A 57,671-nucleotide genomic window follows, 5' to 3' on the forward strand; every position below is an offset into this window, starting at 1 on the left:
AACGGTGGGAAGGATCACTATCGAGCCAGCCGCGCTGACCACCAGGCCTGGGATCGCGCGCGACGCCCCAAGGCATGCAAGTTAGTCCGTCATCGCGTCCTGGCGCGCCTGGTAGCCGCTAAGCTGCGGCAACAATGAGCGCCGGAACAGATTGCCGGCTGGCTCAAACATCGATATCCGGGCAATGAGGCGCGTCAGGTGTCGCACGAAACGATCGATCGGAGTCTCTTCATCCAGGCACGCGGAGCGCTGAAAAAAGAGCTTTTGGCGCACTTGCGGCGCACCCGAGCCATGCGCCGCTCGCGACACCATACGCAGAAAACGGCAGACCACGCGCAGATTACCGATGCGATCTCGATCCGCGAGCGTCCTGCCGAGGTCGAGGACCGGGCCGTGCCGGGCCATCGGGAAGGCGATCTGTTGTTTGGTGGCCGGAACAGCCAGATCGCCACACTGGTCGAGAGGTACTCACGCTTCGTCATGCTGGTGCAGGTGGATAGCCGGGATAGCCAAACGGTGACCGACCAGCTGATCAAGCACGCACGCAAACTTCCTCAGGAGCTGTTTCGATCGCTGACTTGGGATAGAGGGTCGGAGATGGCCCAACACCAGCGCTTCACGTTGGCCACCGACATCACGGTTTATTTCTGCGATCCCTACAACCCATGGCAGCGTGGGTCGAACGAGAACACCAACGGCCTTCTGCGGCAGTATTTCCCCAAGGGCATCGATCTCTCCGGGGTTACGCAAGGGCAACTCAATGCCGTGGCCAGGCGTTTCAACGGAAGGCCGCGAAAGACTCTAAACTTCGAAACACCGGCCGAACGATTTCATCAATTTGTTGCAACGACCGGCTGAAACCGCAACCCGAAGCGGACATTGGGCAGGGCCGGGAATGCTACTTCACTTCCACGAAGTCGCCTGGCTTCCACGCTCCATCAAATGCCGCTTGTTGCGGGCCATAGATGCGGAAATAAGTGAACCATCCTTTGCCGGGGATAGTCTGAATCCACTGCCCTTCATGACCGATCGGTGCCTTGGGACCGAAGTACAGATCAACAGTTGAGCCTGTCAGCCCTTTCAGTTCGAACATTGAACGCAGCGCGGCCTTGTCTTGCTTGGTCACGATCTCGCTTCGGGTATCCGGGTCGTACACAGTGATGGACCAGAACAGATTGGCGGGAACAGGTAGCGGCACCGACAACTTATAGGTCTTGCTGCCATCCAGGAATGCATTGTTGGCATCCCGCACGCCCAGCCAGTACATCGAGCCTGCACTCGCGTCACGGCGGAACATGGCGGGCGACTCGATCTGGGCTTGGTAGAACCACTTCGAACGGGCGTCCAGATCCTTGTAGGTGGGTAGATCGAAGGTGTCATCCTCGGGGCGTAGTACGGCCCATTCCCAATGACGGTCGGGCCAGACCACGCGGTCAGGGCGACGGTCGGCGAACGACTGCACACGCATTTGGTCGTTGGCCATTTGCGCCGCCTTCTCCAGAATCCGGGCCATACGCGCATCGGGCTCAAACGGCTTGCCCCTTTCTATGCCGAGCGTTGCCAGCCGCCCGTACTCCATGCGGTACGCCTCATAAGGCGGATCATTGTCGATGACGCTCTTGAGCTGCTTCCAGTAGTCGAGCTTGCGCTCCCAGCTCACCGGCGAGAAGTCTCCGGACTTCTTGCCTTGGTCGACCCACGTGATGCCTTTCCAATCCGGTGAAGGGTTGAGCGGGTGGATCTTGACCGTCTTTAGCAACGCCACGCCGGCAGCTTCATCGCCTTTAGGCGGAATTACGCGGACCAGTAGCAGAACGCGATCGGTCGTTGCCTCCACCGCGTGATATCCGGCAGGGATCGTCCCTTTGTAGCCGGGTGGAAGAATCAGGTGTTTGCCACCCTTTCCTTTGTCCGGGCCGGGTATGCCCATGTCCATCACGTAGCGCTGGTTCAGGTCGTTGACGACAGCCATCAACGGTCCGGCTGGCATCTCCACCACGATCGGGCCATGCGAGAGGTCTAAGTTTCCACCTGCATATGGCGTATCGGAATTGGGAGTGAACACAACTTGCTCCGGCGTACCGTGCAAGATCAGCATCACTTCGTTGGGCTGCGTTCCCGCGTTGATGTTGCCCGTCCACGTGCCCAGTATAGAAACCGTAGGAAAGAAGAACTTGTACGCCTCGATCGCACGTGCCAAATCAGCATCGTCGTACGCTTTCTGCACCGTCTCTGGCGTTGGGTAGCCGCCTTTGAAGGTGTAATCCTGTGCGACCAAGGGGCTCATGCTCGCGGCAGCGATCACGCAAGCAAGCGACCACTTCAAGTGCAAGTGCATGGCGGTCACCTTCGGCTATTAGGGTTTCGTGGATGAGATCACGAACAGTCGTGGCGGTTCGACCGCAGAAATACCGCACGAATTTGCGTAAAACTACTGCCTGTTGTGGCTGGCGCCGTAAGAAGACTTAGGTCTGTTTTCGATCCGGAGCGGACACTCCCAGCGAGGCCAGAAAGGAGGGCGGATGGAGTTGAAGGCAGAGGTTTGGGACCGAGTCATGGAGTTCGCGACCCTCCTCGCGAACGAGGACCGGACTGACCGATATTGGACGAACTACAACGCACTTAGGGACTACTGCGAGGCGCAACGCCTTGGCGGGTACAACCATCCGTTCTTATGGGAGAGTTTGGGGGACTTCACGACGAGCGATAGTGCGGCTATTCCTCTGTATCTTCGGGCATTGGAGGCGGCGACTGAAGAGGATGCCCGCGAGTATCGCGTATCGATCCGGTTTGCTCTCGCCGCGCGCTACAAAGCTATCGGGGAAGAGGGCTTGGCGTTCGAATATGCTATTGCCGCAGACGACGAGGCGCAGGGGCTTAGCGACTTGGAGCTGCGACGAAACATAAGCAAGTTTCTACTTGCACGGAAGTCATAGGCCCGTATATGGACTCCTCTCCGTTGCAAGCCTCCCGAGCTTTGGTGTCCGTGTCGACCGCACGCGTATATCCGGCCTCTGACAACCACAGCGCTTAGCGGTGCTGGGCCATGATGGGCTGGTCGCGCGCCGGCTCCCCATCGCTTTCTTGTGCTTTTAAGCACCTGGACCTTTCAGGGTTCTGCCGGCGCCGGTTTCGACCGGTTCGCCATCGTTCGGTGGGCTAGCAATCGTGGATGGAGGGTGTTCGGACGTTTCTTTCAGGCCGCCGCCAGGGCCGGTTGGTAATCGTGATGGTGACGGAGAAGTGCCCACGCAAGTCTCGCCGTTTTATTGGCAAGCGCCAGACAGGCGACGTTGGGATGGGCGCGCCGAGACAATCGCATGACCCATTGGCTCAATCGAGCATCCTTTGTCGGCGCGGTGCGTAGCGCCTAGCGAGCGCCATGCGCAAGCAGGCCACGCACGTACGCATCGCCGCGCTTACTGATACCCAGCAGGCGCTCCTTGCCACCCGAGCTGTGTTGGCGAGGCGTGAGGCCCTGCGATGCGGCCATCTGGCGGCCGCTGCTAAATTGCTTGCCATCACCGACGGCTGCGATCAGGGCCGTGACTCCGACCGGGCCCACGCCACGCAGATGCGGCAGACGCTTGGCTTCCGGATCGGTCTGCGCGATGCGCGCAATCGCCCGATCCACCTCGCCGGTGCGCTCATCGAGCGATCGCAGGTCGCGCCACAGGCCATCAAACAACGGAGGTTGATCGCAGGTGTCCGGTGCGGCCGGCAAGCATGTGTCAAGTTTTAGATCCCAAGCTATGCTGATATCCGCTTCCAAGCGGATGCGGATATCAGTGCACCGGCTATACGGGGTGCGAATGGCTCAATCGGTCCTTCGATTTGTGCATGCGTGCTTCGGATGTTGCAAGAGCTTCAAGACCCGTCTGTGCAGGGAAGGAGGCGCTGGATGTGGGGCGCCGCCCGAAGTTCATTGCGCGAGTACCCAGCCATTGTCCGTCTTGATGAAACGCTGGCGTTGCACGCCGGCCGGTCCCTGGACATCGCATTCGTAACCGCGGTCAGCGGACTTGCAGCCAAGCACCTTGATGGCATCAATCTCCCTGGCGTACATATCCGCGCCCTGCGAGCCTGCGATGGCAGTCATTTGTTTGCGAACGGCGGCCTTCACATCCTCGGTGCTGGGGCCGGATGAGCAGGCGATAAGAGTTAGCGTGGTCAACGCCACGGCGATTGATCGTTTCAAGAGAGTGTCCTCGTGGCGGGGAGATGGAATGGCGGGCAGCGTCAGCACGACGGCGCACTCGATGCTGCGAAGCCGGCGGCGGGAGGCTCGGCCAGGTGGAGTGCCTTGCGCGTGCTGGAACACTTCACCTCGATGGGCCCCAGCTCTTTCCCGCCCAAAGTCATCAGGGTCTTGCCCGTCTTACGGTCAACGGCCGTGATCGCATCAATGCCGAAGATGATGATGTCGTCCTTGGCGGGACTTGCGATGGTGGCGAGCGGGTGACCTTCGTATTGCGCGAAGACGTTCACGCTGCCGTCGCCGGCGCTACGTTGCGCGGACAGCGCGGCCTCGATCGCGCGTGCTTCGGCTTCGTCCTTGGGCTTGTAGACGGCCTCGTGCCCCGTCATTTCCCTCGGTATGCCGACGAACCGAAAGCTCCATGTGCCGTAGGGATGCTGGTTGCCGGTGCTCCGAAACACGCCCACGACCGTGCGTTCGTCGTCGCTGGCGAACAGCACCTTGAATCCGCCGGTGGCGGCGTCATACGGAAATACCTGCATCAGGCTATTGGTCCGCACGGCGTAGTCATGGCGCTGTTGGGCATCGCTGTATGCCTGGTCAAGCTCGGCGGCGTGGCTCTTGGCAATATCCGCGCGCTTGAATGTGTCGGTCTCCGCGCGATAGTCGCTCAGGTAGTCGAAGGCGAGCCTGTCCATGTCCTTGGGCGCAGCCGACCAGAACGCCGATCGCACTTGCTTGATAAGGCCGAGATAGACGGGGTCGGGAAAGCTGGGTGGCGACAGGTCGATCAACTCATAGGCGTCCATCGCCTTGGCTTCGCGGCGTTCGGGCGCCGTCGGTGTACTCGCCGGGATGCTGCTGTCACCGGACGCACTGGCGCCTGGTCCGGTGTTGGCGGGCGCGTCGTGCTTGCCGCAGCCGGCCAACAGGGCGGCGCTGAGCAGGCACAGGAGCGGGGAAGGGCTTTTCATGGATGTCCTTTCATTGGGCCTTAGGCAAGGCGAACAGGTCGCCTACCTACCCATACGGAGTCCGGTCGCCAAAAGCGCCATTCGATCCCATGAATCTGGCACCATGCCTGCGCGGTGCTCGGCGCGGCTCCGTCACTCCGCGGTGCGGAGGGCGCACCGGGCCTGGCTCCGGGTACATCGCCAAGGCCCGCCCATGTCTAATCCCCCCCTTTCTGCGGACGGCGATCTTGTCGCCGCGTCCTACGACGAACTCAAGCGCATCGCCCATCAGCGTCTGCGCAGGGGTGAAGCGTTGACCCTGCTCAATACGACGTCGCTCGTGCACGAGGCGTGGGTCCGTCTATCCGGAAGAGAGGGGGCGTGGCAAAGTCGCGCCCATTTCTTGGGCTATGCAGCGCGGGCGATGCGATCGGTGGTGGTGGATGCCGTACGCGAGCGATCGGCCTTGCGTCGCGGTGGTGATCTGCAGCAGGTCACGCTGGTCACGGACCTGCCGCCCCTTGGCGGCGACGAAGAAATTCTTCGCGTGCATGAGGCGCTGCAGGCCCTCGATAAGCTCGATGCACGCCTTGCGCGCGTGGTTGAGCTGCGCTACTTCGTTGGGCTGGATGAAGTGGAGGCGGCTGAAGTACTGAACGTTTCTCGCCGAACATTGCAGCGGGATTGGATAAAAGCTCGCGCGCTGCTGTGGGAGGCGCTGAAATGACGGAGTCCGATGCGGCTGCCTGGGCCCAGCTATCTCCGCTACTCGATATTCTCTTGGACCTGACACCCGAGGAGCAGGCGTCGCAGCTGGCTGCCTGGGAGCAGGACCGCCCGGCCGTCGTCACGCGCCTTCGCGAACTCCTGGCGTCCTCGCGGGACGCTGTCGCATCGAACTTTCTCGAGACGCTGCCCGCCCTGGCCAATGGTGGCCCCGTTCAACACCTCTCCATCCATCGCCCGGAAGACCGCATTGGCCCGTGGCGGTTGCGCACGTGCATTGGGCGCGGCGGCATGGCGGAGGTCTGGCTCGCTTATCGCGAGGATGGATTGCTCGATCGCGAGGTGGCGCTCAAGCTGCCGCTGCCAGGGTATGGCGCGGGTCAGCTTGGCAAGCGGTTTGCCAGGGAGCGCTCGATTCTTGCGGGGCTCAACCACGCGCATATCGCACGCCTGTACGATGCGGGCGTCGATACGAATGGCCAAGCGTGGCTGGCGCTGGAATACGTGGCTGGCGCGGACATCATGGACTGGTGCCATCAGCGAGAGGCGACCATCGAGCAGCGCCTCAGGCTATTCCTGCAGGTGTGCGATGCAGTGCAGTACGCGCATGGGCAGCTGGTGCTGCACCGCGATCTCAAGCCAGGCAACGTCAGGGTCAACGAAGAGGGGCAGGTGCGCCTCTTGGACTTCGGCATCGCCCAACTGCTCGATGCGGACGATGACGCATCCACCCTGACGCTCGCTGGTAGCGCGCCGCTGTCCTTGGAGGGCGCCGCGCCGGAGCAGATTCTTGGCGAACGCCCCGGCATGGCGGCCGATGTCTACGCCCTCGGCGTACTCCTCTATCGCCTGCTGACGGGTGCCAGTCCCTACGAGACAGAGCGCCCTGGTCGGCAAGCGCTGAGCCAGGCGGTGGTCGAATGCGTACCGCGACGCCCCAGTGAGCGGCTAAGCCAGCCCACGGCGCGCCGCGCGATCCGGGGCGATCTGGATACCATCGTCCTGAAGGCGCTGGAGAAGCAGCCGCGCGACCGCTACGCGACCGTGCGCGAGCTAGCCGCTGACGTGCAGCACTATCTCCACAGCGAACCTGTCACGGCCCGCCGTCCTGGCGCCTGGTATCGGTTGGCGCGATTTGCGGGTCGCCACAAAGTGGCGGTGTCCATGGGCGTCATGGCCATCGTGGCGCTGCTATGCGTCACGGGCATCGCGCTGCAGCAAGCCCGGGCGGCGCGAACGGAGGCCGCTCGTACCGAAGCCGTTTACCGGTTTGTGTTGAGCATCTTCAATCCGAAGAACCAACCTATCCCGGACACCAGCACAAGGAACATGCCGGCGCACGAGCTGGTGGCGGTGGCGGCCGAACGCGTTGCGAACAGCATGCCCGATCAGCCGCAAGCCCGGTTCCAGCTTATGCACGACCTCGCGGCGCTGACCACCAGCCTTGGCATGGCCGACGCGTCGGCTAAGCTTCACGCGGCCAGGCTCGCTCAGTCGCGCAACCAAATGGGTGAGCGCAGCCCGGAGTACGCCGACGCCCTGCTTGATCGCACCTCGGATCTGGAAGGGGAGGGCAAATACCCGCAGGCCTACCAGGATGCGAAGCAGGCGCTCGCCATTTACGAGGCCGCGGGAGTGTCTTCGCCCGATCGCCTGGCGCGCGCGCACTATCAAGTCGCGGCGTTTGGCATGCACTCGCACCCCGCAGGCGACGCGGATGATCTCAAGCACCTGCAGATGGCCGCGGAACTCTGGCGTGGCCGCTACGGCCAGAGTGAATACGGCTCCGTGATGGAGCGCATGGTCCAGTTCTACCTATTGTTGGACAGGCCTCAAGACGCCTACGAAGCCGCGCGCTCGGGCATGATCAACAATCAGCAGCAGTTTGGTGAGCTGAATTGGAAAACGGCAGCCGCTGAGGAGCAGACCGGGCTGGCGTTGAGCACCTTGCTGCGTCCCGCGGAGGCGGAGCCCCTTCTGCGGCAGGCCCTATCCACGCAAGACACCGTGTGGGGCGATGGCCACTTCCTCGTTGCACGATCGCGCATGTACCTGGGTAATCTGCTGGCCACCTCAGACCGGCATGTGGAGGCGCAGGAACTGTTGCGCACCGCCTCCGCGGAAATCCATGCCGAGCGATGGAAGGGCAACAAGGTGGTGCTGACCGGGTTCATCGATCAGGCGAATGCAGAATGGGACGACAAGTGGGGCGACCAGGCGCACGCGCTGGTCACCTGCGAGCCGTACTTTCAGCAGGTGCCGGCTATGCAGGCGCCGGTCCATGTTCGTCTGGATCTCGTCTGCGCGCACGTCGCCATGCGTGCAGGGCGTACAGCGGACGCCGAGCACCTCGTATCCGACGCCGCCTCCTTGGTTGCCGCCACCTGGCCCGCGGACCCACGCCGCATGGCGCCTGTCTGGCGGCGGCGTGCGGACCTCATGACGGTGTCGGGTGATCGTGCGGGCGCCATGCATGCGTATGCGGAAGCCATGCGACTTGCGGATGTCGATGACCTCGATACGCGAACCGGCGCATGGCTCAGCTTGGTCACGTTGGCTGGCGGGGTGCCCGACAGCACGCAACGCATGGCGATGGTCCAGTTGCTTACGCGCATAGAGTCGTCACCATCGGCGAGCTTCTATCGGCTGTATTCCGACCGCCTCCATGAGTCTCTCAGAGGGAGTATGGACATCCGTCGCGGACAGTCACTCTGACAGGGATCAAAGCCTTGCTTGGCTAGTGCCGGGCTTGGCGAGGAGCCGAGCCAGTCCTCGGTCAGTGGCGCTCAGGTGCCGGGGCATGCCCTCATCAAAGGAAAAGGGAGCGGAGCGCCTATGGCGCCCCGCTCCCTGGCTACCCTCACTTCTTGTCGTGCGCCGCCTGCTCAATGAGCTTGGCGACGACCGCCGGCTTGGAGACATAGATGGCATGGCTGCCGGAGGTTTCGACAACCGTCGAGCCTGCGCGCTTGGCCATCATCTGCTGTGCCTGGGGAGGGATCATGTGGTCGTCCATCGTGACCAGATACCAGCTCGGCTTCGACTTCCATGCGGGCAGGGTTACCTGTCCGCCCAAGGCCTGGACACCCCACGGCACCTGCGAATCGGCCATGAAGCTTGCTTCGGCGGCCGGTACGTCACCCGCAAAAGCGGCGGCGAACTTTGCGCGATCCAGGAACAGGAAACCGTCTTGCGGCGGCAGGATCGGCGGCTGCGCAGCATCCGGGGGCGGATTGGCGATCAGGCTCTGAACCGACTCACCTGCATCGGGTGCAAAGGCGGCGATGTACACAAGGCGCTGCACCTTGGGGTCGTTGCCCGCCTCGGAGATCACCACGCCGCCGTACGAGTGGCCGACGAGGACGACGGGGCCGTCCTGCTGGGCAATGGCGCGCTTGGTGACGGCCACGTCATCGGCGAGTGTCGCCGTGGGGTTCTGGACGATAGTGACGTTGTATCCGTCCTTCTTGAGGATGTCGTAGACCTTCTGCCAGCCGGAGCCGTCGACGAAACCGCCGTGCACGAGCACGACATTGCGGATGGATTCCTGCGCCTTGGGGGTGGCGGCGCCGGTGGCGGCCGCCGTGGTTGCAAAGGCCATGGCGGTGAGGGCGGAAAGGCCAAAAGCTTTGATGTTCATCAGATTCTCCAGAGGTTGTTTGACGAAACGAAGCGGGGCGTACATCGCGGGGGGAGGACGAATCGTGCGGTCGACCTTGAGACGAAGCTTGCGCGCCGGGATCGGCGCCCACCATCGGTTGAATGACCGAGGCCCTGGCGAGGCGGCTGCCGCTATGCTCCCCACCCATGAACATGTCCCGATCTGACGCAGAGGTTTCGAGCGTTGCCCTGCTTGACGTGGTCCGGTCGATCGCGTTCGTGGGTGACCTCGCCATGGGGCAGCCCATCGATCACTCGCCGCGGGTCGCCTGGATAGCCGGACAACTGGCCAGGGCAGCGGGGGCCGACGAGGTGGCCTGCGCGGAGGCGGCTACCGTGGCGTTGCTGCGCTGGTCCGGTTGCACCGCCAATGCCCCCGAGTTCGCTCGACTGGTAGGGGACGACGTGGGCGGTCGCAAGGCCTTGCTCGCCATCCAGTCCTCCAGCGGTGGCTTTCGCGCCGGCACCAAAGGCAGTGGATCGGCGTTTCACTCGTTGTCGCGCATCCACTGCGAGGTTTCCGGTGACATCGCCAAGGAGCTGGGATTGAGCGAAGCGGCGCAGTTCGCGCTGCGTCATCTGTTCGAAAGCCACAATGGCGCAGGCGCTCCGGATGGCTTGCACGGCGAACAGGTTCCATCCTCGGTCTACACGGCTTCGCTCGCCGGCGATCTGGACATCTTCCATCGCCTCTATGGCCTTGAGCAGGCGTGCCAACTCATTGGTCAGCGGGCGGACGTGTTGTATCCCATCGGGCTTGCATCGCTGCTTATCGACAACGCATCGCGCTGGCTGGCCGAACTGGAAAATGATCCGACGTTATGCAGCGCGTGTTCGCTCGATGCGGTATTCGCCGGTCGTACCACGTCGCTGGAAATACTGGCCGACATCATCGACCTGAAACTGCCATGGATGACCGGGCATTCGCGGCGCGTGGCGCAGCTGGCGAAAAATGCCGCGATGGCGCTTGAGCTGGACGAAGCCCGCCAGCAGAAGGTGTATCGGGCGGCGCTCATTCATGGCATCGGCCGCGCCGCCGTGCCGAACATGGTGTGGAATACACCTGGCAAGCTGATGGAGCCGGAGTGGGAGCGCGTGCGACTTGTTCCTTACTGGACCGGGCGGGCCGCGCGACAACTTGGCGCGCTTGCCGGCGAAGTGGATATCGCTTCATACGCCTACGAGAGGCCGGATGGCTCCGGTTATTACCGGGCGGTGAAGGCAGCCGGCATGCCTATCGAAGGGCGCATCCTGTCGGCGGCCACCGCCTTGGCCGCGCTACGTGCACCGCGTCCGTGGCGAGACGCCATGGATGCGGCCGACGCCATGGCATTGATGACGGCGGAGGCTGCCGCCGGCCGCCACGACGCGGATGTTGTCCGCGCGCTCTTCAAGGAACCTCGGGCGAGAAGCAGCAAACCGGCCATGGCACCGGTGACTGCATTGCTTACACCCCGCGAGCGCGATGTCCTGCGCTGGATCAGCCTCGGTGCGAGCAACAAGGAAGCTGCCCGCAAGCTGGCGATCAGTCCAAGCACGGTGCGCACCCATATCGAGAGCGTGTTCCGAAAATTGGAGTGCACCACGCGTGCGTCAGCTACGTTGAAGGCGACGCAACTAGGCTTGCTGTAGACGGCCCATGTCGAGATGGGCTCAGCGTTGATGATGGCTCTCTAAGGGGCCAGCAGATCCCCCATAAGTCCGCAGCTTCAGCGGCGGGGTGTTCCGGACACGTCGGAACATCGTTCAGTGATGGGTGGACTCCGTAGCCATGTCGGCGATTGCGTGGTGCGGTGCGCTGGCTTATCGTGGGGTGCCCATTTCGCACACGACGAGTTCAGCGCGCATGCCATCGCAAGCATGGACACGGTTGACGGTTGCGATGGCATGAGAGCCATCGGTCTGCTGGTTTACCCGCAGATGCAGGCGCTTGATCTGGTCGGCCCGCTCGATGTGTTCGGCGCGGCCAACGCACTGGCGAAAGGCGCAGCGCCCTATCAGTTCCATATCATCGGCCTGGGCAGTGCGCCGATACGTGCGGAGAATGGCCTCACTTTCGTGCCCGATGGCGCGCTGGAAGATGCCCCGCCCCTGGATACGTTGCTGGTACCAGGTGGCGCCGGCAGTCGTGTGGCGGATGGCGATTCACGGCTGCTCGACTGGTTGCGCGAGCGCGCCGGCAGCACGCGGCGCATGGTATCGGTGTGCACCGGCCTGTATATCCTGGCCGCCACCGGTTTGCTCAGTGGCCGCCGCGTGACTACGCATTGGCATTTTGCGGACGATATCGCGCGCCGATATCCCGATTTGCGGGTGGAGGCCGACTGCCTGTTTCTTCGCGACGGTCCCTATGCCAGCTCGGGCGGCCTTACGGCGGCCATGGATCTCGCGCTTGCCTTGGTCGAGGAGGATCTGGGCGCAGCGGCGGCGCTCGCCGTCGCGCAATTCCTGGTGATGTATGTGAAGCGGCCGGGCAACCAGGCCCAGTTCTCCGCGCCGTTGACGGCACAGGCGCAAGGCAGCGGGCGCATGGCGGCGCTGGTCGATTGGTTGATGGCGCACTTGGATCACGAGCTGACCGTGGAGCACATGGCCGAGCAGGTAGCGATGAGCGCGCGGCATTTCCGCAGGGTCTTTCTCGGCACCTTTGGCACGACGCCGGCGAGGTTCCTTGAGCGTTTGCGTTTAGAACAGGCGTGTTTGCGCCTGATCGAGAGCCAAGCCTCCATCGAGCGCATCGCCGCCGGCCTGGGGTTTCGTAGTGCTGATGCGTTTCGCCGCGCTTTTCGCCAGCGCTATGGGGCGACGCCGCGCGAGTATCGCGAGCGCTTTGTGGGCTGAGCTTGGCCGTATTTGTCGGCATTGTGGCCGTCACCGCTCGCGTATCGTGGTCACACTGCGGCTTTTCCTGGGGAGAGACGCCGATGAAAGGGCTTATATGGTTGACCGTGCTGGCCATGCTGCCGGTGGCCGGGATGGCGGCTGAGGCGCCAGCGAAGACCGCACCGCATGACGTCATGTTCCATGACGGCGCGCTCCAGGACGGCATGATCAAAGTGGCATTCGCCATCAGCGAACACGCCAACGTGATGGATATCGCCGGCCCTTGGGAGGTGTTCCAGGACACGTCCCTGAAAGATGCGAAGGGAAAGGAGATTTCGCCGTACGCGCTCTACACCGTTTCCGAAAGCACCGCGCCACTCAAAAGCGCTGGCGCCAATCGCCCGGGACTCACCATTACGCCGGACTACGATTTCGACCACGCGCCGCTGCCGGACATCGTAGTGGTGCCGGCACAGCACGGCAGCCCGGCGTTGCAAGCGTGGCTGCAGCAGTTGCACGTCAAGCACGTGACGGTGGTGTCGGTCTGCACGGGCGCGTTTCAGCTGGCCCGGGCTGGGCTGTTGAATGACAAGCACGCCACGACCCACCACTGGTACTTCGGCAACTTTGAGCGGGAGTTTCCCAAGGTGACCTTGGTCAAGGATGTGCGTTACGTACAGGCCGACCCGATAACCTTCACGGCGGGCGGCCTCAATTCCGGCATCGATCTGGCCCTGCATCTGGTGGCGGATCGGTTCGGCGAGCGTGTGGCGGAGCAGACCGCGAACTTCATGGAGTACCTCGGCAGCGGCTGGAAAACCAACCAAGGCATCGCTGCGCTGGATCTTCCCATCGAACGCCAGGATTGGGCAGGGCAGCTCGCTGGCGGTGAGCATGTGGTGCTGCACCAGGTGACTTACGGGGCCAGCCCCACCTTCACACTGGATATCCCTGCACAAAAGGTCACGCAGGCGCCGGTTACGCTGTCCAACAAGGGCAACGAGGTGACCCTGGCCGTGGCGATTGCAGGCCATCCCGCCACGTTCACCGGGCAGGTGGCCACCAGCGGCGACGCGATCAGCGGCCGTTTCAGCCAGGATGGGCGCGCGCAGCCGCTCACCTTTACGCAGACGCATCCAGCCGAGTGAGGTTTGGTGGCTCGCGCAACCACGTCCAGGATGGAACGGCCTGGCGGGTGAAGTGATGGGCTCCCCCTCGGTGGCGGGGGCGGGCAGTCGCGTTGTCAGTCTGGCGCAAGCTTTTGGGTGTGACGTAATTTTTTTCGAATTTCATTTCCGTTTTCCCCCGCTCGCCCGTCATAGCTCACGTCACAGCAACTACGTGGGATGGGCGCGCCTTGAACGAACGGACTCTTCTGCCAGGGGAGGAACCCCTGGATGCCGAACTGGTGTTCGCCGCCAGCGGTTGCGCCTTTGCGGCGCAACGCGGCTTGGAGCGCGAACTGCGCACGGCGGGGGCGTTGAGCCCGCGGGTTGCTGGACCTTTGGAGAGCCATGCCACGGATGGCCACTTTGGATGGGGTAAGTGGTTCGCCTCCTTGCGTGATCGTCACGACTGGGCGGGTTCGCCCTCGCAGCGACGCGTGTCGGCGGCCAAATACCTTGTGCGTGCGATCGGCATGGCTGTGTCGCACCACCGTTTCCTGACGTTCTTGCAGGATCACCCGCTGATGCGTGCCGCCGTGGCGCGCGATCCGCGCCTGCAGGAGCGTCATCTCCATCGCTTCGTCAATCGCCACTGGCATCGCCCCACGCGACTGCGCAGCATCGAAAGCCACTACCGCAGCATGCTCAAGCGCATGCCGGCGACGCTGTTCGAGGCGGTCTACGTGCGCGGGCGCGCCACCCTGGGCGAACTGGCGCTGAAGGACGACAGTCGCCTGCAACTGCACCTGCGCCCGTCCATTGCGATGGGCTGCGAGGGCGAGCTGGGCCTGGAGCTCACCGATACCAACGGCAGCATGCTGTATCGCCTGGTGTTCACCGTGATCGATGAGGTGCGACCCACGCTGACCATCGGTTGTATCCAGGGCCCGGACGGCGAGGACGGTCGTGAGCGCGTGCGCGTGCTTACGCGCCAGATGCATGGCATGCGGCCCAAGCAGCTGATGCTGGAGCTGGCCTACGCCTTTGCCGAGGCCTACGGCATCAAGTATGTGCTGGCGGTGGGTAACGAGGCGCATCCGCTGCACAAGCGCCGGCGCTTCCTGGCCGATTACGATGCCTTCTGGCTGGAGCAGGGTGGCGTCGCGTTGAACGGTGGCTGGTACGTGCTGCCGGAGACCTTGCATCATCGCAGCGAGGCCGACGTGCCCAGCAAACACCGCTCCAGCTATCGCAAGCGAGGCGAGCTGAGGGCACAGGCCGCCCAGCTGATCAGCCAGGCACTTATTCAACCCGCCCGTTGGCCGGAGCGGGAGCGGGTGGAGCAGGGGGTAGAATTACCCCGGGTGCTACCCGCGATGCTCGAGGGAGCTCGGTGGACAAGTTAGCCAAGGCCCCAGGACATGCCAGTGTGAACCTCGATCCTGCCCATGCCATGCGCGTGGCCGATCTGTTCCGAGAGCACAACCGTGCGCTGGTGGCGTTTCTGCAGTGCCGTCTTCATTCGTTTTCCGATGCGCAAGAGGTCGCGCAGGAAGCCTATGTGCGCCTGGTGACGTTGGAACGTCCCGATCAGGTGGAGTCGTTGCGCGCCTATCTGTTCAAAATAGCCTCCAACTTGGCGGTCGATCGCCTGCGCATGCGCCAGGTGCGCGAGGACAACCCGCTCGATGCGCCGGCGGACGATCTGCATCTGGCGCCTATCCCCGAGCGCCACGCCGCCGCCACGGACCAGTTGCAGAAGCTGTATCGCGCATTGCGTGAACTACCCGCCAAGACGGCACGCGCGTTTGTCCGGCATGTCATCGACGGCTGTGACATCGGCGTTATCGCACGGGACATGAAAATCAGCGAGCGCATGGTGCGCTATCACGTTGCCAACGCCCTGGCTCATTGCCGCGCGCGGGTCGACGAACCGGAGATGCCATGATGGCCAATACCCCGAACGAACAAACCTTGCGCATCGCCGCGGACTGGTGGATGCGCCTGAGCGACCCCGCGGCCGACGAGCGCACCACCGCGCAGTGGCTGGCATGGACGGATGAAGACAGCAGCCATCTGCTGGCCTTTGAGCGTGTTACCGAACTGGCCACGCGCCTGGGTCAATTGGGCGAGGTGACGCGTACGCGATTGCTGGCCGAGTTCGCGCCGACGGCTCCCGCGGCCCGTCACTGGCGCCCCTGGGCTGCGGCGGCTGCGGTGATGGCGATGCTGCTGAGCGGCTACTTTGGCTGGGCCGCGCTGCGCCAGCAGACGACCACGCAGGTTTATGCCAGTGGCGTGGCGTCGCGACGCGATCTCACGCTCGACGATGGTTCACGTGTGTCGCTGGGTGGTGCTACGCGCGTCACCACGCGTTTCAGTCACGATCAGCGTCAGGTCGAGCTGGCCGAGGGCGAGGCGTACTTTGAGGTGGCCCACAACGAGCAGCGTCCGTTTGTGGTGCATGCCGGCAAGATCACCATCGAAGACGTCGGCACCGCGTTCGACGTGCGTCGTACGGGCGATCGCGTCACCATCGCCATGGCCGAAGGCAAGGTACGCATCTTCGACGGTGTAAGCGGCACCCAGGATGGTTTCGAGGCAGTGGCCGGCGATAAGGTCTCCTACGACCCGCAGCACCCGGCGTTCCGCGTCACCAATACCAATCCGTCGCAGATTGCCGCCTGGCGCGATGCGCGGCTGGAGTTCGACAACGAGCCGTTGTCGGTGGTGGTGGCCAACATCAACCGCTACAGCGAGCATCCGGTACGCATCGTGGATGCGGATCTGGCGCCACTGACCTTTACCGGCACCGTGCGTACCGACGCCATCAACGATTGGCTGTACGCCCTGCCGGAAGTACTGCCGCTGCAAGTACGCGAAGAGGGTGGCCAGGTACTGTTGTCGCATGCAAAAAGCCATGCAGAGAACACCCCGGGGCAGCGCTAGCCGTCCGTTGGTAAACGCGTCGTCGCCACCCGGGCGGCGATGCGGTGACGCATGCCAGCGCCACCGCCATGAGCCGCAAGTCTGGCGTCAGACTGCGTTCATTCGCCGCGCATTGCTGTCAAAGTAACCACTGCCCGTGCCAAACTCGGCGCTTTCGCCTGGGGAGAGCCGAAGGGAATGAGGTTGCGTGCGCAGCTGCTCGTGATGGGCTGCTTGGTGATGTCGGCATGTCTGGCAGCGCCCAGTGACGCCTGCGCGGGTGCGGGTGCGCAGGCGTCGGCGCAAGCCCCGCGCATCGACTTCACCATCAGTGCGCAGCCGCTGGCCACCGCGCTGATTGCCTTCGGCAAGCAAGCCAATGTCCAGGTGCTCACCTCCGGTAGCGCGGTGGCGAGCTATCGCTCGACCGGTTTGAACGGCAGCTATTCGGCCGAGGCGGCCATCGCGCGCCTGCTGCAGGGCACCGGGCTGCTTTACGAGTTCACCGACAGCCATACCGTGGTGATCAAGCCGCATCCCTCGACGCAGTCAGGCCATGCGGTGGGCGCCGGTGAGCCGCGCGACGTCCAGGAGCTGCTGCCCGTGCAGGCCAATGCACTGGTCGGCAAGGACGTTGGCTTCATGGCCAACCTGACCAGCGCCGCATCGCGCAACGACGCCGACCTCATCGATGTGCCGCAGTCGGTGAGCGTGGTGACGCGCGACCTGATGAGTTCCCAGCAGGTACTCAGCGTGGCCGATGCGGTGCGCAACGTGGCCGGCGTGCAGTACATCGATGGTTCGGACGGCTTGCCGTTGTTCCAGATCCGCGGCTTCTACGTGGGCAATGGCCTGACCGACGGCATGCCCAACAGCATTGTCGGCTCGGGCGATTACCCGCCGCTGATCGGCTTGAGTCGCGTGGAAGTGCTCAAGGGGCCGCAATCGATATTGGGCGATACCACGGGCAACAGTTTCGGCGGCCTGGTCAACGTGACCATCAAGCAACCGCAAAGCGAACCTTTGCACGAGCTGAGCTATACGCTGGGCCAGCACGGCGAGGCGCAGATGGGCCTGGATCTGGCCGGTCCGCTTGGCCACAATCCAGCGCTGAGCTATCGCCTGGTGTTGTCGGGCGAGTACGCGGACCGCTCGCCGCAGGGTTATAGCAACAGGCGCAGCGCCTATATCGCGCCGTCGATCGCCTGGCGCACCTCCACCACGCAGTTGGTGGTGGGTGCGCAGCGCATCGAGAACCGTTTGCCGATGCCCGATCACGTGGTGTTGCTGGGCAATAGCCTTTCGTCGGTCTCGCCATTCGGCATTCTGCCGGGCAATGAGCGCGACTATGCCAACTACCAGACCGATCGCCTCTACCTGCTGCTGGACCAGCAGCTCAACGATACCTGGAGCTGGCGCAGTCGGGCGCAATACGTAGAGCAGCGCAACGACCAGAAGGGCTGGACCTTCTACAACCCTTCCCCCAATGGCGATGTGACGGCGGTGGCCGAGTCCTATCGCTACAACGATGCGTACTACTCCTGGCAGAACGATCTGGTCGGGGTGTTCGGCACCGGCCCGGTCACGCATACGGTGACCCTGGGTTTTGACTACTCGCGTTCGCGCATTGGTCATGCCGACGACTTTGTGCACGTCTACGGCGACGGTACCTATAACCTCTACAAGGATGCGCCGCTCCCCACGGTGCCCTCGGTGATTGCCATCGAGGACAACGAACCGATTTCCGGTACGTCGTGGTCGGTGGACAACGGCTTGTTCGCGCAGGATCAACTTTCACTCGGCGAACATTGGGATGTGCTGCTGGCCTTGCGCCGCGCGGCCTATTCGGTATCGACCGAGGACGTGAACGGCAACCCCTGGACGCCGCGCCGCACCAAGTGGGTGCCCAATGCGGGCCTGGTGTACAAGCTCACGCCCGATGTGGCGTTCTACGCGGCAACGGCCAGTGGCTTCCAGCCGGTGTCGTTCCTGGGTGAGAACGGTCGCCCGCTGGTGCCGGCGCTTTCGCGTCAGTTGGAGGCGGGGGCCAAGTTCAATCTGTTCGATCAGCGCGCGCGACTCACCGTGTCGCTGTATCGCATCATGCTCGATCACAGTTATCTGCTGGTGTCGCCGCAGCCGCCGAACTTCGCCGAGCTGGGCCCCGGGCAGACCAACCGTGGCGTCGAGGTGGAGTTTGTCGGCCAGGTGACGCCGGGGCTGGATATAAGCAGCAGCTATACCAACGCCGAGATCAGCAACCACGATGGCACCCTGGCCACCGGCGCGCCGCGACAGCGTTTCAACCTGTGGGCGAGCTATTGGTTTCAGGGCGAAGCGTTGCGTGGCTGGGGTGTGGCTGCCGGCATGCTGGCGCGCGGACGTTCTTACGGTCAGAGCTCCGATTACGAAACTTATTACGCCGTACCCGGGCAGGCCGAGTTCGGCGCCAACCTGTCCTATCGCACCCCGCACTGGCGCGTCACGCTAGGCGTCAAGAACCTCTTTGGGCGCCGCCTTTATGCGGACGATTTCAACGAGACCTTTGTGCCGGTGCGCACGCGTCGGGCCGTGCTGCTGAGCGGCAGCTACGACTTCTAGCGGGCGGCCCGCCACGCCATTTCCGTTTTGTAACCCTCGAACGTCTCAGTTGACGGGGAGCCTGCGCTAACACCGCGGGATAGACGGCTATTCGCCTTGGCAGGAGCTGGCGAAGCACCGATAAACGTTGAGGGGAGAATCGATGAGCAAGGTTGCATGCAAGCCGCTGGCCCTGGCGCTGGCGTACGGAATGGCGTGTTCGTCGTGGGCGCATGCGGGCGATATCCCGCTGGATATCATTCAGGAGAACTACGGCGGCGGTCAGTACGGCTACCGCCTCGGCATCAACGTGGGCGTCAACGGTGCGCAGCCGCAGGAATACCTGTTCGACACCGGCTCGGATTCGTTCAATATCGACGTGGGTTTGACCGCGCTCCACGGCAGCGGGCCGGCGTGGTTTCCCACCCAGCCCGGCGCGAGCGTGGGGCAGCTGAAGTTCTATCTGTACGGTGACGGCACCTATGGTTACGTGCAGTCGGCCACGACCGTGTCGAGTTTCCAGTTCTACAACGCCAGCACCGGCAACCAGGTGGCGAGCTACGCCACGCCAACGGGTGCACCGGTGGCGATCAACTATGCCTATGTCACCTCCACCGCCACGGGCGCCACGGTGGGCACCGCCAATGGCGTGACGCTGAAGGTCGATACGGGCTTTCAGCAGAATCTCGCCAACGGTGTGGCGCCGGAAGAGGGGCACTTCTACGGCATCGTCGGCGCCGGCGATTTCGGTAACGGCGTACCCGGCATGCTTACGTCTTCGGGCTATATCGTGGAGGCCAATGGCACCTCGGCGGTACCGGGTAGCTGCGGTGCCGGTTGCCTGATCATGGGCCTCACGCCGTCGCTGCGCGCGCAGTTTCTCAGCGTGGTGCCGTGGATTGGTGGCGCGCAGGGCACGTTCGCGCTGTCGGGTGCGCCTTCGGCCAACCAGTTCGATACCCAGTTCATGTATGCGCTGAGCGATGGCAAGCACACATCCAGTGCGTCGTTGCCCACGCTGTTCGACACCGGCACGCCCAACATCATGTTGATCGACAACGGCGTGGGCCTGCTTTCGGGGGAAACCGCCGCCGGTCACATCAACGCGTATGGCGATGAGATCCCTGGCATCACGCTCACCACCACCGGCGTGGCGCCAGGCGCGCAGCCCAGTTCGGTAACCAGCGGCGACGATTCCAATGGCGATTACACCAACGTGGTTACGGTGGGCCCGTACGGCGGGTTCCCGAATGGCGCGATCTACGGCATCGGTTTCTTTTTCCGCAATGCGGTGATGTACGACCTGGCCAACCAGTCCACCGGCTACACGCCGTTCTACGTGACCGATACCGACATGGCAGGTGGCCTTACGGTGACCTCGGCGATGGGGCCCTTGGGCCTGGCGGGCGTGATCTCGGGCAATGCACCCTTGGTAGTCAACCAGGGTGGCATCGCCAACCTCAGTGGCATCAACACCTATACCGGCATCACCCGGGTGGATGCGGGCGGTTGGCTGGGCCTGGCTGGTCCGGGCAGTGTGGCGCAATCGTCCAACGTGCTGGTGAACGGCGTGCTGGATATATCGCGTGCGGCCCAGGCGACCAACATCACTTCGCTGTCGGGCGCGGGCATGGTGCAACTGGGCAACAACGTGCTGATGCTGTCTCACGCATCGGGCAGTTTCGCCGGCCAACTCACCGACGGGGGCCTTAGCGGCGCCGGTGGCGGTGGCGTGGTGATCAGCGCCGGCCAGGAAACCCTGAGCGGCCAAAACACCTACACCGGTGCGACGGGTATCGCGGCGCAAGGCACGCTCAACCTGACGGGTTCTTTGGCCGCTGGCGTGGTCAACCTGGGCCGCTTTGCCAACAACGGCAATGTCGGTGGCTCGGTGCTCAACGAGGGGTGGCTGCAGAACAACGGCCGCATTGCCGGCAATCTTGCCAGTAGCGGTGTGCTGACTGGTCAGGGCCACGTCGGCGGCAACCTCAGCGTCACCGGCACCGTGGCGCCGACCTATCAGGGCTTCGTGGTGGGCGGCAACTATCTGCAGGGCGCCGGTTCGGTCTATCTGGTCGCGGCCAACCCCTTGCAGTCGGGTATATCCAGTCAGATCAACGTGAGTGGCCAGGCCACCCTCAATGGCGGTGCGGCGGTGGCGCTGGCACCCTCGTCGGCGGGGCAGCCTTACCTGCTGGGCGCGCGCTATACGGTGTTGACGGCGGCACAGGGCATCAGCGGTGCCTATGTGCTGAGCGGTACGACGCAGCTCAGTGCCGTGCTGGGCATTGCCCAGGCCGCGGATGCCCAGCACGTGTACCTGGACGTAGTGCAGCAGCGCAGTCTCGGTGTGGTTGGCGGTACGCGCAACCAGGTCGCCGCGTTGAATGGCGTGCAGTCGCTGGCGCCGGCCAATGCGCTGTTCAGTGCGGTGACCAACCTGCCGAACGATGGCGGCATTCGCGCAGCGGCCGATCAGTTGTCGGGCGACATCTACGCCAGCGCTCGGGGGGCCTTCCTCGAAGACAGCCACTTTGTGCGCGACGCGGTCACCGGTCACCTGCGCCAGCTGGAGAGCACGGTGACGGAAGGCAGCGACACCGCAAAGCTCGCCTGGTGGGGGCAGTTCATCGGCTCCTGGGGCCATCGCGACAGTGATGGCAACGCGGGCGGTGTATCGCGCGCGCTGGGCGGCTTTGTGATCGGCGCGGATGTGCCGCTGGGCGAGCGTAGCCACCTGGGCGCGGTGGGCGGTTATACGCAGACTTCCTTGCAGGTCGGTTCGCGCCATGCCTCCGCTTCCAGCGATGACGCGCACCTGGGCGTGTATGCCGACACCCGTTGGGGGCAGCTGAGCCTGCGCGGTGGTGCGGCATATACGGAGCACACGCTGGACGTCACGCGGACGGTGGACTTCGGCCCGGTGGATGTGTCGCCGCAGGGGCATGCCACATCCGCCACGGAGCAGGTATTCGCGGAGACAGGGTATGCGATCGAGCGTGGCGCCACGGTGTGGGAGCCATTTGCCCAGGCGGCCTACGTGCGGTTGGACAACGACGGCTTCAGCGAGCATTTGGCAGGCGCCGCCGCGTTGAACGGTCGTGGCGAGGACGATACCGCCAGTTACACCACGCTCGGTGCACGGGTGGCTTCACAGTTCCAGTTCAATGGCGATGCCTTGAGTGCGCACGCCATGCTGGGTTGGCGCCATGCCTTTGGCGACGTGGTTCCGCATGCCGCGTTGCATTTCAGCGGTGGCGTGGACTATGCGGTGGAAGGTGCGCCGTTGGCACGCGATGCGATGGTGGTTGATACCGGGCTGGATCTGGCGGTCACCAAGAACGCCAGCATCAACCTCGCCTACAGCGGCCAGCTCGGCCACCACGCGGTGGACAGTGGCTTCAAGGGTGGCTTCCTCTGGCGTTTCTAAGGAAGGTTTGAACAGGTCAACGTCTGTCGTCGGGATGTTGCCTGCGTAGTGCGCAATAAAAACGCCCCGGGAGCGAACTCCCGGGGCGTTGTGTGTGACGACTGCCGTCTGCTCTTACTTGGCGCCGCTCGAAGCTTCCGGCTTGGCTGCGCTCTCGCCGGTGGCCTCGGTTGCCGCCTTGGCCTTGTGACCGCTGTGTTGCTTCTTGGCCTTGTGGCCAGCGGCCTGCGTGGTGTCGGCAGCCTTGGAGGTTGCATCACTTGCCTTGGAACTCGCGTCGCTCGCCTTCATGGCGGTCGCGTCGCTCGCCTTGGCGCTTTCCTGCGTTGCTGCACCGGCGGCCGTGGTAGCGGCGGCCTTGGCCGGAGCCGTGTCCTGCGCAAACGCGGGAACGGTCATCACGGAAGCAGCGGTGACGATGAGAGCGGCGAGCAGGGTCTTGCGCATGAGGAAAACCTCCAGTGGGGAAATGCCGCGAAGACGTTGCTTCGTGGCTGGGATCAACGCTAGCCCTGATTCGCCATACCGAACCTGAACCGATCCGGCTCCCTTTAGCGCGCAGACAGATGGCTGAATCGACGCTTGGCGATGCGCGGAAAGCGCGTGCCGGCCCACTTGTATTCCTTCGAAAACGGCCGCGTGGCTCGTTTCGTTTGGACGTCCATCCCACGTCTAGTGCGTAACGCCCGCCGCGTCCCTGGGCGACTCGTCGGCATGCTCCGGTACGGAGCCGGCCAGCTGGGCCTCGGGACGAGGCAAGAGCGCATCGAGCTTGCCCTTCATGCGCAGCAGCGCGACGTTAGCCATATCCCGATCCACTTGCTGTTCGGTGGTGTCCTCGGGCGGCAAGGGAGCGCCGGGAGCGCGGGTGAGTGCCGCGAGCTGCTTGCCCACCACCTGGGTAAGCGTGAAGTAGCCATCGTCATGCAGGCCGGCTTGCTCCAGCAGGCGACCGGGCAGCATCCACGACGCCAGCGATTCCTGCTCGGCGGGCATCGGATTGCGCGGGTTGACCAAGAGCCACGTGCCGGCCTGGCTGAGCATGTCTTCGCCATCCACGAAGCCGGTGGCGTCGAAGACCTGGGTAAGGGCGGGGAGATGATCGCCGTAGAACAGCAGCAGGGTTGGTCGGTCGCGCTTGGCCAGCAGGTCGGCGAGGCGGCCCAGCTCCTCGTCGGCGTGGTGCAGGTGATAGAGATAATTCTGCAATTCCACGCGGTCCTGCCCCGTGATATTCGCCGGTACCGGAATGGCATCGCGTGCCGCGGTATCGGCAGGTGTCACGTCGTACGGGCCATGGGCTTCGAGGCTGATGGCAAAGATGAACTGCGGTGGGCCGGCGTCCTTCAGCTGGGCCATGATTTCGCTGGTCATCGCGTGGTCGGCCATGTACTGGCCATCCATGGGCGCGTTGGCGGGAAACGCCGAGCGCGCGATGAAGCGGTCGAAGCCGATGGCGGTAAACGCGGTATTGCGGTTCCAGAAGCCGGGATCATTGCCATGCAGTGCCACGGTTTCGTAGCCCTGCGCGCGCAGGCTGCGTACCAGGCTGGGCACGATCTTGTGGTTCATTTGCAGGTACGGGAACTGCAGATCGTCGAAGTAGCGCAGCGACAGCCCGGTCAGCACTTCGAACTCGGTGCGGATGGTGCCGCCGCCGAAGGTGGGTACATGCAGCGCGCCGCTGGCGCCTTGCGCGGCGAGGCGTCGCAGCTGCGGGGTAAGGTTGGCGTGCTCGAAGCCCTTCATGATGGACGGATCGAAGAACGATTCGCTCTGCACCACCACGATGTCGGGCGCTTCGCCGTTATGGCCATTGGCGAACAGGCGTTCGCGCAGGGGCAGGTTGGCGCGCGCGATCAACGCCTGTGCCGCTGCCGGGTCGGGCTTCTGGCGAGTGTGTCCGTGGTGAAGGTGAAACATCAGCAGCGAGCTGAGCAGGCCGGAGTGTTCGGCCGTGGCCGACGCCGACCAGGGCTCCAGCCACAGATGATGGCCGCCATAGATTTTCATCCAGCCAGGAACGCCGGCCAGCAGGCTGCCGAACAGGCCGAGCAGAAGCGCACCCGATGCCAGTCGCTTGCCGCGCGTGCGGCGTGCGAACAACGGTGCCTCCAACCGCCACGCCGCTACGATCAAGGCGATGGCCGCGAGTATGGCTAGATAAGGCCACGGGCTGGCAGGCAGGTAGCTGCCCAACAGCTTGAGGCCGCCGCGCCGCAATTGGCCGAGCATGCGGAAATCCGCCGGCATAAGCGGCGTATGCAGGTTGCTTACCTTCAACGCATTGACGGCATAGACCAAGGCTTGCAGCAGGAACGCCAGGCTGAACGAGAGCAGCAGGCGCCGACTCACTACCAGCAGCAACGTCGCCAGCAACAAGCCAGGCAAGGCATTGGCGAGAAGGAAGCTGGGTTGGCTCCATGCCTGCGACAGGCCCACCCCTTCGCCGCCATCGATCAAGCCGGTAGCCAGGGTAAACACGACGACCGCCAGGAGTGTCAGCCCCAGGCGGGTGGCGGTGGAACGGTCCCTCAGCGGGGGCCGGCATGTGGCTGGCTGGGTCATGGCATCCGTAGACGGGGTCTGACATGGCGCGGACATCGAAATGTAATGTCTCGGATCTGAATCAATCGTTGCCCGCCGTTGGCCTTCATTCATGCCAGGGAAAGGCGGGCGGCAGTCAGCGCGGTAGTGGGGCACAATGGCGCGATGACCGTTCTCAACAGGACTACGGAATCCCAGGCGCTGCGTGCCCTGATCGATGACCGTTACAGTGAGTTGGCTGCACGTTGCCGCATCATGGGCGTGCCGCTGCATGACGATGCCGGCGTGGCCGAGCGTATTCGCCGTACCCTGCTGGCCAGCGATTTCGCCTTCGATACCTGGTTTCGCCAGCCGCAATTGCTCGCCCCGCAGGGGCTGGAGCGATTGCGTTCGGGCAGCGACGCCAGTGCCCGTATCGATGGGGTGAAGCTGTCGGACGACGAGGGCGCCTGCCTCACCGAGCTACGCCGTTTCCGACACGCCGAAGCGTTGCGCCTGGTATTTCGCGACGTGAATGGGCTGGACGAGTTGCCGGAGACCTTGTCGGCCACCAGCGTGTTGTACGAAGCATTGCTGGGGGCGGCGCTGGGGTGGTCCGAACGGGCGTTGGCGGCGCGTTACGGGCATAGCCGCAGCCATGAGGGCGAGTTGCAACGCATGGTGGTGGTCGGCTTTGGCAAGTTGGGCGGCAGCGAGCTGAATTTTTCTTCCGATATCGATCTGGTGCTGGCCTATCCGCAAGGCGGGCAAAGCGATGGCACGCGTTCGCTCGACAACAGCGAATACTTCGTGCGCCTGGCGCGGCAGCTGGTGCGCCTGCTGGCCGAGCCGACCGTCGATGGCATCTGCGCGCGCGTGGATCTGCGTTTGCGTCCGTTCGGCAACGCCGGTCGGTTGGCGCTGCCGTTCTCCGCGATGGAGCAGTACTACCAGAGCGAAGGGCGTGACTGGGAGCGCTATGCCTGGATCAAGGCACGGCCGGTGGCGGGCGATCGCAACGCCGGCAAGCAGCTGCAGGAATTGTTGCGCCCCTTCGTGTATCGCAAATACCTTGATTACACCGCGTTTGCCGGTTTGCGCGAGATGAAAGCGCTGATCGACGCCGAAGTGGCGCGCAAGGATCTGGCCGATAACCTCAAGCTGGGGCCTGGCGGTATTCGCGAAATCGAGTTTGTGGTGCAACTGGTACAGCTGATCCGCGGCGGCCGCGAGCCGAGTCTGCGGGTACGTGGCCTGTTGCCGGCGCTGACGGCGTGTGAAGCGCGCGGGCATATCAGTGCGGTGCGTGCCAAGGCGCTGCGCGAGGCTTATGTATGCCTGCGCCGCGTGGAGAATCGCGTGCAGATGCTGCGCGATGCGCAGACGCACGACATCCCCGAAGACGCATTGAGCCGCGAGCGCATTGCGCTTGGCTTGGGGCATGCCTCGTGGGAAGAGCTGGCCGAAGAGCTGGCGCATCATCGCGCCCATGTCAGCGAGGAATTCGCGGAGGTGTTGGTGCCGCAAGGTGGGCGTACCGCCAGTCCGCCGGTGGCCGATGTGGCGCTGTGGCAGCGTGCCTGCGCGGAAAGCCTGGATGCGGCGCAGATGGAGGCTTCTGGGTTTACCCCGGGCGGTGACGTGGCCGAAACCCTGCAAAAGCTGTCGCAGGCTGCGGGTGTGCGCGCCATGTCGCAGCGCACGCGCGAGCAGCTCGATCGCCTGATGCCCCAATTGCTGGCGGTGGCGCGCAACAGCGCGGCGCCGGTGCCGTGTCTGCTGCGCTTGTGTCGATTGGTGCAGGCGGTGGCGCGGCGTTCGTCCTATCTCGCGCTGCTGGAGGAGCAGCCGGCGGCGCGCTTGCGACTGGCGCGGCTGTTTGCCGAAAGTGCCTTCCTGGCCGAGCGAGTGATTGCGCAACCGTTGCTGCTCGATGACGTGCTTGATCCGCGCATTGACCAGCTACCGCTCAAGCGCGCCGATATCAGCGAGGAAATCAGCCGCGTGCTGGCCACGCTGGACGAGCGCGAGGCCGAGGCAGAGCTGGAGCGGCTCAATGAATTCAAAGCCAGTGTGGCGTTTCGCCTGGGCCTGGCCTTCAGCGATGGGCGTGCCGATGCCGTGGCCACGGCGCGCCGCTTGGCGGTGCTGGCCGAGTCGATCGTACTGGCGGTTACCGCGCTGGCCGAGCGCGAGCTGGCGGCGCAGCACGGTCGCCTGCCGGGCGAAGGCAGCGGGCTGGCGGTGCTTGGCTACGGCAGCCTGGGTGGCGAGGAGTTGGGTTTTGCCTCGGACCTGGACCTGGTGTTCGTCTACGACGGCCGCCGTGCCCATGCGATGAGTGATGGTGCGCGCCCGCTGGAAGGCTCGCGCTGGTACCAGCGGCTGGTGCAGCGCGCAATGAACTGGCTCACCGTGCTTACCCGCGCGGGCCGCTTGTACGAAGTGGATACGCGATTGCGACCGGATGGCTCCAAGGGCCTGCTGGTGAGCAGCCTGGATTCGTTCACCGAGTATCAGAAGAGTCGTGCCTGGACCTGGGAGCATCAGGCGTTGCTGCGGGCGCGCCCGATTGCTGGCGATGCCGCGCTCAATGCCGAGCTGGCGGCGGTGCGCCGCGAGGTGTTGGCGGTGCCGCGCGATCGCGATGCCGTGCTCGCCGAAGTGAGCACCATGCGCCAGCGCTGGCGCGCCGAACGCGATCGCTCGGATGCCAACCAGTTCGATCTCAAGCAGGGACTGGGCGGCTTGCTGGATATCGAGTTCGCCTTGCAGGGCCTGGTGCTGGCCAACGCGAGCGCGGCGCCTGCGTTGCTTACCATCACCGCTAATGCCGGCTTGATCGAGGCGTGTCGCAATGCCGGCTTGCTCGACGGGCGGCAGGCGGGCCTGTTTGCCGAAGCGCATGCCGAGCTGTTGCACCGCGCGCTTGCCTGCACGCTGGATCTGCGTTCGCGCATCGCACCACGCGATGGCGAGCTGGATCGGTTATCCAGCAACGTGCAAGCGGTGACGGCTGAACTGGGTTTTCGCTTCTAGTAGTCGGTGGCCTGTCGCGCCATCAGGCGCTCGCGCACCATGGCGGCGATGGCGCTGGTTTCGCGTAGCGGGCGAGTGGGCGGGGCATCGTGGTCGATGGCGTGCAGCCAGCCGCCCTCGCGCAGGGCGAGGTGGAAGCGCTCGAGCTTCGTCGGCAGCGTGCCGAGCACGAAGGTGTGCACCGGGCAGCCCACCGCGCAGGCTTCGGACAACATGTTGACCGAGTCGGGCGTTACCACCAGGCGATCGGCCCAGCCGAGTACCCCAGCGTACGGGTTGCCGCCATCGTCGCGCCCACTCCAGACCAGGCCGGGGATGCCGATCAGGCGCTGGCGCATCGCCTCGACCAGCGGTCGCGGGGTGCGCCGCGAGGCCAGCACCAGCAGGCTGCCGCCCTCCCGATGATGCCGGGCCAGCAGGTGCGAGGTGAGCTGGTCGATATACGCCTCGTCAAAGCGGACGCCTTTGCGCGGGCCGCCGAGCAGCACACCGACGCGTGGGCTTGGCAGCTCGCCGAGCCCGGGGTCGGCATCGCGTCCATCGCGTAGCCAGGCGTCGTCCACTGGATTGAGCGAACCCAGCGGCTGCCATACGTGACGGCCGCTCAGGCGGTCATGCTGCGGGGCGATCACCAGATCCCAGAGGCCCGGGCGGATACGCGGATCGAGGATCTGTACGGTATAGCTGCGTCCCTGACTGAGCGCGCGCAGCATGCGGGTGTAAAGCGCGGCCTGCCGCCCACAGCCGATGGCGATGACCGGCCAGGGTGGCGCGAACTGGCTTGCTTGCGAGGGGGGCAGTGCCAGTCGGGCGCCCAGGGTCAGGCGCGGCGCCAGCCAGGACCAGGGCGCACGTGGCTCCAACTGCAGGTGGTGTACGGGCAGGCCCAGCATTTCGGCCAGGGCCAGGGCCTGGCGCTGGTTGCCGGCGGCGTCGTCGGTGATCACCCAGCAATCCCCATGGAGCTTCAGCATGCAGGCGGCCCCGGGGGCATTGTTTCTCCAGACAGTACAGTTTGTTTCATTCGCCTGGGTCCAGTTTGCCTTCGCCCGCGCTTACACTGGGCATCCGTTGCGCCGCTGCCGGCGCGTCATGCCAAAAGGATACCCATGAGCGAGATGCTTTCCGAGGTCGCCCTCGATCAACTGTTCCGCACCGCGCGTACGTTCAATGCGTGGCTGCCGAAAGAGGTGAGCGATGCTCAATTGCATCAGCTCTACGATCTGGTCAAGTTTGGGCCGACCAGTGCCAACTCCTCGCCGATGCGCCTGGTGTTCGTGAAGTCCAAGGAGGCCAAGGAGATGCTGGCGCCCTTCCTTTCCGAGGGCAATCGCGCCAAGACCCTGGCCGCGCCGGTCACCGCCATCGTGGCCACCGACTATGCCTTCTACGAGAAGCTGCCGCAGTTGTTTCCGCATGCGGACGCGCGTAGCTGGTTCGTGGGCAATCAGCCGATGATCGACATCACGGCCTTCCGCAACAGCTCCTTGCAGGGTGCCTACGTAATCATGGCGGCCCGTGCGCTTGGCCTGGATTGCGGCCCGATGTCCGGCTTCGATGTGGCCGGCGTGGATGCGACCTTCTTCGCCGGCACCACGTTCAAGGCCAACTTCCTGATCAATCTCGGTTACGGCGATGCCAGCCGCGACCTGTTCCCGCGTAGTCCCCGTCTTTCGTTCGACGAAGCCTGCCGGATCGCCTGAGTACCCCGTACTCGCCAGCGATTCGCGTAGACCCACCCCACCCAGGAGATTTCATCCATGCGTGCTCTTCGTTATCTCGTTCTTGCCGGCCTGCTCGGCGCCGCTGTCACCGCTCAGGCGGCTCCCGTCACCTACAAGATGGATGCCGGCCACACCAACGTGTTGTTCAGCTGGAACCACTTCGGCTTCTCCAATCCCACCGCCAACCTCGGCCTGGGCGACGGCACCATCGTGTTCGACGACAAGGACGCCGCCAAGTCGTCCGTGCAGGTGACCCTGCCGCTGGACAAGCTGGACACCCATCTGGAGGCGCTCGATGAGCACCTGAAGAAGCCGGACTTCTTCGATGCCGCCAAGTACCCGACCATTACCTTCAAGAGCACCAAGGTGGAGGCCGTCGGCGGCAACAAGTACAAGGTCACGGGCGACCTGACCGTGCACGGCGTGACCAAGCCGGTGACGCTGGACGCCACGCTCAACAAGAGCGGCGAGCATCCGATGATGAAGGTGCAGACGGTGGGTTTCGATGCCGTCGCCACCCTTAAGCGCTCGGACTTTGGCGTGGGCGCTTATGTGCCGAATGTGAGCGATGAGATCCAGGTGCGCATCACCACCGAAGCCTCGGTGCCGAAGGCCGCCAAGTAAGTTCGCGCCTTGCGCAAAGCAAAAAGCCCGCGCCTGACCGGCGCGGGCTTTTTGTTGGGTGAAACGTGGGGCGGTTAGTTGCTCACGCCCGCGTCCTTGAGCGATTCGAGCTTGCTCAGGTCCATATCACCCACGGCTTGCTTGAGCTGGTCGATGCTGGCGGCGTTGCCGCTGGCCTTGACGCTGAAGCGCTGGGCGACGATCACACCGTACTCACCGTTGTTGCTCTGGGTATCCCAGGCTTCGTGGATCAGCCGACCCTGGCTGGTATAGGACTTCTCGTAGCCATGATCGGTCTGTTGCTCGGTATCGGGCGACACCGTGCCAGCCAGGGCCATCATGCCCCGCATGCCGCCGGTATCGGTGACTTCCACCTGGATCGTGTGGCCCTGGCCGTCGCTGTAATCGGCATGCGCGGTGGTCACTTCCAAGCCCACCGTGCCGCTGTGCTCGGCGGACATGTTCTGCCGCTTCAAGCCAGCCAGCGTATCGGGCAGGAAATCCTTGATGGTGCTGGCCGACAGCGATTGCACATGGCCGCCGGCGCCCATCATCTTGCCCATCGCCACCTGCTGCGCGGCGGTGTCGCCAGTCTTCCGGGCCTGCTCCAGGTCCTTGCTGGCTTGTTGTGCCTGCTGGCCCATGGCGGCGAGTTTGCCCAGGGTGCTATCGGCATCCACGGCGACCTTGTTGCCGTGACCATCGTCGAGCTGCACGTTGCCCAGGGCGTTGGCGCCGGTGAGCGCGGCGGTGCCGATGACGCCGGCCACGATCAAGGCGACGATCCAGCTCAGTACCAGGGCGATGAGCACCGTGACGGCCGTATAGCCGGCCGCCTTGTCGGAGGGGCAGCGCATGGTCTGCGGCAACCCCAGGTAGAGCAGGTAGATGCCGTAGATGGCGCCGGCCAGCGCTACCAGCCAGCCCAGCCACGGTACCAGCACGGCAATGCCGGCCACCCAGCCGGCCGTCCAGGCGTAGGCCACGGTCTTGAGCGCCTGCACCGGATCTTTCTGGCCGCCGAAAGTGGGGGCGAGCGCATTGACGATCAGCGCCAGCACATAGGTGACGGCCAGTGAAAGCAGGTAGTGCAGCAGCATGCCGGCGATGCCCGCGCCGATCGGCGTGTGCAGGTGCACCCCGAAGCCGCCATAGCCAATCAGGCTGCTCTTGATGAACTGGGCGATTACCGGCAGCGCGGCCACGATCAGGATGTAGTTGCGATAGAGCCCCGCCACGCTGGCGGGCTCGGCGGCAATCACGGGCCATTCGGTTTGCGGTGTGCCGAGGATGGCTTTGATGCGCTGAAGGATTTTTCCGAAGTCCATGACGGTCCTTGTAGATCGGTAATCAAAGGGTAGGGCGAAGACGGAAGGCTGGTCGCTGGGACATTTGTCATCTTGCCCGCACACCCTTATAGGGCATTACGGACGTTTATGGATGACATGCCCGTAGCATGGCTCACGGCCATTCTCGATCCGCCCCGTCGGGACCGACATCCCTCGCCTGGGCTATGTCCTACGACGAAGAAACCGGCCGCCAACGCATCGCGATGGTGGGCCGGCCTGCTAACATGAGCGGCTAGGTGTCTCGATGGAGTGTTCCCCATGTCGCGTTCCCCTGCGGCTGCCCCGCTGATCCCCGCAAATGCCGAAAATCGTTACGAAGTGACGCGGGCTGACCTGCCGCTGTCCTGCCCGATGCCCGGGATGGCCCTCTGGAACTCCCATCCGAAGGTCTATTTGCCGATCGTCGAGGACGGCGGTGAATCCGCATGTCCTTATTGTGGCGCGCATTACGTGCTGCGCGACTGATTTAAACGGTCTAAGTTACAACTGAAACAATATGTGGCGCTGATGTCGGCACGATTGCTGCTTGCCTCCTTACGATGAAGGCACCTTTTGAACCAATCATGTCGGCAGTCGCTACACCAGCGAAGTCACTGACCGTAGTCCAGCTCATCCCGGCGTTGCATTCGGGCGGGGCTGAGCGGTCTGCGCTGGAAATTGCGCGGGCGTTGGTCAAAGCGGGCCATCAGTCCATCGTTATCTCCGCTGGCGGCCGCATGGTGCCCCAGCTGGAGGCCGAGGGCAGCCGGCACATTACTCTCGACATTGGCCGCAAATCCCTGGGCACGCTGATGAATGTGGGTGCCTTGCGGCGTCTGCTGCGCGAGCTCAAGCCCGATATCGTGCACGCCCGCTCGCGCCTGCCGGCCTGGCTGGGCTGGTGGGCGCTCAAGGGCGTCAAGCCGGCCCCCCATTTCGTGACCACCGTGCACGGGCTCAACTCGCCCGGCCGCTACAGCGCCATCCTGCTGCGTGGCGAGCGGGTGATCGCGGTGTCGCAGACCCTTCGTGACTTCATGCTCAGCCACTATCCGTGGCTGGAGCCCTCGCGTGTGCGGGTAATTCCGCGCGGCATCGACCCGGACGCCTTTCCCTATGGGCATCGGCCGGACGACAGCTGGCGCAAGGGCTTCTTCGCCGAATTCCCCAGCCTGGCTGGCGCACCGTTGCTGACCCTGCCGGGTCGCGGCACGCGCTTGAAGGGGCATCACGATGCGGTGGAGCTGGTCGCCGAGCTCAAGCGTCGCGGCATCGACGTGCGCCTGCTGCTGTTGGGCGTGGTTGAGCCAGGCCGCGAGGCGTATGTGCAGGAGCTGCGTGAGCTGATCCGTGCGCGTGGTCTGGAATCACAGGTGGTGCTGGCGCCGCCGCGCAACGATGTGCGCGATATCTACGCCATTTCCTCGCTGATACTGCAGCTGTCGAACAAGCCTGAATCCTTCGGCCGCACGGTGATCGAAGCGCTTTCGCTGTGTCGCCCGGTGCTGGGTTACGCCCACGGTGGCGTCGGGGAGCTGCTGGCCGAGTTGTACCCGGCCGGTCGCGTACCGCCGGCAGACCGCGAACGCCTGGTGGAGCGCGCCGCCGAATTGCTGCGCGTGGCGCCCCCCATCCCGATGCTGCAGAGCTACCGCCTGAGCGACATGCAGCAGGCCACGCTGGCCCTCTACGACGAAATTGCCGCTGTCTGAGCGCGGCCAGGCGGCCGGTAACATCGGCGTCTCACCTACAATGCCCGGGCCTCGATCAAGCGATGTCCGCATGAGTTCATTCGTTTCCCACCTGAAGGCGGCCCTCCGCTCGCCGCTGCTGCCGTTCTGGCTGGTCATCGCCTTGCTGCCCGTGGGCCGCAGCTCGGAACTGGGCACGTTCCTCTGCCTGCTTGGCGTGGTGATGTTGTTCGTGCGCCAGCCCGGCGCCTTGCGCGAGCATGCAGGGGCGCAGCTGCTGCTGTGGCTGCTGGGCGCCTATATCGGCGCAGCGTTGCTGTCCGCGGTGGATTCGCTGGCGCCGGGCAAGAGTTGGTCGACGGTGGTCTCGCTGCTGCGCTACGTACCGCTGGGCCTGTACGCCTGTTTTGCCATTCGGCGCGAAGAGAAACTCAACGCGCTCTATATGGCGGTTGCCGTGGTGGTGGCGTTCTGGGCCCTGGATGCCTGGGTGCAGGCGTTGACCGGGTGGAGCCTGGGCGGCCGCGCGGAGGCCGAGCGCATCTCGGGCATTTTCGGCGCGACCAATCTGAAGCTCGGGCCGACGCTGTCAGTGCTGTCACCCTTCGTATTGTGGTCGGCGCATCGCCGTTGGGGCCTCAAGGGTTTGCTGCTCGCCTTCCTGTTGCTGCTGGGGCCGGTGCTGCTTTCCGGCTCGCGCGCCTCCTGGCTGTGTTACGCCTTGGTCGCGCTGGGCTTTGCCTGGCATGTGGCGCGCTCGCCGTTGCGCTTCCTTGGCGCGGCGGCGCTGGGCGCGGTGCTGCTGGTGGCGGCCGGCGGCGTCGCCTGGAAAACCTCCGAGCGCTTTCAGATGCGCATGGAGCGCACGCTGGAAGCGCTGCAAGGGTCCGCTCAATCGCTCGATAGCGCGACCAGCGGGCGCCTGGATATCTGGCGCACCAGCGTGGCGATGTTCGAAGGCCATCCGATCAATGGCGTAGGCGTGCGCGCTTACCGCAATGCCTATCCCAGTTATGCGCCGGCCAACGATCATTTCGTGGTGTCGGGCGAAGCATGTGGCGTGGGCGAGGGCGCTTGCCACGCGCATCAGTGGGTGCTGGAAGTGCTGACCGAGACCGGCACGTTGGGCTTGTTGTGCTGGTTGTCGGCCATTGTGCTGGCGGTGCGCGCGTGGCGACGTGCGGGGGCGGCGGCGCGTGCGCGTGCGTTCCCGGCCACCCTGGCGCTGGGTGTGATGTTGTTTCCGCTCAACACCCATTTGGCCTTCTATTCGGCGTGGTGGGGCCTGTTGTTTGCCTGGTTGCTGGGGCTGTGGTGTGCGGCGCTGCACGTGTATCCGGCGGCCCACGGGGAGGCGGCATGACACGCGAACCCTTGTCGGTGGTGGTGATCACCTTCAATAACGCGGACACCCTGGATGCCTGTCTCAGCCAGGTCGACTGGGCCGAAGAGATCGTGGTGCTCGATTCGGGTTCCACCGATGCCACCGTGGCCATTGCGCAAAAGCATGGCGCGCGCGTGGCCGTGCATCCGTTCGACGACTACGGCCCGCAAAAGCAGCGTGCTTACGACATGGCCAGTCATGACTGGATTCTCAACCTGGATGCCGACGAGATTCTCTCGCCTGGCACACGCGAGGAGATCGAGCGTGCACTCAGTGCGCCGCGCTTTGCGGGCTATCGTTTGCCGCGGCGCGAGCGCATGTTCTGGACGGTGCAGCATCGCTGGAGCTGGCGCAATGGCCATCTGCGCCTGTTCGATCGTCGCCGTGGCGGCATGAACGACGTGGACGTACATGCCGCGGTGGAGGTGCGTGGTCCGGTAAAGACCTTGCGGCGTGCCGACTTCATCAACGATGGCGATGGCGACATCGCCACCCGCGTCGAGAAGATCAATCGCTACACCACGGGCATGGTGGCCTACAAACTGCGCAAGCGACAGCGCTTCACCGGGCTGCGCATGGTGTTCTATCCGCCCGTGTTCTTTCTGCGCCAGTACGTGGGCAAGCGTTATTTCCTCAATGGTTGGGCCGGCTTTATCGCTAGCGCCACCGGTGCGTTCTACGCGTTCCTCAAGTACGCCAAATTGCATGAGGCACGGGAGCAGGCCGCGCGGAAGATGCGTGAATGAGCTGTCCATGGGCGCTTTGAGATTCAGCGCTCATTTAGAGATGTGTTCTACACGCGTGTGATTTCTTGCGTTGGCGAAATTACTTTCAATCGCTCCCATGCCTTGTGGCTAGCCCACTGCGCGCGTTTCGTGGCGAACGATGCGAAATATCTTGCGCGTCGCGGGTCATGTCTCATCGGTGTTACGCCTTCGCCGTAAATCCGCCTGTGCGCTGGATTCTGCGCGCTTTCGCCTTGCGCGCCCTGGCGGTGCGTTGAAGCGGCTTCGTTACCATTGCGGTGCGGTGCGCGCTGTTCCTACACTCGTGGCGGTGTGTATGGGGTATCAGCGATTCGGCGTCAGGGGCTGCCGTTCGCTTCAAGGGTGATTCAACAGTGAGATAGCGGAAAACACGCGCGTGGCTTTGATGGCTATGCGGCGGATGCGTTTGTCCTTTTCTCCCACAAGACCTGCAGGAGGTCACCAAGGAGCACGACGCGGGAACCAATCCACAGGGGGTTTGGCTTGTTTTCGATGGACACCTTCCAGGAGACATTGCATGAAGAACCAGCACCTGTACCTGAGCGCTGCGATTGCCGTGGCGCTTGCTGCCTCGCCGCTGTTCGCCGTGGCGCAGACGGCCGCCTCGCGGAATCCCGCGCTGGCGGACATCAACACCACGGAAGCGCCGCGGGTGACGCAGACGGTGGATAGCCGCGCCGTATCGACCCTGCAGCGCAGCCATCTCGCTGTGGTCGATCAAACCGCCGTCACCGGAAGCATGGCTGACAACGCGCCGATGAATCATATGCATCTTGTGCTGAAGCGTAGCGCCTCGCGCCAGGCCGCGCTGGATGCGTTGATCGCCGCGCAGCACGATCCCAGCTCCGCCAAATTCCATCAGTGGGTGACGCCGGAACAGTTCGGCGACACCTTCGGCGTGCTCGATGCCGACGTAGCCGCCACGGTCTCCTGGTTGCAGTCGCAAGGCTTCACCGTGCATGGCGTGTATCCAAACAAGATGCAGATCGACTTCAGTGGCACCGCGGGCACCGTCAAGCGCGCGTTCCACACGCAGATGAATCGCTATACGCTCAACAAGACCTCGCATGTCGCCAATGCGTCGGACATCAGTATTCCCTCCGCGCTGCAGAATGTGGTGGTGGGTGTCGCCGGCCTCAACGATATCCACCCGCAGCCCCAGCATGTGGCGCCACGGGTGGCGCGCTTCGATGCGTCCAGTGGCAAGTTCAAGTTGACCAAGCCGACCGTTTCGGCGGCGGCCGGCGTGAGCCCGGAGGCCATTGGTTTTACCAACGGCGCCCGTGGCTTGGTGCCCTACGACATGGCGAAGATCTATGCGGTGGATCAGCTGCGTAGCAGTGGACTCACCGGCAGCGGCATCACCATCGCAGTGGTCGAGGACAACTCGATGGTGCCTGCCGACTGGACCAACTTCGTGAGCCAGTTCAACCTGGGCAGCTACGGCGGCACCTTCACGCAGTCCCAGCCGCAAGCGACGGGGTTTACCAACTGCATCGATCCCAACATCGCCAACCCGGGCGAGGATGATGGCGAGACCTTGCTGGATGCGGAGTGGTCCACCGCGATGGCGCCGGGTGCGCATATCTGGGTCGCCAGTTGCGATGACTCCAATTCAAACAATTTCTTTGGTGGCGTGTTCACCGCGGCGACCAATCTGATCAACGGCGCCAGCCGTCCCAACATCATCAGTGCCAGCTATGGGTACGGTGAAGGTTTCACCGATGCGCCGAGCAAGACTGCCATCGACCTGATGTGGGCACAGGCGGATGCGGAAGGCATTTCGGTGTTCGTATCGAGCGGCGACTCGGGTTCCAACCCCAGCTTCAACGGTGGTCTCATCAACAGCGTGGGCATCGACGCCAATGCATTCGGCACCTCGCCCAACGACACGGTTGTGGGCGGTACGGATACGGCGGACGTGCTCGATGGCACCACCAAGAAGTACTTCGCGGCCACCTACAACTCGGTTTACGGTTCGGCGCTTTCCTATGTGCCGGAGATTCCGTGGAACCAGTCGTGCGGTAACGAAGTGGCGGCCAAGTCGCTGGGTTTCGCCAGTTCGCTCGCCTTCTGCAAGCAATACCTGAAGCTCGATCCGCAAGGCTATTACCTCACCTCCGAGGCAGGTAGCGGCGGCCCGTCGTCGGTGGATAGCAAGCCGGCATGGCAGCGTCAGGTGCACAACGCGGCGAAGGATCAGTCGCGCGACGTACCCGATGTGTCGCTATTCGCCGGTTCGTATGGCGGCGATACCTACGTGATCGTGTGCACGGCCGCCTATCCGTGCCAGCCGGGCTTTACCGGTTTGATTTCCTTGAGCGGTGGCACGTCGCTTTCCTCGCCGATGTTCGCGGGCATCCAGGCGCTGATCGATCAGGGCCTGGCGGCCAAGGGCCTATCGCCCAACCAGGGCAATGCCGCGCCGACTTTGTATGCGCTGGCGGCGGACGAGTACGGCGGCGCCAAGGGCAATCCGCCGGCCAGCCTGGCCAATTGCAGTGCGGACAACGGCACCAAGGGCACCGGTAAGTGCGTGTTCCACAACATCACGCGCGGCAGCATCGCGACCCAGTGCGTGCAGCAGCCGCCAGGCATCGTCACGCCTGACTGCTACTTCTATGGATCGCTGCCTGCTTCGTCGTACGGGCCGTTGCAGGTGGGCCTCACCTCGACCAATGCCAGCAAGTACAACATCAACACCGAGGCGTTCGCGGCGGAGCCGGGCTGGAGCTTTGCGTCCGGCCTGGGCTCGGTCAATGCGCAGAACCTGTTCAATGCCTGGAAGGCGTTCGTCAACGTGAAGTAAGCGGTTGGCTTGCCATCTCCCGGTGGTCATCTGGCCGCCGGGAGATCGCGCCAGCAGGTGCGCTTCAGGCTGCTTTTGGCCAGGCGAGCGCTGGCGCACCCAGGGCGTTCAGCAGGCAGGCGCAGGCATCGCTGCGCAACTGTTCGCGACGGCGGAACGCCGAACGGTGCTTGCTGTCCACGCGCGATTCGTCACGCATGGGCTCGGAGGCGGGCAGGGCAAAGAATCCATCCGGTTGCAGCACGCCCAGGCACTCTTCCCAGAAGCTGTCGTAGTCGGCCTTGATCTTGTCAGCCTGCCCGGCGAACGGGTGCAGCAAGTGGCTGACGCCGCGAATCTGTTGCGCGCCGGCGAACGCACCGAATGCCAACAGCAGCGAATACAGCAGATTCTTCGGACGCAGGCCGTAACACTGTTTGGTGAGTTCGCGCACGGCTTCGCGACCCAGCTCCGACGCAGCACCCTGCAGGCCGCCGATCAACAACGTGCGGCCGCCGTCGCTTACGCTGAAAGTGACCGACGAGAGCAGCTGTTCCTGCGTGTTGGTCAGGCATAGCGCCAGCTCTCCTTCGCGGCTGCGGCCGAGCGGGCGACGCAGTTCCAGCAAGAGCTGGCTGCCATCCTTCAGCGTGATGGCGCCGAGCGCGCAGTGACCCCCCAGGTAGATCGCATCGGCCACGCGTGCGGGCAGTCGTTCGAAGACAAAGCGGTAATGCTCACGCACGATGGTGAGGCGCTGTGCACGACCCAGGCGGCGGTTGATGTAATGGTGATGCCAGCGCTCGATCAGGCGCGGATCGTGGGAAAGATAGGCCGCCAGTCGCGGCGATCCGAACAGCTCCTGCAGCCACGCTGATTGACGGCGCGGCATGCTGGCACTACGGGTGATGTATTTGAGGCATGCGACGAGGCGCTTGCCGGCGCCACCGCGCCAGTCATGACGCTGGCGCAGCGAACGCAGAAACAACGAGAAAGACATGCGGAATGCTATGGGGGATCGACGTGGCCGCGCATGGTAACGCGAGTGACCATCATGCGCCCGTGCCCGTGTGTGCGCCTCGCCTTCATTGCGAGTGAGTATGACCTCAATAGATCGAAGGGCTGCCTTCGGGGCGCGTCTTGAAGCGCTTGTGTACCCACAGGTATTGCTCGGGTGCGGTGCGCACCATGTCTTCGATGCAAGCGTTGACGCGCGCGGTGTCCTCGAGCACGTCGTTGCTTGGAAGCTGCTCCAGCGGCGCACCCAGGCGCAGCGCATAGCCCTGATTGCCGGGCAAGCGGCGGTGATAGAAGGGAATCACCCTTGCCCCAGAAAGGCGGGCCAGATGATGCGTCGCCGTAATGGTGGCCGCGGGCACGCCGAAGAACGGTACAAAGACGTTGTCCTTGCTGCGCATGTCCTGATCGGGCGCGTACCACAGTGTGCCGCCGTTGCGCAGGTATTTTACGGTGCCGCGGATATCGTCCTTCTCGAACATCGCCTCGGCATAGTCCAGGCGTGCACGCAGCACCACCCACTCGAACACGGCGGTATCCATGCGGCGATACATGCCCGAGATGCGAATACGCTGCGAGACCAGTCGCGCGCATAGCTCCAGATGCGAAAAGTGGCCGCCCACCAGCAGCACGCCCTTGCCTTGGGCGCGTGCCGCTTCCAGGTGTTCGAGGCCTTCGATGGTGACCGGCACGCGCGCAATGGCGCGCTCGCTGCCCATCCAGCCCAGCGCAAACTCCACCATCATCAAGCCGATATCGCGCAGGTGCGCATTCACCAGCGCGGCCTGCTCGGCCTTTGACAGTTCGGGGAAGCACAAGGCGATGTTGGCTTCGGCCACATGGCGGCGCGGCGAGGGCACGCGTTGCACCAGCTGACCCAGGCCGCGACCCAGTGCCATCAACCAGGGGCGCGGCAGGTGCGCAATCAGCCAGATCACGCCCGCACCTAGCCAGGCCGGCCAATGCGATGGGGCGAGCAGGGAGCGGTTAAAGGGGGGGCGAGGCATGCCGGGCATCGTCGGCATTGTAGGGAACAAGCCATAACGAGGCGAGCCGCCGGCTGCTTTGAGTGGCGATCGTCGTCGAGTCGATATACTGGCGCACCGGATCGAAGGGCTCACCATTGCGTTACCTCTACACCCTCGCCATGTACCTGGTGACGCCGTTGATCATGATGCGTCTGCTGGCGCGTGGCGTGCGCTACCGTGATTATCACCGCCGCTGGCGCGAACGCTTCGGCTTTTTCGACATGCCGGGCGTCAACGGCAGCCTGTGGGTGCACGCGGTATCGGTGGGCGAGGTGAATGCCGCCGAGCCGCTCATCAAGGCATTGCGCAACGACTACCCTAATGCGCCGCTGGTGATCACCACGGTGACGCCCACGGGTTCGGAGCGCGTGCGCCAGCTATTTGGCGACAGCGTGTTTCACGTGTATCTGCCCTATGACCTGCCTTTTGCGGTAAAGCGCTTTCTGCGTCGCGTGCGGCCGCGCCTGGCGGTGATCGTGGAAACCGAGATCTGGCCGAATTTGTACTTCGCGTGCCGCAAGCGCGGTATTCCATTGATGATCGTCAACGCGCGACTGTCCGAGCGCTCGCTGCGCGGTTACAAGCCCATGGGCGGCCTGGTGGCGCAGGCGCTGGGCTGTGTGCGCCTGATAGCCGCGCAGTCGGGGACGGACGCCGCGCGCTATCGCTCGTTGGGTGCCGATCCAGAAAAGATCGTAGTGACCGGCAACCTCAAGTTCGACATGCCCGTGCCCTACGACGCGGAATTGAAGGGGGAGGAACTACGCCGTCAGTGGGGTCCGTTGCGCCCGGCATGGATCGCCGGCAGTACGCATGAGGGCGAGGAGCTGCCCGTGCTGGAGGCGCATCTGGAAGTGCTCACGCGCTGGCCCGATGCGCTGCTGCTGATTGCGCCGCGCCATCCCGAACGCTTCAAGCTGGTGGAGAACTCCGCGCGCAGTCTGGGTTTCGTCGTGGGCACGCGCAGCGCCGATCGCGTACCGTCGGCTGCGCACCAGGTGTTCGTGATCGATGCCATGGGCGAGTTGATGCCGTTCTACGCCGCATCGGACCTGGCCTTCGTGGGCGGCAGCCTGGTGCCCATCGGTGGGCATAACGTGTTGGAGCCCGCCGCGCTTTCGACGCCGGTGCTGGTGGGCCCGCATACGTTCAATTTCGAAGAGATCACCCTGACCTTGATTCGCGAGGGCGGCGCCGAGCGCGTGGAAAGCGCCGAGGCGCTGGGTGCATCCGTGCAACGGCTGCTGCGCGACCAGGCGCGCCGTGACCGCATGGGCATGGTGGCGCGCATCGTGTTCGACAGTGAGCGGGGCGCGGTAAAGCGCGCGATGGGCATGATCGACAACCTGCTGCAGGAATAGCCGTTCATTCCAGGTAATTCTGGCAACGACGAGCCATGACACAAAAAAAGGCCGGGCATGCCCGGCCTTTTTTTGTGTGGCGATGGACGCGCGATAGCCTTACTGCAGCATCGCGTTGACCGTCTCCATGTCCTTCAGGTCGATCGAGCCGGCCGACTGCTTAAGCTGCAGCTGGTCCAGCACCAGGGCGTGACGCGATTGCGAATAGCTGCTCTCGGCCTGGGTCAGGGTCTGAATGGCATTGAGCACGTTCAGCATGGTCTGGGTGCCCACGTCGAAGCCTGCACGCGTGGCCTCCAGCGCCTTCTGGCCCGAATCCACCGAGGCCTTGTTGGCTTCCACCTGGCTGATACCCGAGAGCACCGAGCGGTAGTAGTTGAGCGTGTCGCGAACCACCTGGCGGCGGGTGGACTCCAGCGAATCCTGCGCTTCGTCACGCTGGTAGATCGACTGGCGCACGCGCGACTGGGTGGCACCGCCCGAGAAGATCGGAATATTCACCGACAGGCCCACGGTGGTGCCGTAGTCGCCGTTGCCGCGCACGTTGGTACTGGCGTTTTCCTGCCAGGTGGTGTCCTTGCCGCGCGACACCGAGGCGTTGAGCGTGGGCAGATGACCGGCGCGCGCCGCATTGATGCTGCTTTCGGCGGATTTCACGCCAAACTGGCCGGCCTGGATGGTGGCGTTGGAGGTCAATGCCTGCTGCACCCACTGGTTCGGGTCCGCCGGGTTTGGCGGCGTCAGCGGCAGATCCTCGCGAAGCTTCTTCAGGTCATCGACCGGCTTGCCGGTGATCTGCGTCAGCGCTTCCTTGGCATCGTTGAGGGTGTTCTGGGCGGCAATGGTCTGTGCCTTGGCCAGTTCGTAGTACGACTTGGCCTGGTATACGTCAGTGATTGCTGACAGGCCCACCTTGAAGCGCTGGTCGGCCTGGTCATAGGCCTCCTTGTAGGCGTCTTCGTTGGCCTTGGCGAACACCAGTGCATCCTGGCTGGTCAGCACGCCGAAGTAGGCGGTGGTGACGCGCACATAGAGCGCCTGCAGCGCGGCCTCGTAGGTTGCGTCCTGGGCCGAGGCCTGCGCGCGCGCAGCCGAGAGGTTGGCCCACTGGCTGAGGTCGAGCACGGTCTGGGTCAGGGTGGCCGAGAGCGAGCGCGTGCGCGAATGACCGTTGCCCTGGATCGAGCCGTTGGACAGTGTGCTGCCGGAGGACTGCTGGGTAAGGCCAAAGCTGCCGTTGAGCTGCGGCAGCATCACCGCACGCGCCTGGGTCACGCCCTCGCCGGTGGCCAGGCGGGTAGCGCCCGCCTGCGACAGCACCGGGTCGTTGGCGCGGGCTTCTCGGTATGCATCCAGCAAATCCTCGCTGTGGCCGGCCAGCGGGAACGCCGACAGTGCCAGGGCAAGGGTCAGAAGCTTCAAGCGCATGGGTTGCCTCATGTATGGGGAAAGGATCAGAAAACGAAGCGGCGCGGCGGTTCGGCGTGCTTCAGGTACGGCAGGTCGGTTTCGAACAGCGATTCCTCGCGGTAACGGCCGTTGCCTTCATGGGTGAGCAAGAGCACGTGCTGCACCGGCGATTCGCCGCGGATCACCAGCAGGCGGCCGCCTGGCTTGAGCCAGCCAAGGAAGCGCTGCGGAATCTGGTAGACCGCGCCGGTGACCACCAGCACGTCGAACTGGCCGGCCGGCTGCCAGGCGTTCACCGCTTCGCCCACTTCGAGCTTCACGTTGGTGATGCCGGCATGGGCCAGGCGCTCGCCGGCGGTAGCAATGAAATCGGCGTGGATGTCCACGCTGGTGACGTGCGCCGAGAGCTTGGCCATGCAAGCGGTGAGGAAGCCCGAGCCCGTGCCGACTTCCAGCACCTGGTCATTCGGATTCAACTCCAGCGCCTGCAGTACACGCCCCTCGACCACCGGCTTCATCATCAACTCGCCATGGCCCAGCGGCAGGCAGAGGTCGGCAAAAGCCAGCTGGCGGTGCTCGGCGGCAACGAAATCCTCGCGGCGCACGGTGCCCAGCACGTCCAATACGCGTGCATCCAGCACCTCCCAGGGACGCACCTGGTTTTCCACCATGTTCAGACGCGCCTGTTCGAAGTTCATTGCCATCTTGCTTACGTCCTGTTCGGATCGGAAAAAAGGCTAAAAATGATAAGTGCTTAGCTCGTTTCCGACAATGTGCAAAGCGTGCGGCCTTGGTCGTACTGCACGAAGTGCCGGAAGTCATCGCGCTCGGTTGACGGAAGTCATGCCTGGCGCGGTGTCCGCGGACACTTAGGCGCTGCGGCGACGTATATGCGCCACATTGCCACGCATGCTGGCAGGCAACCGTGTCAGCGCATCTTCCATGGCTTGATGCAAGGAGGCGTCAAGACGTTGAATCCGGCCCGCCGGGGAGGGGGCGGCCCGGCTCTCCGCCGCCACCGCCAGCCAGGCCAGCCAGCGCGCCAGGCGACCACGCTCGGTGGCATCCAGCGTCGCCAGGGCGGCGCGGGTAGCGAAAGCCGCCTGACGCGCACCGGCCTGGCCGCGCTCAAGCCACGCCGCCAGCGCTCGCTGGGCGAGACGGTAGGCCGGACTCAGGTTAAGTTCTGCGACAGTGGTGGACATAGGGAAAGCCGTGTATCGTGGCCATGGAAAATAACTAAACCGACGCGTATACTAAACGCGTGTTATTCGTTTGTGAAGCCAATTCTTAAGGTAAAGCCATGAGCACGATCCCGCAGACCAAACCTCAGGGGCCTGGCCGTCCCAAGGACATGGAGAAGCGTGCGGCGATCCTGGAGGCCGCCAAGGCCCTGTTCATCCGCAACGCCTTCGCTGGCACCAGCATGGACGCCGTCGCGGCCGAGGCCGGGGTGTCCAAGCTCACCGTCTATAGCCATTTCGGCGACAAGGACAACCTGTTCCGCGAGGTCATTCGTGCCCGTATCCAGGATCTGATGCCGGAAGACACCTACCAGTACGTGCCCGACGAGAACATCCGTGACACGCTGGAGCGCATTGCGCTGCACCACGTGCGCCTGGACTGCGACGTGCAGAACGTAGGCACCTTCCGCGCCATCCTCAGTGACTGCCGCCAGGGCAACCCTCGCTACGGCCGACTGCTGTGGGAGGAAGGCCCGGATCGCACCCACGGTCTGATGAAACGCCTGCTGCAAACGGCCGTTGACGACGGCAAGCTGGATATCCCCAATGTGGCGCGTGCCGCCGGCCAGTTCATTTCGCTGATCAAGGGCGAAATGTTGCTGCGCCGCATGTTTGGCTGCGAAGAGTGCGCCCAGTCCTACGCCGCGGAGCTGGAAGAAACCGCCCGCGATGGCGTGGACATGTTCCTGCGCGCCTACCTGCGCCGCTGACCCGCCGCTGGAACCCCGCCGCACTCGCGGCTGGCCCCGCTTCGTGCTCAAATAGGCCCCTTGAAGCGGGGGTGCCGGCAACAGTCGGCTGAGAGAGTCCCTTCGAACCTGATGCGGCTAGTACCGCTGTAGGGAGCTTCGTCGCACGGGCAGTGTCCGTGCGTCCGGCGCCGTCGCTTCTGTTGTTGGTATGCGAACCCCTTCGCAACACCCCGCACATCGCTGTGCGGACTCCTCAACAAAGCGCCTCCCTTCGGGGAATCGCTTCGACAGCGGACCGACCCATGAATGCCCTGCCCAATGACCTCGCGCGCGCCGCGCAGGAACTCTCCGAAGCCGTCACGCGCCCGATCCCGGGGTCGCGCAAGATCCATGTGCAGGGCAGCCGCCCGGACCTGAAGGTACCGTTGCGCGAAATTTGCCAGGCGCAGACGCCGACCCTGTTCGGCGGCGAGGAGAACCCGCCGATCACCGTGTACGACACCTCCGGCCCGTACACCGACCCCGACTACAAGGTGGACCTGGCCACCGGCCTGCCGCCCTTGCGTGCCGCGTGGATCGCCGAGCGCGGCGATACCGAGCAGCTGAGTGGCTTGAGTTCCGCCTTCGGTCGCCAGCGCGCGGCCGACCCCAAGCTCGATGCGTTGCGCTTCACCGCCACGCGCGTGCCGCGTCGCGCCAAGGCGGGAGCCAACGTGACGCAGATGCATTACGCCCGGCGCGGCATCATCACGCCGGAGATGGAATACATCGCGATTCGCGAGAATCAGAAGATCACGGCATTGCAGGGCAGCGCGCTGCTCAATCAGCATCCGGGCCAGTCGTTCGGCGCGGCGATGCCCAAGCTGATCACGCCTGAATTCGTTCGCGACGAGGTGGCCCGTGGCCGCGCCATTATTCCGTCGAACATCAATCACCCTGAAGCGGAGCCGATGATCATCGGCCGCAACTTCCTCACCAAGATCAACGCGAATATCGGTAACTCCGCGGTCTCCTCGGGTATTGCCGAGGAAGTGGAGAAGCTGGTGTGGTCGATCCGCTGGGGCGCGGACAACGTGATGGACCTGTCCACCGGCAAGCACATTCACGAGACGCGCGAGTGGATCATCCGTAACTCGCCGGTGCCCATCGGCACGGTGCCGATCTACCAGGCGCTGGAAAAGGTCGATGGCGTCGCCGAGAACCTCACCTGGGAAATTTTCCGCGACACGCTGATCGAACAGGCCGAGCAGGGCGTGGATTACTTCACGATACATGCGGGTGTGCTGTTGCGTTTCGTCCCGCTGACGGCCAAGCGCGTCACCGGTATCGTTTCGCGTGGTGGCTCGATCATGGCCAAGTGGTGCCTTGCCCACCACAAGGAAAACTTCCTTTACACGCACTTCGAAGAGATCTGCGAGATCATGAAGGCGTACGACGTCTCCTTCAGTCTCGGCGACGGTTTGCGTCCGGGCTGCATCGCCGATGCGAACGATGCTGCGCAGTTCGGCGAGCTCGATACCTTGGGTGAGTTGACCCAGATCGCCTGGAAACACGATGTGCAGGTGATGATCGAAGGTCCGGGTCATGTGCCGATGCACCTGATCAAGGAGAACATGGATCGCCAGCTGGAGAAGTGCCACGAGGCGCCCTTCTACACGCTGGGGCCGCTGACCACCGATATCGCGCCGGGCTACGATCACATCACCTCCGCCATCGGTGCGGCGATGATCGGCTGGTTCGGCACCGCCATGCTCTGCTACGTGACACCCAAGGAACACCTTGGCCTGCCCAACAAGCAGGACGTGCGTGACGGCATCATCGCGTACAAGATCGCGGCGCACGCCGCCGACCTTGCCAAGGGCCATCCGGGCGCACAGGTGCGTGATAACGCGCTTAGCAAGGCGCGCTTCGAATTCCGCTGGGACGATCAGTTCAATCTTGGCCTCGATCCGGAGAAGGCCAAGGAGTTCCATGACGAGACCTTGCCGAAGGATGCCCACAAGAGCGCGCATTTCTGCTCGATGTGCGGTCCCAAGTTCTGCTCGATGAAGATCACCCAGGATGTGCGCGACTACGCCGCCGAGCACGGCACTGGCGACGTGCTGGCGCTGGAAGAGGGCATGGCGGAGAAGGCTGCCGAATTCCGTGCGCAGGGTGCCGAGGTCTATCACAAGGCGTAATGCGCTGGCGCTCTGAGTGCCGCCCGCGGAGCGCAACGCTCCGCGGGCTATGCGCGGGTGGATAGCCATCCGCGAACGTGAACCGTTCACACGGGTTTTCACCTGCGTTTCGCATGGTGCCTCCTACGGTGGTTGGCATTGCCCAGCCAGCCCGACAGGAGGCACGCCATGGCACCAAAGCCATTCGTTTCCGATATCGAAACCATCCGCAAACGCGCGCGCGAGCACATCGATCAGGGCGCGATCACCGCCGGCTACACCGCCGACCGCAAGACCGTCATCAAGCTGCTCAACGAAGCACTCGCCACCGAAATCGTCTGCGTGCTGCGTTACAAGTACCACTACTTCATGGCCAAAGGCATTCACGCCAAAAGCGTGGCCGCGGAGTTCCTTGAGCATGCCAACGAAGAGCAGGGGCACGCCGACCTGATCGCGCAGCGCATCACCCAGCTCGACGGCACACCCAACTTCTCGCCCGAGGGCCTGCTCAGCCGCAGTCACGCCGATTACGTGGAAGGCGAAGACTTGGTCGACATGATCAAGGAAGACCTGGTGGCCGAACGCATCGCCATCGACAGCTATCGCGAGATCATCCAGTACCTGGGCACCGCCGACCCCACCACGCGGCGCCTGATGGAAGGGATTCTTGCCATGGAAGAGGAGCATGCGGAAGACCTTGCCACCCTGCTGGACGAGCTGGGCAAGAAGGGCGAGCCCGCCAAGCCGCGACCGGCAAAGAAGAAGCCCGGCAAAGGTTGAGGCTACGAACGGGGACTAAGTCATCCGTACGGCCGCTGCGGCGTTAACTGGCCAATACGTCGTCCATGGGAGAGGCATCATGCCGATGTCCAGCCAAGCAGCCCGAACGGGCCACGCGATACTGCGGGCCGTACTGATCGTGCTGTCGATCGTGGTGTTGGCGGTCTGTGTGCTGATGTGGTGGGTAACCCAGTTCGAAGCCGCGCAGCCGATGGCCAGCAGGGACGGCGCTACGCCCTCGGTGCAGGCCGAAGCGGCCTCCACCCCGTAGAACGCGCAAAAAAAAGCGCGCCCTCAAGGGGCGCGCTTTTTTTCGATGCGTCGATCAGGCCTTCTTGTCAGCCTGGTAACGCTCGATGCCGGCAATGATCTCGGCCTTGGCTTCGTCGGCGCCGACCCAGCCTTCCACCTTGACCCACTTGCCCTTCTCCAGGTCCTTGTAGTGCTCGAAGAAGTGGCCGATGCGCTCCAGCCAGTGGCCGGAGACCGACTTGATGTCCTTGATGTGGGCGTAGCCAGCGAAGATCTTCTCCACCGGCACCACCACCAGCTTCTCGTCGCTGCCGGCCTCGTCGGTCATCTTGAGCATACCGACCGGATGGCAGCGAATCACCGCGCCCGGTACCAGCGGCAGCGGCAGGATCACCAGCGCGTCCAGCGGATCGCCATCGCCGCCCAGGGTACCCGGCACATAGCCGTAGTTGCACGGATAGCGCATCGGCGTGGACAGGATGCGGTCGACGAAGATCGCCCCGCTTTCCTTCTCCACCTCGTACTTGACGGGCTCGGCATCCTTGGGGATTTCGATGATGACGTTGATTTCGTCCGGAACCTTGCGGCCGGCGGGAACGAGGTGCAGACCCATGGGCGTTTCCTTCAGCGTAGTCAAAAGCAAAGACCTACAAGGATACGGCAAAAGGGGGGGGCATCGCAGCCGCTGGTGGCGCCTCCGGGCGGCCAATTCAGCCGCGAGCGTGGCGCCTAGGGTGGCTTAGGGTTGGTAGGGGCGCTCGCGTAACCACTTGGTGGCAATCCATTTTTCGCCCTTGATGACGGGGAGGCCCGCATGCAGCGAGCTGTCATCGCCGGTTTCGTAGGCGAAATAGACGGCCGAACCGCGCAGGGCGGTGACAGTGAGTCCGATGCGAGGAAAGCCCGTGCCGCCGCCTTCCTCCGGCGTGTTGAGATACATCACCACGCTGGCGATGCGCTGGCCGCCGCGTGCGGTGACGGCGCTGAAACCCGGCTGCTCGGGGTTGAACCAGTCGAAATGCGGCTCGTACTCCTGGCCGGGCAGGTAGTGCAGGATCTGCAAACCCTCGCCATGGCTTACCGGCACCTGCAACAGATCGGCGATGCGTTGCTCGATGCGTTCCACCAGCGGCGTTTCGCCAATGCGAAAAAACATGCCCTGGCTGGTGCGCCGCTGATCCACCTGATGGCGTCCATCCACGTCCACGGTCAGTGCGCGAGCCAGGCGTGGGCTTGCTTCACCGATGAGCTGGTCGCACTCCTCACCGGTTAACAGGCCTTCGAGTGTGCGCACGATCGGAGCGTCGGTGCTCATGGTGACCCGTACCGGGTGTTCACCCACCCATTGCAAGGGCGGTTCCGGGTGGCGCGTACGCGTGCCGGTGACGGCGCCCTTGGCCGCGGCGACGACGGTGGCGAGCGGCACGTTGAGCACGCGAGCCACCATCTGGCGACTTTGTTCGCCGCCGTAGCCGGCATCTTTCAGCAGGCGCAGCAGTTCGTGAAGGCTGTGGCCCGAGCGGGCGGTGGCGAGAATCCACTCGCGCAGTTCCGGGCGGATGGTGTGGTTGCTCATGACGTTCTATGGAAGTGCGCCGGCAACGGCCGGCGCACCATGGTACGCATGCGGATGGCTTACTTCACGTGGTCCCACAGATAGGTGTAGCCCAGCGCACTCATAAAGGCCGCCTGCTTGTTGTCGGCCGCCGCGCCGTGTCCGCCTTCGATGTTCTCGTAGAAGCTGGCGTCGTAGCCCAGGCTTTGCAGCTTGGCGTACATCTTGCGCGCGTGCACCGGGCCCACGCGATCGTCGCGGGTGGAGGTGGTGAACAGCGCTGGGGGGTAGTGCTGCGCCGCCTTGGCGTTGGCGTAGGGCGAGAAGGTCTGGATCCAGCGCCATTCCTCCGGCTTGTCCGGGTCGCCGTACTCGGCGATCCATGAGGCACCGGCGGAAAGGTGCGTGTAGCGCTGCATATCGAGCAGGGCGACCTGGCTGACGATGGCGCCATAAAGTTGCGGATACAGCGTCAGCATATTGCCCATCAGCAAGCCGCCGTTGCTGCCGCCCATGGCGCCCAGGTGCTTGGGCGAGGTGATCTTGCGGGCGAACAGGTCTTCCGACACCGCGGCAAAATCCTCGTAGGCGCGCAGGCGATTGGCCTTCAGCGCGGCCTGGTGCCAGCGTGGGCCGTACTCACCGCCGCCACGGATATTGGCGATCACGTAAACGCCGCCCTTCTCCAGCCAGGCGCGGCCGACGTTGCCGCTATAGCTGGGCTGCAATGAGATCTCGAAGCCGCCGTAGCCGTACTGCAAGGTGGGATTGGAACCATTGGCTTTGAGTTGTTTTGGCGCGATTTCGAAATAGGGCACACGAGTGCCGTCCTTGGACGTCGCAAAGTGCTGGCTCACAGCGTACTTGGAGGCGTCGAAGAAGCTCGGGCTGTGCTTGATGGCCTGTGCCTCGCCCTGGCCGAGGCTGCCGTAGTACAACGTAGTCGGTTGCAGGAAGCTGGTGACGGTAAGGAAGTAGTCATCGCTATCGTCGGCATCCACGCCCGCAGCGGCGATGGTGGCAAGCTGCGGCGCGCCGCCCAGTGGCTGGCGCCCCCACGCGCCGGGGCCTGGCGTAAGCACTTCCAGGCGGTTCACTACGTTGTCCATCACATTGAGGATCAGGTGATGGCGGGTCCACGAATAGCCATCCAGGGCAGTGGTGTCGCTGGGCTCGAACAGCACGGTGAAGTCGCGCTTGCCCGCCATGAAGTCATCGAAGCGAGTCACCAGCAGCGAGCCTGACTTGTAGGTCTTTCCACCGACGGCCCAGTCACTGCGCGGTTCCACCAACAGCCATTCGCGATGCACGTCGGTGTTGGCGTCGTTGGGCACATCGATCTTGGTGAGCGTGCCGTCCTTGCCGCGCACGAAGGTTTCGCTGTCGTAGAAGGCCAGCTGGCGCATGACGAAATCGCGCTCGAAGCCGGGCGTGAGATCGCGCATCGCGGAGACGCTCATGTCGTCTTTGTGCGCTTCGTACACGGTAGTGGCGCTGGCGAGCGGCATGCCGCGCTTCCACTCCTTGACGATACGTGGATAGCTCGACGTGGTCATCGAACCCGGACCGAAATCAGTCGCGACATAGAGGTGATCCTGGTCCATCCAGTTCACCTGGGTCTTGGCTTCCGCCAAGGCGAAGCCATTGGCGACGAATTGTTTGTCGGCCAGATCGAACTCGCGCACTACGCTGGCATCGGCGCCGCCACGCGATAGCGACACCAGGCAGCGGCGATAGGCCGGCTTCAGGCAATCGGCGCCGTGCCACACCCAGTTCTCGCCCTCGGCCTTGGCGAGGGCATCGAGGTCGAGCACGGTTTCCCACTGCGGCTGGTCCTTGCGGTACTCGTCCAGCGTGGTGCGGCGCCATAGGCCGCGCGGGTGATCCTTGTCGCGCCAGAAGTTGTAGTAGCGATCACCGATCTTGCTGACCATCGGGATGCGTGCGGTGGAGTCCAGTACTTCGAGCAGGCGGGCATCAAGTTGCTTGAACTCGGCGCTGTCGGCGTACTTTTTTACCGTACTGGCGTTCTGCTGCTTGACCCAATCCAGCTGCTTGGCGCCATCGATTTGCTCGAGCCAGCGATGGGGGTCGTTGTTCGTCGCCGCGGCGGGCGTGAGGTTGTCGGAGGCGTGTGTCATGCCGCCTAGTGTGATGCCGAGCGTGAGCGCGAGCCAGCGTGAGGTCCTGGGGGGCATGGCAACTCTTCCTTGCGTGATGAGGCGTGAAGGGCTCAGTGTGCAGGCGCGTCGACACGCGGTCGTGTGGCTAACGTTGGGTATCCCGATCGTCGCTCCGGCGCTGGCCGGAACGACGGGACACCGGCCCCACTTGCCTGGAAGTGGGGCCGGTACATCGCCCAAGCATGGCCTACAGCAGCGGGATAAGCAGCAGCGCCACGATGTTGATGATCTTGATCAGCGGGTTCACGGCAGGGCCCGCGGTGTCCTTGTATGGATCGCCCACGGTGTCGCCGGTGACGGCCGCCTTGTGCGCGTCCGAACCCTTGCCGCCGAAGTGATCGTCTTCGATGTATTTCTTGGCATTGTCCCAGGCGCCGCCGCCGGTGGTCATGGAAATCGCCACGAACAGGCCGGTGACAATGGTGCCGATCAGCACGCCACCCAGTGCTTGCGCACCCGCTTCCGTGCCGCCCAGCCACTTGAAGCCGAACAGCACGGCGACAGGCACCAATACGGGAAGCAGCGAGGGAACCAGCATCTCCTTGATCGCCGACTTGGTGAGCAGGTCAACCGCGCGCGAGTAATCGGGCTTGGTGGTGCCCTCCATGATGCCGTGGATCTCGCGGAACTGGCGGCGCACTTCCTCTACCACCGCGCCGGCCGCACGGCCCACCGCCTCCATCGCCATGGCGCCGAAGAGATATGGGATCAGGCCGCCGATGAGCAGGCCAATGATGACGTACGGGTTGGACAGGTCGAACCGGAAGTCGGTGAGATTGAGGTGCTGATTGAGGTTGTGCGTGTAGTCGGCGAACAGCACCAGCGCAGCCAAGCCCGCCGAACCGATGGCGTAGCCCTTGGTCACCGCTTTGGTGGTGTTGCCCACGGCATCCAGTGGATCGGTGACGCGACGCACTTCAGCCGGCAATTCGGCCATTTCGGCGATGCCGCCGGCGTTGTCGGTGATGGGACCGTAGGCATCCAGGGCCACGATCATGCCGGTCATGCTGAGCATCGCCGTGGCGGCGATGGCAATGCCGTACAAACCGGCCAGGTGATAAGCACCCCAGATCGCTGCGCACACCGCGAGCACGGGCAGGGCGGTGGATTTCATCGACACGCCGATGCCTGCGATGATGTTGGTGGCGTGGCCGGTGGTGGACGCCTGCGCCACGTGCCGCACCGGGCTGTATTCGGTAGCGGTGTAGTACTCGGTGATCACCACCATGGCGCCGGTCAGCACCAGGCCGATCAGGGCGCAGCCGTAGATGTTGCCTACGCCGTACGCCGAGTCGCCCATCAGTTGGTTGGTGATGGGCCAGAATGCGATGGCGGCCAGCACCGCGGAAACGGCCACGCCCGCGTACAGCGCATTCATGATCTTGGGGCCGCGAGCCTTCACGAAGAAGGTGCCGATGACCGAGGCCACAATCGAGGCACCCCCCAGCACCAGCGGGAACAGCACGCCATTACTGCCCGTCTGTTCGGCCAGCACGCCGCCCAGCAGCATGGTGGCGATCAGGGTGACCGCGTAGGTCTCGAACAGGTCGGCGGCCATGCCGGCGCAGTCGCCCACGTTGTCGCCCACGTTGTCGGCGATCACCGCCGGGTTGCGTGGATCGTCTTCGGGAATCCCTGCTTCCACCTTGCCGACCAGGTCCGCGCCCACGTCCGCGCCCTTGGTGAAAATGCCGCCGCCCAGTCGGGCGAAGATCGAGATCAACGAGGAGCCGAAGGCCAGGCCGACCAGTGCATGCAGCGCATGCATGGTCTCGTAGCCCATGTGCATGAGCGCTACGTAATAGCCGGTGACACCCAGCAGGGCCAGACCTACCACCAGCATGCCGGTGATGGCGCCGCCGCGAAAGGCAACGTTGAGGGCTGCGCCAAGGCCGTCACGTGCGGCCTCTGCGGTGCGGACGTTGGCGCGCACCGAAACATTCATGCCGATGTAGCCGGTGGCACCCGAAAGGATCGCACCTATGGCAAAGCCGACGGCCGTGCCCCAGTCCAGTGCAACGCCGACCACCAGGAACAACACCACGCCGACGCCGCCAATCGTGGTGTACTGGCGATTGAGATATGCCTTTGCGCCCTCCTGGATCGCGGCAGCGATCTCCTGCATGCGCGCGTTGCCCGGCGATTTTGCCAAGACCCAGCGCACGGACAGTGCGCCGTAGAGAACCGCCAGGACCGCACATGCCAGCACGATCCACAAGCCATACTGCTGCAGCATCGGAGCCTCCCCATGAGTGGTAACCACATCGCCGGAGCCCGCTATCGGTACCCCGACACAGCGGCCGCCCTTGCGGGCGGTCTGGGTGGAGTATAGGCAGAGGTTCACGACAGTCGTGTTGTGCGGCGCAGCGGGTGGCGATCACCGCGCACCAAAAAGGCGGCGCCAGGGGCGCCGCCTTTGGAGGAAAACCTTCGGACTGGCTTAGCGAATCACCATATCCAGGATGACGTTGTCGCCAATCGACACCAGCAGGTAGTTGTTGTCGCTGCGCACCCAACGATAGCCGTAGGGCGGGGGTGCCAGGCGGTAGCCGCGGTAGTCGTTCACGATGTACATCGGGCCGTCGTAGCGGTAGCCGCGCTGCCAGTGCGGGCGGCCGTAATAGCTGCGGTCGCTGTAGTAGCGGCGCTGCCAGTACTCGTGGCGATCACGGTCACGATACCCGTCGCCCCGGTCTTGTCCGCGGTCCCGCTCATAGTGACCGTCTCGATCATGCCCACGGTCGTGGTCGTGCCACGGATCGGCCAGGGTCGCGCCGCTGCCGGCGATCAAGGCGAGCGTTGCAAGCACGCGGGTAAGGGTGTTCATCGCGGACCTCTCCATACGCTGGACACGCCACGAAGCGTGTTTGACCAGGCGAGCAAATCGTAGAAATCTGCGTCTGAACGGTGATGCGCTATGCGAGGTACGTCCTACATGGCTTTCAGGTATCACTCATGCGCGGCATAACGGGCATTCAGGCAAAAAGGGCGGGGCGGCAGTTTCTGCGAGCCATCGTGGTCATGGCGGGCGCGTTGCTGCCGCTCTCTGCCGGGGTGTCCCGGTCCCCTGCTTGGGACAGCGGCGCCATGCCACGGGTGCCGTCGGCGCAGACCGGCGCGGCGGCTATGGATGGGCTTTCCTACACCGTCTATCGCAGAACCCTGCTCAACACCGAGGTGCGGGTGCAGCAGGATGTCCACGTGCATCTCACCCGAGGTTGCCGGGGGCGGCGGCCGCTCCATTCGATGGATGAGTTGGTCTTTCGCCCCGGACTCGCGTGATGGAGTCCCGGCGGCATGGTGCGCGAAAGTGCCGGTGTTCGCCCCTTGCTTGGGAAGGCGAAAGATGAACGCCGCGATATTTCCTGCTTCGTCATCAGAATAGTCCCATATTTCTGCCCGGGTCACATTGGCTATCGTCCTAGGGGTGCAGCAGCTTCAACGTTCGCGAAGTCGTGCTGCAACGTTTCGACGGCACGGACGCACGGGCATCGATCGAGCAGCGCGCGCGTAACGGGCGCAGCTCTAAAGCCACTCGCGATCAGGCCGCTCCGCGTTTGCGGAACTTATGGCCCCGGCGCTTGGCGGATGCTGGTGCCCGACTCGTTTGTCCCCCCAGCCAATCCTATTGAGTGAGCAATCCCATGAGTGACCACAACAACGGCGTCGTCGCCGCTCCGGTTGATACCACCCCGAAGGGCACCGCACGGCAGGTTGCGTTGCCGGCCATTCCGATGCTGCAGACGCGCTACGGCGTGATGCTGGCATCGCCTTCCGTGTCGGCGCTCGCCCGCTCGCTCAGCACCTATGGCGAGTGGGTGGAACAGGAGCTGGACGTGCTCGGCGCCCTGCTCGAAGAAGGGCAGACCGTACTTGAGTACGGTGCGGAGCTGGGTGCGCACACTCTGTGGCTGTCTCAGATGGTGGGCGTCAACGGGCAGGTGCATGTGGTGGAACCGCGTCGCTTCGGCCATATCGCGCTGTGCTCGGCCCTGGCGCTCAACCACTTGCGCAATGTCTATCCCATGCATGCTTCGCTGGGTGACGCTCGTCGCGATGTGGTGCTTGGTGCCACGGATGAGCATCCGGAAGAAGCCTCGCAGCAGACGTCGCTGGACATGCTCGCGTTGGGCCAGCTGCATCTCATCAAGGTGAATCAGCCGGGTGGCTTGCTGCCCCTGCTTTCCGGCGCGGAGAAGATTCTGCGCGATCAGCAACCCCTGATCTATTTCCGACTCTCCTCGGCCGATATGGCCACCAAGGAGATCGCGGCGCTCAAGGCACAAGGCTATCGCTGCTGGTCGCACCTGCCGTACCTGTACAGCACCGACAATTTTAACGGTAGCGCCAGCAACATCTTCCCGGGTTGGGTGAGCCAGAACGTGATTGCGGCCCACCGCGACAATTCGGTGGACATGGCGCACCTGACCGAACTGTAAGCGGCGTTAAGGGGCGATGGAACGTTCCTCTGAACAGCGAAGCCACCGTCGGCCTGGCCGGCGTGGTCTCGCTGTGCTTCTGGTGGGCCTGCTTTGCATGGGCGTGGCAGCTTGCACGCTGATGAACGCGGGTGCGCCGCAGACTGGCATGGCATCGACACCTCTTGCCCCGACGCTGATAGCACCGGGGACGCGGCCCACTACGGCGGTGGAAACGCACGCGGTCAGTGACGCTGGGCGACCGACCACAAGGTCCACTCGCTCGCGACACGGGGGCGTACATGCCTCGGCGGAAAAAGGGGCGCCCGCGCGGCACAGGCTGGACGGTGCGCCCCCTGCGCCATTCGTGGGCGAAGTCATCCAGGCGGACGTGCGCTCCCTGATCGCTCAAGGGCCGCATCCTGCGTCGATTCAGATCGGAACCGTCTTGGCGGATGTTCCTGGCAACGCCATTCCGGCGGCTTGTTGCGTCCTACAGAAAAATGCATTGGAGGTGCGGCCCATGCTGCACATAAACAGCTGGATCACATTGTCGGTCATCGTTCTGGTGGCCTGCCTGCTACTCGGGCGAACGATGACGCGCCGCTACGCCGCGCGCGAACGCGCACGTCAAGAGAAGCAGAGCCGCCGCACGGCGTTCCTCATGGATTTCGACCTCGACTTCAAACGCGGCCTTGTGGTGCCTGAAGGCGCGGTGTTGGATGCGGCGATCGAGAAAGAGCTTGGTAGCGCCGCTGGTAGTCAGGCGCCGAATCCCCCAGGGCAGCCGGCAGCTGATGCCGCCGTAGCGAAGGAACCGGTAACGCCTGTTGTGCCAGCCATGGCGGCGACTGCGCCGACTTCGGCCGCCGCGCCAAGTAACGAAGTGCTGCAGGATGCGCCTCCCCGGGTGCTCGGGGAGGAAACTGCTGGGGATGAAACAACCGTTGCGCCGCCGATCGCCGCGCTCGGTGCGGCCATGCCAATCCGCCGTAATACTTCGTTACAGGCAGCGCCCGGCACTACCTCTGGAGCGATACCCGAGCCGCGGAACGTCGTGGCCGGGAAGGCTGCCTTGTCGGCTGCATCACGCGAAGCAGTGGCGACGCCGGTCGAGCCCGTTGCAAGGGTTCCCGGGGCGTCGGTGCCGCAGGCCAGGGCGACATCACCGCAGTCGCGGCCTCGGCCAAAGTCTCAGGCTAAGCCCGAACCCCAGGTGCGATCGAGCGCTCCGGTGATCGATACGCTCGCCGAAGCGTCGGATGGGCGACGCGTGCGCTATGCATTCAACATGGGC

46 protein-coding genes, 1 pseudogene and 1 riboswitch (1 of these 48 running past the window's edge) are annotated in these 57,671 nt (G+C 64.0%); of the genes and pseudogenes, 28 read left to right on the forward strand and 19 right to left on the reverse strand.

Going from position 1 to position 57,671, the window contains the following annotated elements:
• Positions 1-858 (forward strand): annotated as a pseudogene (locus tag JHD67_RS09950) (IS30 family transposase); the annotation flags it as partial.
• A 40-nt stretch (positions 859-898) separates the two neighbouring features.
• Here the strand turns inward: JHD67_RS09950 and JHD67_RS09955 are convergent.
• The gene (locus JHD67_RS09955) at positions 899-2,338 is read right to left on the reverse strand and encodes a DUF1254 domain-containing protein (protein WP_199099028.1); all 1,440 of its coding nucleotides are present in this window, start codon (positions 2,336-2,338) and stop codon (positions 899-901) included.
• A 184-nt stretch (positions 2,339-2,522) separates the two neighbouring features.
• Here JHD67_RS09955 and JHD67_RS09960 point away from each other — a divergent pair, with 184 nt between their 5' ends.
• Positions 2,523-2,936, forward strand: a complete 414-nt coding sequence (locus tag JHD67_RS09960; RefSeq protein WP_199099029.1) for a hypothetical protein — start codon at positions 2,523-2,525, stop codon at positions 2,934-2,936.
• A gap of 434 nt (positions 2,937-3,370) precedes the next feature.
• Here the strand turns inward: JHD67_RS09960 and JHD67_RS09965 are convergent, their stop codons facing one another.
• From JHD67_RS09965 to JHD67_RS09975, 3 genes are all read right to left on the reverse strand, one after another.
• On the reverse strand, positions 3,371-3,724 hold the full coding sequence (locus JHD67_RS09965) for a transposase (protein ID WP_199099030.1): 354 nt from the start codon (positions 3,722-3,724) through the stop codon (positions 3,371-3,373).
• A 198-nt stretch (positions 3,725-3,922) separates the two neighbouring features.
• The gene (locus tag JHD67_RS09970; protein WP_199099031.1) at positions 3,923-4,198 is read right to left on the reverse strand and encodes a hypothetical protein; all 276 of its coding nucleotides are present in this window, start codon (positions 4,196-4,198) and stop codon (positions 3,923-3,925) included.
• A gap of 41 nt (positions 4,199-4,239) precedes the next feature.
• Positions 4,240-5,172, reverse strand: coding sequence for a hypothetical protein (locus tag JHD67_RS09975; protein ID WP_199099032.1), 933 nt, complete (start codon positions 5,170-5,172; stop codon positions 4,240-4,242).
• A 193-nt stretch (positions 5,173-5,365) separates the two neighbouring features.
• On the opposite strand from JHD67_RS09975, the gene JHD67_RS09980 reads away from it, so the two are divergent.
• Entirely contained in the window at positions 5,366-5,878 is a 513-nt protein-coding gene (locus JHD67_RS09980) for an ECF-type sigma factor (RefSeq protein ID WP_199099033.1), read from the forward strand.
• Positions 5,875-8,592 (forward strand): serine/threonine-protein kinase, encoded by a 2,718-nt coding sequence (locus tag JHD67_RS09985; protein WP_199099034.1) that lies wholly within the window; start codon positions 5,875-5,877, stop codon positions 8,590-8,592. The genes JHD67_RS09980 and JHD67_RS09985 overlap by 4 nt, the downstream gene beginning before the upstream one ends.
• Before the next feature lie 145 nt (positions 8,593-8,737).
• Here the strand turns inward: JHD67_RS09985 and JHD67_RS09990 are convergent, their stop codons facing one another.
• Positions 8,738-9,517, reverse strand: coding sequence for an alpha/beta hydrolase (locus tag JHD67_RS09990; RefSeq protein ID WP_199099035.1), 780 nt, complete (start codon positions 9,515-9,517; stop codon positions 8,738-8,740).
• A 173-nt stretch (positions 9,518-9,690) separates the two neighbouring features.
• On the opposite strand from JHD67_RS09990, the gene JHD67_RS09995 reads away from it, so the two are divergent.
• The 8 genes from JHD67_RS09995 (at position 9,691) to JHD67_RS10030 (ending at position 22,404) form a co-directional block, all read left to right on the forward strand.
• Positions 9,691-11,169: an HD domain-containing phosphohydrolase gene (locus JHD67_RS09995; protein ID WP_199099036.1), complete on the forward strand. Its 1,479-nt coding sequence runs from the start codon at positions 9,691-9,693 to the stop codon at positions 11,167-11,169.
• Between the two features lie 255 nt (positions 11,170-11,424).
• Positions 11,425-12,378, forward strand: coding sequence for a helix-turn-helix domain-containing protein (locus tag JHD67_RS10000; RefSeq protein ID WP_233171790.1), 954 nt, complete (start codon positions 11,425-11,427; stop codon positions 12,376-12,378).
• An 83-nt stretch (positions 12,379-12,461) separates the two neighbouring features.
• Positions 12,462-13,508, forward strand: coding sequence for a DJ-1/PfpI family protein (locus JHD67_RS10005; protein WP_199099038.1), 1,047 nt, complete (start codon positions 12,462-12,464; stop codon positions 13,506-13,508).
• Positions 13,509-13,717: 209 nt separating this feature from the next.
• Positions 13,718-14,872, forward strand: coding sequence for a DUF535 family protein (locus JHD67_RS10010; protein ID WP_199099039.1), 1,155 nt, complete (start codon positions 13,718-13,720; stop codon positions 14,870-14,872).
• A 23-nt stretch (positions 14,873-14,895) separates the two neighbouring features.
• The gene (locus JHD67_RS10015) at positions 14,896-15,414 is read left to right on the forward strand and encodes a sigma-70 family RNA polymerase sigma factor (RefSeq protein WP_343214348.1); all 519 of its coding nucleotides are present in this window, start codon (positions 14,896-14,898) and stop codon (positions 15,412-15,414) included.
• Positions 15,411-16,415 (forward strand): FecR domain-containing protein, encoded by a 1,005-nt coding sequence (locus tag JHD67_RS10020; RefSeq protein WP_199099040.1) that lies wholly within the window; start codon positions 15,411-15,413, stop codon positions 16,413-16,415. The genes JHD67_RS10015 and JHD67_RS10020 overlap by 4 nt, the downstream gene beginning before the upstream one ends.
• Before the next feature lie 183 nt (positions 16,416-16,598).
• Positions 16,599-18,995 carry a TonB-dependent receptor gene (locus tag JHD67_RS10025; protein ID WP_233171791.1) on the forward strand — a complete coding sequence of 799 codons (2,397 nt, stop codon included), beginning with the start codon at positions 16,599-16,601 and terminating at the stop codon, positions 18,993-18,995.
• A 142-nt stretch (positions 18,996-19,137) separates the two neighbouring features.
• The gene (locus JHD67_RS10030; protein WP_233171792.1) at positions 19,138-22,404 is read left to right on the forward strand and encodes an autotransporter domain-containing protein; all 3,267 of its coding nucleotides are present in this window, start codon (positions 19,138-19,140) and stop codon (positions 22,402-22,404) included.
• Between the two features lie 114 nt (positions 22,405-22,518).
• Here the strand turns inward: JHD67_RS10030 and JHD67_RS10035 are convergent, their stop codons facing one another.
• Entirely contained in the window at positions 22,519-22,851 is a 333-nt protein-coding gene (locus JHD67_RS10035; protein ID WP_199099041.1) for a hypothetical protein, read from the reverse strand.
• Positions 22,852-23,076: 225 nt separating this feature from the next.
• Positions 23,077-24,972, reverse strand: coding sequence for an LTA synthase family protein (locus JHD67_RS10040; protein WP_199099042.1), 1,896 nt, complete (start codon positions 24,970-24,972; stop codon positions 23,077-23,079).
• Positions 24,973-25,116: 144 nt separating this feature from the next.
• Here JHD67_RS10040 and glnE point away from each other — a divergent pair, with 144 nt between their 5' ends.
• The gene (glnE, locus tag JHD67_RS10045; protein WP_199099043.1) at positions 25,117-27,969 is read left to right on the forward strand and encodes a bifunctional [glutamate--ammonia ligase]-adenylyl-L-tyrosine phosphorylase/[glutamate--ammonia-ligase] adenylyltransferase; all 2,853 of its coding nucleotides are present in this window, start codon (positions 25,117-25,119) and stop codon (positions 27,967-27,969) included.
• Here glnE and JHD67_RS10050 read toward each other — a convergent pair.
• On the reverse strand, positions 27,966-28,943 hold the full coding sequence (locus JHD67_RS10050) for a mitochondrial fission ELM1 family protein (protein ID WP_199099044.1): 978 nt from the start codon (positions 28,941-28,943) through the stop codon (positions 27,966-27,968). The two genes, glnE and JHD67_RS10050, sit on opposite strands and share 4 nt — an antisense overlap.
• A gap of 135 nt (positions 28,944-29,078) precedes the next feature.
• On the opposite strand from JHD67_RS10050, the gene JHD67_RS10055 reads away from it, so the two are divergent.
• Positions 29,079-29,672, forward strand: coding sequence for a malonic semialdehyde reductase (locus JHD67_RS10055; protein WP_199099045.1), 594 nt, complete (start codon positions 29,079-29,081; stop codon positions 29,670-29,672).
• A gap of 57 nt (positions 29,673-29,729) precedes the next feature.
• Positions 29,730-30,317, forward strand: a complete 588-nt coding sequence (locus tag JHD67_RS10060; protein WP_199099046.1) for a YceI family protein — start codon at positions 29,730-29,732, stop codon at positions 30,315-30,317.
• 74 nt (positions 30,318-30,391) lie between these two features.
• Here JHD67_RS10060 and JHD67_RS10065 read toward each other — a convergent pair whose 3' ends face one another.
• Positions 30,392-31,645: a Yip1 family protein gene (locus JHD67_RS10065; protein WP_199099047.1), complete on the reverse strand. Its 1,254-nt coding sequence runs from the start codon at positions 31,643-31,645 to the stop codon at positions 30,392-30,394.
• A 279-nt stretch (positions 31,646-31,924) separates the two neighbouring features.
• Between JHD67_RS10065 and JHD67_RS10070 the strand changes: the two genes are divergently transcribed.
• The 5 genes from JHD67_RS10070 (at position 31,925) to JHD67_RS10090 (ending at position 38,296) form a co-directional block, all read left to right on the forward strand.
• Positions 31,925-32,131 (forward strand): zinc-finger domain-containing protein, encoded by a 207-nt coding sequence (locus JHD67_RS10070; protein WP_199099048.1) that lies wholly within the window; start codon positions 31,925-31,927, stop codon positions 32,129-32,131.
• 98 nt (positions 32,132-32,229) lie between these two features.
• Complete coding sequence (locus JHD67_RS10075; RefSeq protein ID WP_199099049.1) at positions 32,230-33,357, forward strand: glycosyltransferase; 1,128 nt, start codon at positions 32,230-32,232, stop codon at positions 33,355-33,357.
• Between the two features lie 70 nt (positions 33,358-33,427).
• Complete coding sequence (locus JHD67_RS10080) at positions 33,428-34,699, forward strand: O-antigen ligase family protein (protein WP_199099050.1); 1,272 nt, start codon at positions 33,428-33,430, stop codon at positions 34,697-34,699.
• Positions 34,696-35,466, forward strand: coding sequence for a glycosyltransferase family 2 protein (locus JHD67_RS10085; protein WP_199099051.1), 771 nt, complete (start codon positions 34,696-34,698; stop codon positions 35,464-35,466). Before JHD67_RS10080 ends, JHD67_RS10085 begins: the two co-directional genes overlap by 4 nt.
• 538 nt (positions 35,467-36,004) lie before the next feature.
• The gene (locus tag JHD67_RS10090) at positions 36,005-38,296 is read left to right on the forward strand and encodes a protease pro-enzyme activation domain-containing protein (RefSeq protein ID WP_199099052.1); all 2,292 of its coding nucleotides are present in this window, start codon (positions 36,005-36,007) and stop codon (positions 38,294-38,296) included.
• Positions 38,297-38,360: 64 nt separating this feature from the next.
• Here JHD67_RS10090 and JHD67_RS10095 read toward each other — a convergent pair whose 3' ends face one another.
• Together JHD67_RS10095 and lpxL are read right to left on the reverse strand one after the other, a co-directional pair.
• Positions 38,361-39,275 (reverse strand): DUF535 family protein, encoded by a 915-nt coding sequence (locus JHD67_RS10095; protein ID WP_199099053.1) that lies wholly within the window; start codon positions 39,273-39,275, stop codon positions 38,361-38,363.
• Between the two features lie 106 nt (positions 39,276-39,381).
• On the reverse strand, positions 39,382-40,299 hold the full coding sequence (gene lpxL, locus JHD67_RS10100; protein WP_233171793.1) for an LpxL/LpxP family Kdo(2)-lipid IV(A) lauroyl/palmitoleoyl acyltransferase: 918 nt from the start codon (positions 40,297-40,299) through the stop codon (positions 39,382-39,384).
• 116 nt (positions 40,300-40,415) lie between these two features.
• Between lpxL and waaA the strand changes: the two genes are divergently transcribed.
• A complete protein-coding gene (gene waaA, locus JHD67_RS10105; protein ID WP_199099055.1) occupies positions 40,416-41,681 on the forward strand; it encodes a lipid IV(A) 3-deoxy-D-manno-octulosonic acid transferase in 1,266 nt (421 codons plus the stop codon).
• Positions 41,682-41,780: 99 nt separating this feature from the next.
• Here the strand turns inward: waaA and JHD67_RS10110 are convergent, their stop codons facing one another.
• From JHD67_RS10110 to JHD67_RS10120, 3 genes are all read right to left on the reverse strand, one after another.
• A complete protein-coding gene (locus tag JHD67_RS10110) occupies positions 41,781-43,109 on the reverse strand; it encodes a TolC family outer membrane protein (RefSeq protein ID WP_199099056.1) in 1,329 nt (442 codons plus the stop codon).
• Between the two features lie 26 nt (positions 43,110-43,135).
• Positions 43,136-43,795 carry a protein-L-isoaspartate O-methyltransferase gene (locus JHD67_RS10115; protein WP_199099057.1) on the reverse strand — a complete coding sequence of 220 codons (660 nt, stop codon included), beginning with the start codon at positions 43,793-43,795 and terminating at the stop codon, positions 43,136-43,138.
• A gap of 165 nt (positions 43,796-43,960) precedes the next feature.
• Positions 43,961-44,296, reverse strand: a complete 336-nt coding sequence (locus tag JHD67_RS10120; RefSeq protein WP_199099058.1) for a hypothetical protein — start codon at positions 44,294-44,296, stop codon at positions 43,961-43,963.
• Between the two features lie 98 nt (positions 44,297-44,394).
• Here JHD67_RS10120 and JHD67_RS10125 point away from each other — a divergent pair, with 98 nt between their 5' ends.
• The 4 genes from JHD67_RS10125 to JHD67_RS10140 all read left to right on the forward strand — a co-directional run bounded on the left by JHD67_RS10125 (position 44,395) and on the right by JHD67_RS10140 (position 48,237).
• Positions 44,395-45,045, forward strand: a complete 651-nt coding sequence (locus JHD67_RS10125; protein WP_199099059.1) for a TetR/AcrR family transcriptional regulator — start codon at positions 44,395-44,397, stop codon at positions 45,043-45,045.
• Positions 45,046-45,102: 57 nt separating this feature from the next.
• A riboswitch (TPP riboswitch) is annotated at positions 45,103-45,197 on the forward strand.
• A gap of 132 nt (positions 45,198-45,329) precedes the next feature.
• A complete protein-coding gene (gene thiC, locus JHD67_RS10130) occupies positions 45,330-47,207 on the forward strand; it encodes a phosphomethylpyrimidine synthase ThiC (protein WP_199099060.1) in 1,878 nt (625 codons plus the stop codon).
• 168 nt (positions 47,208-47,375) lie between these two features.
• The gene (locus JHD67_RS10135; protein WP_199099061.1) at positions 47,376-47,966 is read left to right on the forward strand and encodes a ferritin-like domain-containing protein; all 591 of its coding nucleotides are present in this window, start codon (positions 47,376-47,378) and stop codon (positions 47,964-47,966) included.
• A 79-nt stretch (positions 47,967-48,045) separates the two neighbouring features.
• On the forward strand, positions 48,046-48,237 hold the full coding sequence (locus JHD67_RS10140) for a hypothetical protein (RefSeq protein ID WP_199099062.1): 192 nt from the start codon (positions 48,046-48,048) through the stop codon (positions 48,235-48,237).
• 54 nt (positions 48,238-48,291) lie between these two features.
• Here JHD67_RS10140 and ppa read toward each other — a convergent pair whose 3' ends face one another.
• The 5 genes from ppa to JHD67_RS10165 form a co-directional block, all read right to left on the reverse strand.
• Complete coding sequence (ppa, locus tag JHD67_RS10145) at positions 48,292-48,831, reverse strand: inorganic diphosphatase (RefSeq protein WP_199099063.1); 540 nt, start codon at positions 48,829-48,831, stop codon at positions 48,292-48,294.
• A gap of 126 nt (positions 48,832-48,957) precedes the next feature.
• Positions 48,958-49,794, reverse strand: a complete 837-nt coding sequence (locus JHD67_RS10150) for a 2OG-Fe(II) oxygenase (RefSeq protein WP_199099064.1) — start codon at positions 49,792-49,794, stop codon at positions 48,958-48,960.
• A gap of 59 nt (positions 49,795-49,853) precedes the next feature.
• Complete coding sequence (locus JHD67_RS10155; RefSeq protein WP_233171794.1) at positions 49,854-51,914, reverse strand: prolyl oligopeptidase family serine peptidase; 2,061 nt, start codon at positions 51,912-51,914, stop codon at positions 49,854-49,856.
• 229 nt (positions 51,915-52,143) lie between these two features.
• Positions 52,144-54,192 (reverse strand): sodium-translocating pyrophosphatase, encoded by a 2,049-nt coding sequence (locus JHD67_RS10160; protein WP_199099066.1) that lies wholly within the window; start codon positions 54,190-54,192, stop codon positions 52,144-52,146.
• A gap of 204 nt (positions 54,193-54,396) precedes the next feature.
• A complete protein-coding gene (locus JHD67_RS10165) occupies positions 54,397-54,798 on the reverse strand; it encodes an RcnB family protein (RefSeq protein WP_199099067.1) in 402 nt (133 codons plus the stop codon).
• A 113-nt stretch (positions 54,799-54,911) separates the two neighbouring features.
• Between JHD67_RS10165 and JHD67_RS10170 the strand changes: the two genes are divergently transcribed.
• The 3 genes from JHD67_RS10170 to JHD67_RS10180 form a co-directional block, all read left to right on the forward strand.
• Positions 54,912-55,238, forward strand: a complete 327-nt coding sequence (locus tag JHD67_RS10170; protein ID WP_199099068.1) for a hypothetical protein — start codon at positions 54,912-54,914, stop codon at positions 55,236-55,238.
• Positions 55,239-55,600: 362 nt separating this feature from the next.
• On the forward strand, positions 55,601-56,395 hold the full coding sequence (locus JHD67_RS10175; RefSeq protein WP_199099069.1) for a hypothetical protein: 795 nt from the start codon (positions 55,601-55,603) through the stop codon (positions 56,393-56,395).
• A gap of 502 nt (positions 56,396-56,897) precedes the next feature.
• Positions 56,898-57,671: the 5' end (the start) of a hypothetical protein gene (locus JHD67_RS10180; RefSeq protein ID WP_199099070.1), read on the forward strand. It continues 1,587 nt past the right edge of the window; only the first 774 of its 2,361 coding nucleotides appear in the window; it begins with the start codon at positions 56,898-56,900; the stop codon falls past the right edge of the window.

It is taken from the genome of Dyella sp. ASV21 (assembly GCF_016428975.1).
GTDB lineage: Bacteria > Pseudomonadota > Gammaproteobacteria > Xanthomonadales > Rhodanobacteraceae > Dyella.

Excerpts from the sequence above, each read along its gene's own strand:
- thiC (WP_199099060.1), top strand. The coding sequence starts at position 45,330 with ATGAATGCCCTGCCCAATGACCTCGCGCGCGCCGCGCAGGAACTCTCC.
- JHD67_RS09960 (WP_199099029.1), top strand. The coding sequence starts at position 2,523 with ATGGAGTTGAAGGCAGAGGTTTGGGACCGAGTCATGGAGTTCGCGACC.
- JHD67_RS10005 (WP_199099038.1), top strand. The coding sequence starts at position 12,462 with ATGAAAGGGCTTATATGGTTGACCGTGCTGGCCATGCTGCCGGTGGCC.
- lpxL (WP_233171793.1), bottom strand. The coding sequence starts at position 40,299 with ATGCCTCGCCCCCCCTTTAACCGCTCCCTGCTCGCCCCATCGCATTGG.
- JHD67_RS10035 (WP_199099041.1), bottom strand. The coding sequence starts at position 22,851 with ATGCGCAAGACCCTGCTCGCCGCTCTCATCGTCACCGCTGCTTCCGTG.
- JHD67_RS10160 (WP_199099066.1), bottom strand. The coding sequence starts at position 54,192 with ATGCTGCAGCAGTATGGCTTGTGGATCGTGCTGGCATGTGCGGTCCTG.
- JHD67_RS10165 (WP_199099067.1), bottom strand. The coding sequence starts at position 54,798 with ATGGAGAGGTCCGCGATGAACACCCTTACCCGCGTGCTTGCAACGCTC.
- ppa (WP_199099063.1), bottom strand. The coding sequence starts at position 48,831 with ATGGGTCTGCACCTCGTTCCCGCCGGCCGCAAGGTTCCGGACGAAATC.
- JHD67_RS10060 (WP_199099046.1), top strand. The coding sequence starts at position 29,730 with ATGCGTGCTCTTCGTTATCTCGTTCTTGCCGGCCTGCTCGGCGCCGCT.
- glnE (WP_199099043.1), top strand. The coding sequence starts at position 25,117 with ATGACCGTTCTCAACAGGACTACGGAATCCCAGGCGCTGCGTGCCCTG.
- JHD67_RS10085 (WP_199099051.1), top strand. The coding sequence starts at position 34,696 with ATGACACGCGAACCCTTGTCGGTGGTGGTGATCACCTTCAATAACGCG.
- JHD67_RS10075 (WP_199099049.1), top strand. The coding sequence starts at position 32,230 with ATGTCGGCAGTCGCTACACCAGCGAAGTCACTGACCGTAGTCCAGCTC.
- JHD67_RS10020 (WP_199099040.1), top strand. The coding sequence starts at position 15,411 with ATGATGGCCAATACCCCGAACGAACAAACCTTGCGCATCGCCGCGGAC.
- JHD67_RS10080 (WP_199099050.1), top strand. The coding sequence starts at position 33,428 with ATGAGTTCATTCGTTTCCCACCTGAAGGCGGCCCTCCGCTCGCCGCTG.
- JHD67_RS10150 (WP_199099064.1), bottom strand. The coding sequence starts at position 49,794 with ATGAGCAACCACACCATCCGCCCGGAACTGCGCGAGTGGATTCTCGCC.
- JHD67_RS10095 (WP_199099053.1), bottom strand. The coding sequence starts at position 39,275 with ATGTCTTTCTCGTTGTTTCTGCGTTCGCTGCGCCAGCGTCATGACTGG.
- JHD67_RS10030 (WP_233171792.1), top strand. The coding sequence starts at position 19,138 with ATGAGCAAGGTTGCATGCAAGCCGCTGGCCCTGGCGCTGGCGTACGGA.
- JHD67_RS10065 (WP_199099047.1), bottom strand. The coding sequence starts at position 31,645 with ATGGACTTCGGAAAAATCCTTCAGCGCATCAAAGCCATCCTCGGCACA.
- JHD67_RS10090 (WP_199099052.1), top strand. The coding sequence starts at position 36,005 with ATGAAGAACCAGCACCTGTACCTGAGCGCTGCGATTGCCGTGGCGCTT.
- JHD67_RS10140 (WP_199099062.1), top strand. The coding sequence starts at position 48,046 with ATGCCGATGTCCAGCCAAGCAGCCCGAACGGGCCACGCGATACTGCGG.
- JHD67_RS09990 (WP_199099035.1), bottom strand. The coding sequence starts at position 9,517 with ATGAACATCAAAGCTTTTGGCCTTTCCGCCCTCACCGCCATGGCCTTT.
- JHD67_RS09955 (WP_199099028.1), bottom strand. The coding sequence starts at position 2,338 with ATGCACTTGCACTTGAAGTGGTCGCTTGCTTGCGTGATCGCTGCCGCG.
- JHD67_RS10070 (WP_199099048.1), top strand. The coding sequence starts at position 31,925 with ATGTCGCGTTCCCCTGCGGCTGCCCCGCTGATCCCCGCAAATGCCGAA.
- JHD67_RS10040 (WP_199099042.1), bottom strand. The coding sequence starts at position 24,972 with ATGACCCAGCCAGCCACATGCCGGCCCCCGCTGAGGGACCGTTCCACC.
- JHD67_RS10115 (WP_199099057.1), bottom strand. The coding sequence starts at position 43,795 with ATGGCAATGAACTTCGAACAGGCGCGTCTGAACATGGTGGAAAACCAG.
- JHD67_RS10050 (WP_199099044.1), bottom strand. The coding sequence starts at position 28,943 with ATGCTGAAGCTCCATGGGGATTGCTGGGTGATCACCGACGACGCCGCC.
- JHD67_RS10125 (WP_199099059.1), top strand. The coding sequence starts at position 44,395 with ATGAGCACGATCCCGCAGACCAAACCTCAGGGGCCTGGCCGTCCCAAG.
- JHD67_RS10170 (WP_199099068.1), top strand. The coding sequence starts at position 54,912 with ATGCGCGGCATAACGGGCATTCAGGCAAAAAGGGCGGGGCGGCAGTTT.
- JHD67_RS09985 (WP_199099034.1), top strand. The coding sequence starts at position 5,875 with ATGACGGAGTCCGATGCGGCTGCCTGGGCCCAGCTATCTCCGCTACTC.
- JHD67_RS09995 (WP_199099036.1), top strand. The coding sequence starts at position 9,691 with ATGTCCCGATCTGACGCAGAGGTTTCGAGCGTTGCCCTGCTTGACGTG.
- JHD67_RS09980 (WP_199099033.1), top strand. The coding sequence starts at position 5,366 with ATGTCTAATCCCCCCCTTTCTGCGGACGGCGATCTTGTCGCCGCGTCC.
- JHD67_RS10055 (WP_199099045.1), top strand. The coding sequence starts at position 29,079 with ATGAGCGAGATGCTTTCCGAGGTCGCCCTCGATCAACTGTTCCGCACC.
- JHD67_RS09975 (WP_199099032.1), bottom strand. The coding sequence starts at position 5,172 with ATGAAAAGCCCTTCCCCGCTCCTGTGCCTGCTCAGCGCCGCCCTGTTG.
- JHD67_RS10155 (WP_233171794.1), bottom strand. The coding sequence starts at position 51,914 with ATGACACACGCCTCCGACAACCTCACGCCCGCCGCGGCGACGAACAAC.
- JHD67_RS10000 (WP_233171790.1), top strand. The coding sequence starts at position 11,425 with ATGAGAGCCATCGGTCTGCTGGTTTACCCGCAGATGCAGGCGCTTGAT.
- JHD67_RS10110 (WP_199099056.1), bottom strand. The coding sequence starts at position 43,109 with ATGCGCTTGAAGCTTCTGACCCTTGCCCTGGCACTGTCGGCGTTCCCG.
- JHD67_RS10175 (WP_199099069.1), top strand. The coding sequence starts at position 55,601 with ATGAGTGACCACAACAACGGCGTCGTCGCCGCTCCGGTTGATACCACC.
- JHD67_RS10120 (WP_199099058.1), bottom strand. The coding sequence starts at position 44,296 with ATGTCCACCACTGTCGCAGAACTTAACCTGAGTCCGGCCTACCGTCTC.
- JHD67_RS10135 (WP_199099061.1), top strand. The coding sequence starts at position 47,376 with ATGGCACCAAAGCCATTCGTTTCCGATATCGAAACCATCCGCAAACGC.